Origin of the sequence: Collinsella sp. CLA-JM-H32B (genome assembly GCF_040098065.1) — a bacterium.
Taxonomy (GTDB): domain Bacteria; phylum Actinomycetota; class Coriobacteriia; order Coriobacteriales; family Coriobacteriaceae; genus Collinsella.
On the sequence record NZ_JBBNNA010000015.1, the window covers coordinates 1 to 51,675 of the forward strand.

Sequence of the window (51,675 nt, forward strand, 5' to 3'; positions counted from 1 at the left end):
CTTCGTGCTCATGCTGCCCCTGCGCGAGTGCGCGAGGCGCTGCCGCGTCTGCCTCAAGACCGCCTACACCATGCGCCACAGGCTGATCGAGTGCCTCTCGGCCTACTCCCCCTCGTTCAGGGTCGAGAGGGGCTGCGGCTGCGAGCTCGACGAGACCTATTTCCCCGAGTCGTTCAAGGGCAACCACGCGAAGGGGTCGTTCACGATGCCGCGCCCCTCCCGGCACCGCGGCAAGCAGGTGCACAGGCGCGGGCTGTCGCGCGAGCGGATCTGCGTCATGACCGGCGTGAACGACTCGAACGAGACGTTCCTCGAGGTCACGGGGCGGGGCGCCCTTTCGAGGGAGCGCGCCATGGACGCGCTGAGGGGCCGCATCGCGGCCGGCTCGGTCGTCGCGACCGACAGGGCGGCCGCCTACGTCGGCGTCCTCGCCGAGCTCGAGGTCGCCGCGCACGCGGCCTACGACCCCAAGGACCGCTCCGGGGGGACCATCAACCGGGTCAACGCCGTCCACTCGCTCCTCGGCGCCTTCATGGAGCCGTTCAAGGGCGTGTCGACGAAGCACCTCGACGCCTACCTCGCCTGGTTCAGGTGGTGCCGAACCTTCATGGCGACCGATTCCGGCGCCGCCGGGCGCACGGTCGCGCGGCAGCTCGCGCACGGCGTCTGCAGGAGCCGCGTCCGCGACATGTTCAACGTGGAGCCGCCCTACATGGACTACTGGGCCGCGCCCGCCGCATAGAGGCGGTAGAATGGTCGCACCGCGATACACGAGGAGGGGTGAGGCCATGCCGTCGAACATACCGGCCACGACGATCCGCATCGACCCGGAGGTCAAGAGGGAGGCCGCGGCCATCCTGGACGAGCTCGGCCTGTCCATGTCCACCGCCGTCAACGCGTTCCTCAGGGCGCTCGTCCGAGAGGGCGGGATGCCGTTCGAGATGAGGGTCAAGATGCCGGCGCCCGACGGGGAGACGGCGAGTTAGCCGGCAGGTCGGCATGTCAATCCTGGTCTAACAGAGCCTTAGCTATTGCAAAAATCTAAACCTCGACTGTTCCGATTGGAATGTCCCAACCTATGCCAATCATAGTGACTTCAATCACTGCGCCCCCGGCGTTATCCTCCCGAAGGCGTGGCAGTAGGTCTGAAGAAACAAAACGGCAAGCAGTTTATGTGGCGCGGGCACCCGTGCCGCCGTTGCCTCAGCGGCACGTTACGGGCTAGTCGGTTCGATTTAACGTACGCTCTGCATGCAATATCAATCCCCATGCGAAGGGAGTGTCGCATATGCATGCAGCGGCAATTAACCTTCGGGGGGTGGGTATCTCCTAGGAATACCCGCCTCCGAGGCCAAGGAGCCATCGAGTACGTTCTGGTCATCGCGATTATCGTCCTGGTTGTGATGATAGCCGGCCCTTGGGTCTCGTCGGCAATCAGGAACCAGTTCAACACGGTGGCGGGAGTATTGGTAAACGGGACAGCAGGTGGGACTTGGGAACCGAGCGGTTCCGGCAGCGGTAACGGCGCGGGTTCCGCGACCGTCCAGGCGGCGCTCGCCAAGGACGCGAAGGACACGCGAAGGACTGGACCCTCGGTGAGCAGAAGGCAGTTGCCGAGGACATCGCCGCCAAGGGCGAGGCGTCGCCCGCCTACGCCAAGGCGAAGGCCGCGATGGATGCCGGCACCGAGTTCTCGATGAAGCTCACCGATGGCAAGACGCTGACTTACCGCATTATCGGCATCAATCATGATGACCCTGCAGGCGGATCCGGCAAGGCGGGCCTCACGTTCCTCACCACCACGACGGGCATTTGGTCCCCCATGAACGCGATTGACACCAACGCCGGCGGTTGGGAGAAGTCTGAACTCCGTCAGAAAATGAACTCCGGCAAGATCTGGAATCTGATGCCCTCCGATTTCCAGTCCAAGGTGAAGGCCGTCAAAAAGCTATCGAACAATGTCGGGGGCGGTGATGAGAACAAGAACGCCGCCGTGACGGCTACCTCGGACAAGCTGTTCCTGCTCAGCTACTCTGAGATCGCCCCCCACCTCCTATTGGGCATCCTATCCCTGGACTTCCTCCGAGGGCACCCAGTACGAGGCCTTCAAAGGCAAGGTGACGGAGAACTATAATCCCAACTCTGCCATTGCCATTGGCAGCGGTTGGTGGGAGCGTTCGGTGTTTCCGAACGCCTCGAAGGGCTTCCTCCATGTCGACAGCAGCGGCAATCCGTCGGACAGCAACTCCGCGCCGGGCTGGTTTTGCGTCTCCCCCGCCTGGTGCTTCTAGCTTGTCTAGCGCAAAGCTCGCATTACCCCGCGCGTGCTTTCTTTTGGCGACCGAACGAACGGCTTCAGGTTCATGGCACGGGTAGTCGGATTGAAGAGAAATGGGGTCATACAGCGGCTCTCAGAGCGCCTGCCGCACTCCCCCGCCATTACCTCTGCTACGTCCTCGTACAGAGCCCATCCTGCTGGTGTTTCGAGTTCGGGGCGTATACGGTGGGTGGATAATGGACTCAGGTCGATGACGTTGTTGACGGGAGCAACCATGGCGATGTGCGAAATCAAGTTCGATGAGGGCGAAAGGGCCTTGATTCAGGACCGTGCGGAAGCCGCGGGCATGTCCTTTTCCGAGTTCGTGAGAAGGGCTGCGATTGAGAGGGCTGAGGACATGGCGGACATCGAGGCCTACGACGAGGCCTTGGACGGGGATGATGGTCTACGTTACCCAATGGAAGAGGTCGGGCGCATGGCGGCGGAGACCGAGTGATTATCCTCATGCATCGTCTGCTCGAACTTGACAAGGGCGTCGGATATCTGATTGCTGGTGGGAAGCGCGAAGCGCTCCCTGCGCGACACGACCTCATCGAACATCGGGACAAGGAACGCCCGGTCCTTCGCCTCTTGGAACCGCGATGGGAGCGTTTCCTCCATCAGCGCCTTGAACTCTTCCGACTTTACGCCGTCTAGGGCGGCAAGCAGCTCGTCCATTTCATGCCCGTCGAGCAGGTACTCGACCGCCATGCACGACACCATGGCATTGAAGTACCGCCCGAAAGACGCGCTATCGCCCTCGAACAGTATCCCGCCGACTACGCCCGCCGCCGCCGTGCCGACCGTTCCGCCGACCATGCCGCCCGCGAGGCCGACGATGGTCCCCATGCCGGGCGACACCGCCGTGCCGGCGACGGCACCGACCTTCGCCGCCGCGACACCTGCTGCGGCGGCGCCGGCGATTCCCCCGGCGATCGAGGTGGCGAGGCATGCCATGTTCTGGGCGTACTGGGCGCCACTTGCCTTGCCCTGGAAGAGCCTGTAGGTCTCGGGGACCGAGAACACGGCGAGAGTCACCGCTGCCGAGACGGCATTGCCCCTTAGCATCTTCGCAAGCTGCTTGGAGGCGGCCGCCCCGCTGATGGCGGTCTTGCCCGTGAGGGCGCGCAGGCCGTTGACGATTGTGGCGGACGCCTTGAATCCGAGCTTGCCGACCAACGCCTGGCTGGGCGCCATCAAAGCGTTGGAAAGCCCCGCTCTGGAGAGCTGCGAGACGACCATATGCTGGGCGAAGGACAGGCCGAACACCTGGACGCCGGCGGCGATGCCAGCCTGGACGGCACCGGTGATGTCCTTGGTCTCCCTGTACGCCATGAACGTCGTCGCCAGAAACGACAGGCCGAATGCGCAGGAGCATGTGACCGCGCCGGTCGCGGCGTCATAGGCCACCGATTCCACCGTTCCCGGCTTGGCGAGGTTCACCGCCTGGTCGTATGTGAGCTTGCCCTTGCGGACGATCTTCTCGGCGTCCCTGGGGTCGCTGACGCCGGGGACCTTGCCTTGGCTGATCTTCTTCTCAAAACCGCGGAGCACCTGCTGGTACTGGTCTTTCGGGACCTCGAGCTGCATCGGCGTGCGGTCTTCTGTGAGGTAGCGATACTGGTGGGTGCTCGAATCGAAGCATGCTTCGAGGGACCCTCGCGCCGTCTTGTAGTACTTGGTCTGGATCAGAACGCCGTCGACACTTCGGTCGGGGCCGTTCTTCGCGTTGTCCCTCCCCAGAATCTCGGCCTGGTGGCCCTGGAGCCTGTCGATGATGCTGTTGGCCTCCTCGGCAAGCTCTCCGTGGCCCGCGGGGTTGTTGACCGCGGCCCGCTGCTCGACGAAGACCTCCCCGTTGCTGTTGATGGTCGCCGCCGCCGCGGCTGCCGCGGCTTTGACCGCCGTATCGTCCGCCGCGGCAGGCTCGCTGTCGATGCCGGCGGCGCCGTCATCCTCGAGGCCGCGGAGCGCCTTGCAGCGGGATACGAACTGGCCCCGGCACGCCTCGTCGACGGTGAGCGCAAGGTTGCCTTCACCGTCGGAGGCGAAGGGGCCGGGCTCGAAGTACGCCCACTCGAAGTAGAAAAGGCGAGACTGCCTCCTTTCCCTCCCCGGGACGGCGAACGCGTCGGCGTCCGCCTTGATGTAGACGCCCTTTTCGGTCATGGCGATGCCGCTGGGCCTGAGGTCGAACTCGGCGTCGGCCCAGACGACGGTCTGCTCCCTCGGTATCGGGAAGGCTGACTTCACCTTGGCTGCATTGGCTTCCGTCAACGGGAGCGGAGACTCCTGGAATGAGCCGAGTAGTCCTGTGCGCGGGTGGCCTCAATCGCTCTCAGGGCTTCCTGTACCTTGGGCGCGTACTCCGCCTTCTCCGCATCAAGTCTTTCGGCCTCTTTTTCGTCGAGGGCGGCCTTCACGCCGTCCGCCGCCCCTGCGACCGCCGCGCCAGCCGTTGTCGCCGCGTCCACGATTGCAGCACCTGCCGCTACCGCCACACCAGATGCCCCCTCGGCAATCCTGGCCGTCACCTCGCCGGCAGTCTTAGTGGCCCCCTGAATCTCCTGCAGCGGGTCGAAGCCTTTGTCGAATATGCTCATGGACGATTCTTTCTCGTGGGCGAACAGGCAGTCCGAATCGCGTTGTTTCTCATACGATCGCTATTATAGCCATGCGTCTTTATGCCTTTGGTTCAGCTGCCAAACCCGGCGCAGGAACTCGAGCAAGATTGTCAAACATTGGGCGGTACAGGGGGGGCACCCTCAATCGCCTCTATATCGACAAGGTGCAGCCGTGCGAGGGCTTCGAGAGGGCAATTGACTGCATTCAAGACACTCGTCCCCCCTACCGTCATCGTTGCCGCTGCGGCAAGACCGGAGCAGTATTATGGAATAGCCCTACGCTCAGCGATGAATCTACAAACCCTGAGCGAAGGGAGTGTCGCATATGCATGCAGCGGCAATTAACCTTCGGGGGGTGGGTATCTCCTAGGAATACCCGCCTCCGAGGCCAAGGAGCCATCGAGTACGTTCTGGTCATCGCGATTATCGTCCTGGTTGTGATGATAGCCGGCCCTTGGGTCTCGTCGGCAATCAGGAACCAGTTCAACACGGTGGCGGGAGTATTGGTAAACGGGACAGCAGGTGGGACTTGGGAACCGAGCGGTTCCGGCAGCGGTAACGGCGCGGGTTCCGCGACCGTCCAGGCGGCGCTCGCCAAGGACGCGAAGGACACGCGAAGGACTGGACCCTCGGTGAGCAGAAGGCAGTTGCCGAGGACATCGCCGCCAAGGGCGAGGCGTCGCCCGCCTACGCCAAGGCGAAGGCCGCGATGGATGCCGGCACCGAGTTCTCGATGAAGCTCACCGATGGCAAGACGCTGACTTACCGCATTATCGGCATCAATCATGATGACCCTGCAGGCGGATCCGGCAAGGCGGGCCTCACGTTCCTCACCACCACGACGGGCATTTGGTCCCCCATGAACGCGATTGACACCAACGCCGGCGGTTGGGAGAAGTCTGAACTCCGTCAGAAAATGAACTCCGGCAAGATCTGGAATCTGATGCCCTCCGATTTCCAGTCAAAGGTGAAGGCCGTCAAAAAGCTATCGAACAATGTCGGGGGCGGTGATGAGAACAAGAACGCCGCCGTGACGGCTACCTCGGACAAGCTGTTCCTGCTCAGCTACTCTGAGATCGCCCCCCCACCTCCTATTGGGCATCCTATCCCTGGACTTCCTCCGAGGGCACCCAGTACGAGGCCTTCAAAGGCAAGGTGACGGAGAACTATTCTGTTAATGCCTGTCTGAAGATTGGCAGCAGTTGGTGGGAGCGCTCGGTGAATCCGAGCAACTCCTACTACTTCCTCAATGTCGACAGCAGCGGCGACCCGACGTACGCCGACTACGCGGGGTACTCGTATTGCGTCTGCCCCGTTTGGTGCTTCTAGCTCAAATTTGATCTGATGTAAGGCCCGTGCAATCCTGCATGGGCCTTTTTTTTGGCAATTGCTCGACCGATTCGTGGCTTGAAACACAAATTATCGAGTTAAGGAGACATGGGGTCATACAGCGGCTCTCAGGGCGCCCGTAGCACTCCCCCGCCATTACCCCTGCGGCGTCCTCGTATAGAGCCCATTCTTCTTGGCGTTTCGTTGCAACAGCTCACTTGTCCACCGGTCAAGTGAACTACTGGAATAAATACAGCGACACGCTTGTTCGTTACAGTGGCTATATCGGTGTATATCGCCGCGATAAATACAGCCCGTTCTTGGCGTGTACCTGCTGCGCGTATGTAGAATCATATCGCGTTAATAAATCGGCTCAAGCGCGTGCAAAACGCACAAGTAACCGCAAAAGGCGATTATCGCGCAGGTAGATTTTTGGCACCCTGTTGCTTAATCAAAATTAAGCAATTGCTTAAAACAAAAAAGGTCAGGCACTAGGTGCCTGACCTGCAAACTTCTGGTCGGGACGACTGGATTCGAACCAGCGACCCCTTGACCCCCAGTCAAGTGCGCTACCAAGCTGCGCCACGTCCCGAAGCTTTTGTTTGTTGCTCTGCTCTCGCTCGCAACAGGGAGTATATTAACCCGAAACTTTGGACTTGTGCAAGAACTTTTTTAATTATTTTTGAGCAAGTCTAAAATTGTATCTGCGAGCTGGGGTTTTGTTAGTACGGGAAGTTCCTGTGTACCCGCTGTGCTCACAATCCAGGCCTTGTTGGTGTCTGTTCCAAAGCCCGAATCGGCGCGCGAGACATCGTTGGCGATGATCGCATCGCAGCCCTTGCGGGCCAATTTACGCTCAGCGTACTTCACGACGTTATCGGTCTCGGCTGCAAATCCGATCACGCACCGCTCCCCCTTTTGGCGTGAAAGCTCGGCCAAAATATCGACCGTCTCGACGAGCTCGATGCGATCGAGGCGTTCATTGGCCTTTTTGAGCTTATGGTCGGCAGGGGCCGCGGGTGTGTAGTCGGCGACAGCCGCCGCGCAAATGGCCGCATCGGCCGTCTGGAAGGCGCTCAGCGCCGCCTGTAGCATCTCTGCGGCGGTCTGCACGCGCACGCACTCCACGCCGCGACCCACGTCGAGTGACGTCGGCCCCAACACGAGCGTGACCGCAGCACCGCGGCGAGCGGCCTCCCCCGCCAGGGCGATGCCCATCTTTCCCGATGACCGATTGCCGATAAAGCGCACGGGGTCGATCGGTTCGTGCGTAGGGCCGGCGGTGATGACGATGCACTTGCCCGCCAGGTCCTGAGGTGCGGGGTTGAGCACCTCGCAGATGGCTTCGACAATGTCCTCGGGCTCGCTCATGCGTCCCGTGTCCACGTCGCCGCAGGCAAGGTAGCCGCTGCCGGGTCCCACCACATGGACGCCACGGTCGCGCAACGTGGCCATGTTGGCCTGCGTCGCCGGTGCCTTCCACATGCCGTTGTTCATAGCGGGCGCGATCACGATGGGTCGCGGCGTGGCAAGCAACGTGGTGGAGATGAGGTCATCGGCGATGCCGTTGGCCATCTTGGCGATGATATTGGCCGTCGCGGGCGCCACGACAACCAGGTCGGGCTCCTGCGCGAGCGAAATGTGGTGGATGGGGTCGGAGGGATCGTCGAACAGGCCCACAGCGACCGGCTCGCCCGTAAGCGCGCGGAAGGTGATCGGCCCCACAAACTCCGTAGCATGCTCGCTCATAACGACCTTGACGCGCGCGCCGCGCTTTTGCAGCAGGCGCACGATATTGCACGACTTATAGGCGGCGATCCCGCCGGTAATACCCAGCAGGATCGTTTTTCCCTCAAGTTGCATTGAATTATTGGGCGCCGCCATCGTTTACGCTTCCTTGCTCGGGAGCACCAAGAGTCGGTGGCAATACGGACAGTGCGCAATCTCGCTACCGTCGTGGTTGAGGTCGCTCATGGACGATGCCTGCAGCGCGGTGTGGCAGATGGTGGGAATGTTGCCCTTGATGGTCTCGACGGCCAGGCCGCGGAACTGCTTGAGCAGGCGCTCGTAATCGGTGAGCACGTCAGTCGGCAGCGTGGCAGCCAGCGCGGTGCGCTCCTTGGTGGCGGCGTCAATCTGGGCCTGGAGGTCGGCGGCCTTGGCACGAGCGGCCTTGGTATCTGCCTTCACGCCCTCCTCGAACTTAGCGATGATAGCCTGCGCGCGGGCCTCGCGGTCGAGCGCCTCCTTATGGGCGACAACGACGTCCTTGCGGGTGTGCTCGATCTTGTCCAGACGCTTTGCCAGGGTGGCAAGCTCATTCTCCAGGTCCTGCACCTCGCGGTAATCAGAGCCATCGACGTGACGCTTCTTTGCGGCCTCGATGGCGTTATTGGTCTGGATCTCGGTGGTGTTGAGGTCGTCGAGCTCAATGTCCAGATCCTTGCGCTGGGCGTAGAGTTTGGTCATCTCGGACTTGAGCTTCACATAGGTCTTACGCTTTGAGGCGAGCTCCTTGAGCTCCGGCATATTGGCAAGTTCGCTCTTGTTGCGGGCGAGCTCCAAATCGATCTGTTGCAGCTTGAGTAGCGTAGCGCCGGCGCTCATAAGTTCTCTCCTTTTGTCACAGTCCACCATTGGCAAGGGTTCAGTATTTTAATCGCATGACGGGGGTCGACCCCGGCGTCAACTGCAGAGTTCATCAATATATCAACGAACGGCTCCTCGGAGCGGTCGTGGCCGAGCAGAATCACGCTCAGGCCACGCAAGGCAAGGTCCTGCGCCACGTGGTAGCCGGCCTCTCCGGTCACAATAACATCTGCGCCCGCGGCGATGGCAAGCTCACCAAAGTCGCCGAGGGAGCCGCCCAGAATGGCGACGGTGCGGCACGGGTGCTCGGCTTCGCCCCATACGCGTGGGTCGCTGCCATAGGCCGTGGCGGCACGGTTAGCGAGATCGCGCAGGCTGCAGGCGTCGTGGAGGGTCGCGAGTGCGCCCAAACCGGTGAGCTCAGGCTCGTCCACATGCTCCAGCGAGCTCATGGGCTCAGCGCCCAGCAACTCACTCAGGCGAACGCGCGCTTCGTGCGAGCGGTCCAGGTTGGTGTGAAGCGAGATGATGCTCACGCCGCAACGAGCCGCCTCGTACAGTGCAGCGCTGCACTGGGGGCGCGCGGAATCGGCCGGACAAAAGGCCTCGGGCGCCTTGATATAGATGGGATGATGCGTCAGCAGCACGTTGGCGCCGGCCTCGAGAGCGCGGTGCACGTTGACCTCGGTCGCGTCGAGTGCGCAGGCAACACCGGTGATCCTGGCAGCGGGATCTCCCACAGATAGCCCAACATGATCCCAGCCCTCGGCGTCCGCCTTGGGATAGCGCGCCAGCAGCGCATGTTCAAGCTCGGAGACGATCATGCGGCGCCTACGATCGTAAGCAACGTCTGGGCGAAATCATCCAGGTCGTCCGGATTCACGCGGTCATCAAACGAGATGCGCAGCGACCCCAATGCCTGCTCGCGACCAATGCCCATGGCGCTGAGCACGTGGCTCGGGTCCATGCTGCCGCTCGAGCAAGCCGATCCGGCCGAAACCTCAAAGCCGGCGGCATCGAGCTTGATGATGAGCTCCTCGGAGTCCATGCCGTCGACGTAGATCGAAACCATACCCGGCAGACGATCGGCCTGCGCGTAGTCGCCCATCGTGGCGTGAATACGCGGATGAGACGTAAGCGTGGCGTAGAGCTTATCGGACAGTGCCTGCAGCGTCGCGCGCTCCTTGGCAACATTCGGCAACAGCGCGGAAGCGGCAGCGGCAAAGGCCAGCTGCGTGCGCAGGTCCTGCGTGCCGGCGCGACGGCCGGCTTCCTGTCCACCGCCAAAGATGCGCGGACGCAGCGGCGTGCGGTTCTTAAGGTAGAGCGCGCCGGATGCCACAGGGCCGCCGATCTTGTGCGCGGCAACGGTCATAGCATCGACGCCCAGCTCGGTGACATCGAGCGGAATATGCAAGTAGCCCTGGATGGCATCGGTATGAAACAGGGCGCCGGCAGCATGTGCGGCGGCGGCCAGCTCGCGGATGGGCTGCACCACGCCGGTCTCGTTGTTGGCGACCATAATGCTCACGAGCGCCACGTCGTCGCCTAGCAAGTCGCTCAGCGCGGCAGGCTCGATGTGGCCCGTACGACAGGGCTGCACCAGGTCGACGGTAAAGCCGGCGGCGCGCAGCAGCGGCAGGTTATCCAGAATTGAATCGTGCTCGATGGCCGATACGATCACGCGCCCGCGCTTGCGATCACGCTGACGAGCGCCCTCGGCAAGACCGAGCAGCGCCAGCTGGTTGGCCTCGGTGCCGCCGTTGGTAAGGATGATCTCGGACGGGCGAACGCGTGCGCCAAAGCTACGGGCGATCTCGCGACGGGCGACTTCCAGGCGTGCGGCGGCCTTGCGGCCAAGCGAGTGCAGCGAGTTGGGGTTGACGCCGGCAAGCTCGCTGTTGTCGTACTCGCGCTGCGCAAGGAGCGCCTCGGCGCGCATGGGCGTCGAGGCGGCATAGTCAAGATTCACGGGTATGCGGTTTTGACCTGCGGTCATAAGGGTTTATGCCTCCTGTGCGGCCTCGTTGCCCAGCTTCTGCAGCAGTGCAACCTCGGCGGCGGGATCTTCGGACTTAAATACGGCGGAGCCGGCTACGAGCACGTTGGCGCCGGCCTTGACGACCTCGGCGATGTTCTTGGAAGAGATACCGCCATCGACCTCGATCAGGGGCGACACGCCGTGGCGCTCGCACATGGCCGTAAGCTCGTGAAGTTTGGCGATGGTACCGGGGATAAAGCTCTGGCCTCCAAAGCCAGGGTTCACGCTCATCAGCAGCACCATATCGACGACGTCGATGATGCTCTCGAGTACGCACACGGGGGTGGCGGGGTTGAGCACCACGCCGGCCTTGACGCCGCGCTGCTGCAGATGGGTGAGCGTGCGGTGCAGGTGCGTCGAAGCCTCATAGTGCACGGTGATCATGTCGGCACCGGCGTCGGCGTACCAGTCGACCGTCTCGTCGGGGTTCGACACCATCAGGTGCGCGTCGACCGGTACATCGGTGGAGCGCTTAACAGCCTTAAGGATGTCAACGCCGAAGGTGAGGTTGCCGGTAAAGTGACCGTCCATGACGTCGAAGTGCACGTAGTCGGCACCGGCGATCTTGTCGAGCTCGCCCTTCAGGTTGGCCATGTCGGCCGAAAGGACGGACGGAGCGATTTTGATGGAACCCATGGTAGTAGCCTTTCTGCGCTAGTCGGCGAGTCCGTAGAACTCTTGAGAGGGGACGCGGTCGGTGAGGATCTCGAGCGCCCTATCCAAAGTAACACCGTTGTAGAGCGTTTGCTCCACGGCAAAGGTAAGCGGAATGTCTACGCCCAGTGAACGGGCAAGCTCGCTGACGCTGCGGGCCGCGACGGCACCCTCGACCACCATATGCGTGCGCGCTTGGTACTCGTCGAGCGACACGCCATGGGCGAACTCGTAGCCAAAGGTGCGGTTGCGCGAATGCTCCGAGGTGCAGGTGGCAATGAGGTCACCCATGCCGGCAAGACCCATGCAGGTCATGGCTTGACCGCCGCGTGCGTGTACCAGACGGCTGATCTCGGCCAGACCGCGCGTCATGATAAGGGCGAGCGTGTTGTCGCCCGCGCCGGTGCCGGCGGAGATGCCGCACACGATGGCGATGACGTTTTTCATGGCGCCGCATACCTCGACGCCGGTCATGTCCTGCGACAGGTAGATGCGGAAGGCCGTGGATAGGAGCAGGTCCTTAAAGGTCTCCCCTATCTGCGGGTCTTCGCTGGCGATGACGGCGGCAGAAAGTCCGCCGCGGCAGATCTCCTCGGCATGGTTGGGTCCCGAGAGCGCCGCCACGCGCCGATCGTTGCCGATCTCGCTGGCGATGACCTCGCTCATGAGCAGGCCGGACTCGGGCTCGATGCCCTTGGTGAGGCAGAGCACCGGGGTGTCGGCGGCGATGAAGGGTGCTGCCTGATGGCATACGCTGCGTAGGTGCGTGGAGGGCACGGCAAAGACGACGGCCTCGGCGCCGTCGAGCGCCTGCGTCAGGTCCGTCGTGGCGACGACGTTTTCCGGCAGCACGTAATCAACCAAATAGCGGGGGTTACGGTGCTCGCCATTGATGCCGGCGGCCGTCTGCTCACTATGGGCCCACATGATCACGCGCTCGGCTCGCGCGGCGGCAAGGCCGGCGACGGCGGTTCCCCAGGAGCCGGAGCCAATCAGCGCAACATTCATGACTCTCTCCTACTTATCGTCGGGCTCGGTGACGCGCTTGGTAAACGAGAGCTTGGACTCCTTACCCGTCATGAGCTTTTTGATGTTCGCGCGATGCGCCCACACCACGGTGATGCCGATCATCGCCATGCAAAACTTGAGACCCAGGCTGCCGTACGGAAAGACCGCACAAGCGGCGATGGGAAGACCGATGGCCGCGGCAAGCGAGCCCACGGACACAAACTTGGTGATGGCGACGGCCACGATAAACATGCCCAGCAGCGAAAGTCCGATGGGCCAGTACCAGGCGAGGATGACGCCCAGACCGACCGCGATACCCTTGCCGCCGTGGAAGTTGAGGTAGGGCGAGAAGATGTGGCCCCACACCGCTGCCAGGCAAATGACGCCGAGCATCCAGTCGCCGGGGGCTCCGGGCGCCATGATGCTCGGCGGAAAGCCATAGCCCACGTTCGCGATGAGCGGACGGGCGATAAGAACGCAGATGGCGCCCTTAAGGCAGTCGAGCAGTAGCGTGAGCGCCGCGACCTTGGGGCCGGCTACACGCAGGGCGTTGGTGGTGCCGATGTTGCCGGAGCCCGCCTTGCGAATGTCCGTGTGGTTGAACACGCGGCCCAGGATCAGGCCAAACGGAATCGCTCCGATAAAGAACGAAACCACGGCGCAGATGGCGGTCAGCAGAATCGGATTAAGCATCCTTTTGCTCCTTCTTCCTAAAGAAGAGTCGAATGGGCGTACCGGCAAAATCGAAGGTCGAGCGCATGCGGTTTTCCACGTAGCGCTGGTAGGTGTCGTTGACCAGGTCGCTGTGGTTGACGAAGAACGTGAACGTCGGCGGGTTGACGCCCGTCTGGGTCACGTAGTGCATGCGCAGGCGGCGCTTGCCGTCCACCACGGTGTGGCCAAACTCGCGCAGGTCGGTGAGGAATGTGTTAAGGCGCGAGGTGCTGATCTTTTGCGAACGCGTCTTCTCGGCGGCATCGACCATGCCCCAGATCTTTTCGATGCTGCGGCCGGTCAGAGCAGAGATGCGCAGGTACTGGGCCCAGGGAGCCATGACGCCCAGACGGCGGTCGACGGTCTCCATGCAGGCCTCGCGCTTGCGGTCGTCGTCGAGCAGGTCCCACTTGTTGAGCAGCACGACGATGGCGCAGCCGCGTTCGATGGCGAGGCCCATGACCTTCTGGTCCTGCTCGGTAACGCCCACGGAGGCGTCGACGACAAGCAGCGCCACGTCGGCGCGATCGATGGCGCGCAGGCCGCGGACCATGGAGTAGTACTCGATGTTCTCGTATACGGTGCTCTTCTTGCGAATGCCCGCGGTGTCGACCATGCGGTAATGCTTGCCGTTGCGCTCGACGACGGTATCGATGGCGTCGCGCGTGGTGCCGGCGATATTGGACACGATGGAGCGGTCGGCACCCAGGATGCGGTTGAACAGCGACGACTTACCGGCGTTGGGGCGGCCGATGATGGCGACGTTCAGCGCATCGGGGAACTCGTCGGCGACCTCGTCCTCTTCCTCCGGAAGCAGGGCCACGATGTCGTCGAGCAGGTCGCCCGTGCCGTGGCCGTGAAGGGCCGAGAGCGGCGTGGGCTCACCGATGCCGAGCGAATAGAACTCCCAGATGTTGTCATTCTCACGATCGGGGTTATCGAGCTTGTTCACCAGCAGAAAGACCGGCTTGTCGCAGCGCTTGAGCATGCGGGCGACCGACTCGTCCTCCTCGGTGACGCCGGTGCGGCCGTCGACTACAAACAGGATGACGGCGGCTTCCTCGGCGGCGGCGAGTGCCTGGTCGCGGATGGACGTGGCAAAGACGTCGTCGCTCTTGAGCGGCTCGATGCCGCCTGTGTCGACGATGGTGAACTCGCGGCCGTTCCAATCGGCCGTGTGATACGAGCGGTCGCGCGTTACGCCGCGGGACTCGTGGACAATGGCGTCCGAGGTCTGGGCCAGGCGGTTAACGAGCGTGGACTTGCCCACGTTGGGGCGTCCGACGACGGCGACGATAGGTTTCATCTGCTCTCCTTTAATGGATAGGGTCAGCGGAATTAGTAGAGTCGGCAGGCACAATGCCAAGGATGTGCTCCAGGGTATCGAGCAGCTCATGCGGCATGGTCGACACCACATGAACCTCGGCGCCGCGACTGGTAAGGCTTGCGAGTAAATCGTCACGATGATACTCGTCAAGCGTCATGCCGTCAGCGTTGAACATGAGCTTAGGCACAAAGAGCATAACCCCCGACAGGTCTTGCTGCAGCTGCTCAAGGATATCGCTCGCGACGATGAGGCCGGTCACGTCCACGTTACCGCCAAAGTAGCGGTTTTTGATGGCCGTGACGGTGCCGGAAAGGCCCTGTGGAGACTCCACGAAGCGCGCCACGGTATCGCGTGCGCTGGCGCCCGAAAGACATACCAGGCGCTGGTTGCGGGCGGTCATAGCCTTGCGAACGCGGGCAAGGCGCTCAGCGTCGGCGGCAAGGACATCGTCTGTCTCGTCCAGATACGAGCGGATCATGCCGATGCCGTCGTAGTACTGCGGGTAGCCGTCGTAAAAGTCCGCCTCGGGTGGCTCAATGCCGGCGTCCAGATAGAACTCGTCGCTCATCTGGAAGGTGTGGCGGCCAAAGCGCTCGAAGGCGCGGTCCTGGTAGGGTCGGATCATGGCAATGGTCTCGCGCGCGAGCTCGGGCTTGTCGCTATATGACCAGCTAAAGCGGTTCTGGTGCTTGGTAAAACCGAGCGGCACAATGCCCAGGCTGGTGATTTGCTCGTGTTCCTCGCAAAAGCGCAGGGTTTTTTCCAGCTCCTCGCCGTCGTTCATACCGGGGCACAACACGATCTGCGCGTGAATCTCGATGCCGGCGGCCATGATGGCCTCGAGCACGTCCATGCCGCGCTGGGCGTTGCGGCCCATCATGCGGCGGCGGACATCGGGGCTCACGGCGTGGACCGAGACGTTCATCGGGCTCATGTTGCGGTCGATAACGTTTTGCACGTCCTCGTCGGAAAGGTTCGTGAGCGTGACAAAGTTACCCTGCAAAAAGCTCAGGCGGTAGTCGTCGTCGCGAATGTAGAGCGTGGAGCGGCCGCCCTTGGGCAGCATCGTCATAAAGCAGAACACGCAGGCGTTCACACAGGTACGCATGCCGTCAAAGATGGGGCCGTCGAACTCCAGGCCCCAGTCCTCGCCGGGAAAACGGTCGAGCTCCACGGGGGTGACGCTGTTGTCGCGCGGGTCGAGAACCTCGAGGTCGACGGTGTCGTCGTCTGCCTCCCAGAGCCACACGATCATATCGGTCAGCTGCTCGCCGTTGACCGTAAGCACGCGCATGCCCGGCTCGATACCCACATCCCACGCGGGCGATTCGGGACGCACGTTCTTAACGAACGCGCCCTCACCCGGCTCGGGGTCGCGGCTGCGCCCGTAATCGGCCACCTCGGCGGCGTATGCGGGTACGGTCTGGTCCATGATTAGCGGCAAAGCTCCTTGATGCGCGCAACGGCGCGTTCGATGTGTTCTTGCGGGGTGGAGGCTCCGGCGGTGATGCCGATGTGGCGCGCGTTGGCAAACCATGCGGCCTCGAGCTCGGAAGCTTCCTCGATGTGATGCGTGTACTCGCAGACGTCAGTGCAGATCTGCGCCAGGCGGCGGGTGTTGCCCGAGTTCTTTCCGCCCACGACGACCATGCAATCACAGCGGTTGGCGAGGGTTGCCGCCGCCTGCTGGCGCTCGCTCGTAGCAGCACAGATGGTGTTGATCACGCGCAGTTCCTGCACACGTGGGGTGATGGAGGCCACAACCTCGGCCAGGTTCTGCGCGGTTTGGGTGGTCTGCACAACCAGGCCCACCTTGCCCTTGAGCGGCAGCGCGTCCGCATCGGCGGCACAGCTCACAACTTGAGCGTCATCACCAGCGTGACCCAAAATGCCCTCGACCTCGGGGTGGCCCGGTTCGCCCACGACGATCACGCGGTAGCCCTCGCGCACCAGGCGCTCGGCCGCCACATGGACCTTCTTGACGTAGGGGCAGGTGGCGTCGACCACGGTGAGGCCGCGCTCGCGAGCGGCGTCAATGACCTGCGGCACCACACCGTGGGCGCGGATGATTACGGTGCCCGACGCGGCATCGTCCAAGGTGTCGGCCAGACCAACGCCTGCCTCGGCGAGCTCGCGCACCACGATGGGGTTATGGATGAGCGGACCAAGCGTGTGGACCTGAGTGCTCTCCCCTGCCTGCGGCGCGGCGGCCAGCGCCATGTCGAGCGCGCGCTGTACGCCGTAGCAGGTGCCGGCGTGGGCGGCGATCTCGATGGTGGGGGCGTCTGCCTTGCCGGGCACAGCCTCGGCAGTGTTAATAACTTCCTCGCCCATGGCTAGAACCTGCCCGGATGCTCGGCGCACAGGTCATCGCGCATGGCGTAGACGCGACTCATGGCCTCGGACTCAAACCATGCCAGGCGCTCCTTGCGCTTGAGCTCGGCCGGAGCGTCGGCTAGCGAGATGGCCTTGCCGGCACGGATCCAGCACTTCTTGGGGCGCATGAGCTTTTTGCCCGCAGGCGTAATATCGGACCAGCCGCAGATGGCGAGCGGGTTGACGGGCGCCTTGCCCATCTGGGCAATGAGCGCAAAGCCGCCGTGGACCTCGGGCTTGATCTCGCGCGAGCGGATGCGCGTGCCCTCGGGGAAGATCAGGACATCCTCGCCGCGCTGCAGTGCGTGCTGGGCGGCACGCAAGCACTTCATGTCAGCGGTGCCACGCTCGACGGGAATGCCGCCTACGCGGCTAAAGGCCCAGCGCACGATCTTGGTTTTGGCGAACTCGGACTTAAAAATGGGGCGAATGCGGCGGCCGCCAAAGAACAGCGCCGTCTCTACAGCCAGGAGCTCGGCCATCGAGGTGTGGTTGCAGATGACCACGCTGCCGCGGCCTTCCTGGCGCTCAAACAGCAAGTCGGCGTCCTCGACCTTCCAGCGCCACATGAGCTTGGAGAAGACCCACAGGATGCCCATGACCACGAAGACAGTGCCGCGGATGAGCGCCGGGAACTCGGCGTACGGGGCGTTGTAGTAATCCTCGGGCGTCTGCTTAAACAGGCGCATGGGCTACCTCCTTTGGTTGATGAGGTCCTCGATAATGCGGACGACCTCATCGATGGTGTGGGCGGTGGAGTCGACGTGCACCGCGTCCTCGGCGGGCACGAGTGGCGCGACCTCGCGGCTGCTGTCGAGCTTGTCGCGCTGCTTGAGGGCGTCGAGGGTCTCGTCGACCTCGGCCTCGAGCAGCTCTGTGCTGAGCGGCTGAGCGTCGTTTTGGTGGCGCTGCAGCACGCGGCGACGGGCGCGCTCACGCGGGTCGGCGGTCAGGAACACCTTGACCTGCGCGTTGGGGAACACGACGGTGCCGATGTCGCGACCTTCGGCCACGATATCGCGGTCTTCGGCTGCGCGGCGCTGATGGATGAGCATGGCGGCGCGCACGCCCGGGTAGGCCGAGACCTTGGAGACGTTGGCGTCCACCTGCGGGGTGCGGATGGCAGCCGAGGCGTCCTGGCCGTCGATGGTCAGGCGCGTGTCCTCGCCGGTGCCGTTGGTAAAGCGGATTTCGATCTGCTCGGCGAGGGCGTCGATGGCCGCCTCGTCGTCCAGGTCGATGCCGCGATCGAGCGCGGCGAAGGTGACGGCGCGATACATGGCGCCCGTGTCGAGCTTGTTAAAGCCCAGCTGGCGGGCGATCTCCTTGGCGATAGTAGACTTGCCGGAACCGGCGGGGCCGTCGATGGCGACGATCATGCAATGCTTCCTTTCGGTGGTTGACGTGCTGGTATGGGACGCAGGCGCTGCGGCTTGGCGGGTTGCCTAGCCCGTGCAACGCTCGCGGTAGGTGTTGCGCTTGGGCGCGGAGCCGTGACTGCCGTGGTGGCGCGTACGGGTCGCGGGGGTTTCCTGGGGCTTGTCACCGCGCTTGGAGGCAGCTTGCTTGGGCGGGATGCCGCCGGCCTTGAGGATCTGCACCTCGCGGTCGGTGAGCTCGCGCCACGAGCCCTTGGCCACGTCCTTGAGCTCCAGGCCGGCAAAGTTGCAGCGGTGCAGGCGAATCACCGGGTGGTGTATCTTGCTCAGCATGCGCTTGACCTGGTTTTTACGGCCCTCGCGAATGATGACCTCCACGGCGGTGGTGCCGGGCTTGACGCCTTGCGGAGCCACGGCCTCGGCCTCGCGCGCGTTAATGACGCGACAGATCGCCGGTTGGCACAGGCCGTCATCGAGCTCGATGCCGCGACGCAGCGGTTCCAAGTCGCGATCGGTCAGGTTGCCGTCCACCAGCGCCTGGTAGGTCTTGTAGACGTGCTTGCTGGGATGCAGCAGGTCCTGCGACAGGTCACCGTCGGTGGTAAAGAGCAGAAGGCCCGTGGTGTCGCGGTCCAAACGACCCACCGGAAAGAGCCCCGGAAAGCGGTCGCGCGGGACCAGGTCGGCCACGCAAGGGCGTTCCTGTGGATCGCTCATGGTGGTGAGGTAGCCGGTCGGCTTGTAGAGCATCAGGTACACGGCACCCTGGTTGAGCTTGACGGGCATACCGTCGACCTCGATGTGGTCGCGGTCGACATCGACCTTGGTGCCCAGCTCGGTCGCGACCTGGCCGTTGACGGTTACGCGGCCAGCGGTCATCAGGTCCTCCGAGCCGCGGCGGCTCGCTACGCCCGCGCGCGCCAAAAAGCGCTGCAGGCGCATAGTGTGCGGGTAGACGGGCTGGGCGTCGCCCGTGGGCGCTGCGTTGTCCATGGCGCTTGCGAAGTGCGTTTCCCCTGCTTCGTTAGTCCTCGTCATGTATATCCTCCGAGGTATCGACGGTGGGCAGAAGCTCCTCGCCATCGGTGTCCTCAACATCGGTATCGATCAGTTCGCGCTCTTCGTCCAGGTCCTCGGCCTGCTCCTCGAGCGTGGACTGAATGCTGCGGCCGCTCAGGCGCTCGCGGATAAACTGGCGCGACTGCTCGTCGGGGGCAAACTGCTCCAGATCGGGCAGGTCCCGGGTGGAGCGCAGGCCGAACTTTTCCAAGAAGGCGTTGGTCGTGCCGTAGATGATGGCCTGACCGCGCTCGGGGTCGCGGCCGAGTTCGCGCACCAGGCCCTTATCCACGAGCGACGCGATGACGCCGTCGGAGTTGACGCCGCGGATGCCCTTAACCACCTCGCGCGTGACGGGCTGGTGGTAGGCGATGACGGCCAGGGTCTCAAGCGCCGCCTGAGACAGCTTTTGCGTGTCCCAGCTCAGCACATAGGCCTCGACCACGTCGTGGTAGGCAGGGTGTGTAAACAGGCGCCAGCCGCCGGCGACCTCGCGCAGCTGAAAGCCGCGGTTGGCCTCTTCGTACTCAACCTTGAGCTCGGCCAAAAGCGACGCGCACTCGCCCGGGGCGATATCCAGCGCAGCTGCCAGCGCGGGTGCGCTCACGGGGTCGCTCGACACCAGCAGCAGCGCCTCGAGGGCGCCTTTGAGGCTGTTTGCCTCCAGCGTGGAAAGGGTTGACATGGTTGCCGCTCCTATTCGGTGAGCTCGGGGCCCTCGCCAGGCACGTATGCCTCGGCGCCCTCGACGCGGTTGATTTGAATGGTTCCAAAGATCTCGTCCTGGCTTAGCGTAAGCGAGCCGCGCTTGGCGAGCTCGAGCATGGCCAGGAAGGTGACGACGAGTTGCTCGGTGGTGGCGTCGCCGTCCAGCAGCTCGCGGAAGGTGCAGGTTTGGTGTGCCATGGTAAAGCGGTCGACCGAGGCCACCGTCAGGTCGAGCGGCACGCGATGTGGCGCCACGTGCTCGGCCTCCAGCAGGAAGGTCTGGCGTTTGCCGTCCAGGTCGGCGCAGATGACGGCGAGGCCGCGCAGGGTAATGCCGGCCAGATAGTCGGGCATAAGGCCTAGGAACTCGGGGTCGGGGCCGGCCACGCGCGGATGCATGCGGCTCTCGGCCTGCATACGCGCGCCAAGGGCTGCCGCCGCGCCCTTAAACTGCTTGTAGGCGATCAGGCGCTGAATCAGGACCTCGCGCAGGGCGTCGCCGTCGAGCGCACTGAGCTCCTCGAGCTCATCGTCATCCTCGTCATCGTCGTCTGTCTTGCGCGGGGCCTCCTGGGGCACCAGCGAGGCGGCCTTGATGTCCAAAAGGGTTGCCGCGACCAGCAAAAAGTCGCTCGCCACGTCCAGGTCCAGCGCCTCGATGCGCTCGGCCTCGGCCAGGTATTGCTCGGCCACCTCGCTGATCGAGATGGCTCCGATATCAACTTTTTGGCGGGTTACCAGCTGCAGCAGCAGGTCGAACGGTCCGCTGTAGACCTGCGTCGACACGCGATATGACATCTTCGACCTCCTTTGACGGCGCCTTCGCGGCGCGGTTTGGGTGCATGTTGCGACCGTTTTGCACGGTCGACCTGTAAGTTTACCTTAGATGCCGGCGATTGCGAAGTTGAGCAGCCGCTCGGCCAGCGGATACACGGTAACGTCGAAATACCGTCCGATCACGTCGATGCCGGTCCACATGGGCAGCAGATACAGCACTAGGATGAGGATGGGCATGGCGTATTGCTGCAGGCGGTAGTAGTTGGTGAGCGCCTTGCCCTTGAGGAACGGCACGATAATCGACGAGCCGTCGAGCGGCGGAATCGGGATGAGGTTAAAGAACGCGAGCGACAGGTTGACCACGATGAACGTGGCGCCGAAGTTCATGATGTGGGAGGCCACGGCAAAGGACATGCTGGCATAGAGGTTGACATACGCTGCGTGCATGAGGGCGGCTGCGAGACACGCGAGCGCGATGTTCGATGCGGGGCCGGCAGCGCTCACCAGGACTTCGTCGCGCTTGGGGTGCTTAAGGTTATTGAGGTATACGGGCACCGGCTTGGCGAAGGCGAACACCGGGCCGCCGGCCGCGAGCATCAGCAGCGGCAGGAGAATGGTGCCAAATGGGTCGATATGGTTGAGCGGGTTGAGCGAGACGCGGCCGCGCGAGCGGGCCGTCTTGTCGCCGAGCGCCCAGGCCGCGGCGGCGTGCGCACTCTCGTGGATCACGATGCCGACGATGACGGCAACGGCGCTCGCGAGCAGGTTCATGAGGTAGCTGCTGGACATGTCACTCCCCTAGCGGACGCGGCGCGAGGCGCGCGTGAGCAGGTGGTCAATCACAAACAGGATCACGGCGACGATGGCGTAATCCAGGCGGAACACGCCGCCAAAGGGCGATGTGATGACGCCGTAGCCGGCGATGGCGCTCGGCAACGCACGCGAAAGCTCGACGACAAAGCCCACGATCTGCAACTTGGCGGTGAGGCCGCTAAAGCACAGCAGCACGGTCATCGCGCTCATAAAGATGCCGCAGATGCGGCACGCGATGGCGATGATGCTCATCGCCACGGCGGTGGCCTTACGAGAGTTCACGCGCGGTCTCCTCTTCGATCTGGGTGGAAAGTTCCAGCCATTCGTCCTCGAGCTTGGGCAGCTCTTGCTTAAGGCCGTTATATTCCCCCAGCGCGGCGTTGAACTTATCCTGATCGGCATAAAGCTCTTCGCTTGCCATCAATTCCATAAGCTCGTCATAGCGGGCACGCTTTTTGTCCAGCTCTGTCTCGATCTTCTTGAGCTGGTTGCGCACGCCCTTGAGCTTTTTGTTGAGCGCGGCGCGGGCCTGGGCCTCGGCGCGCTTTTGCTCCTTGGTCTTTTTGCCCTCGGCAGGCTTAGGCGCCGCGGCGGGGGTGTCGGCCTGGGCGGCGCTGGCTTTGGTGGACTTGGCGGCGGCAGGTGCGCTCTCCCCTGCAGCCTCGGCGGCGGCGCGGGCTGCGAGGTCCTCGCGCTTGTAGAGGTAGTAGTCGTAGTCGCCGTCGTAGACCGTGACCTTGCCGTCGCGGATATCGATCACGCGGTTGGCCACGGCGCGCACCAGGTGCTCGTCATGGCTGATCAGCACGATGGTGCCCGGGAAGTTCTGCAGGGCGTTCTCGAGCATGTCCACCGAGTCGATATCCAGGTGGTTGGTGGGCTCGTCCAGGCACAGGAGCGCCTCGGGCGCCACGAGCATTTTGGCCAGGGCCAAGCGCGCCTTTTCGCCGCCGGAGAGGACACGGACCTGCTTTTCGATTGCGTCGTTGTCGCTAAACAGGAAGGCGCCCAGCAGGCTGCGCTGCTGTGGCACGGTCCACTTGGGCGTGACGGTGTCGATCTCTTGCAGGACGGTGTTGGACTCGGTCATTCCTTCGAGCGCGTGCTGGGCATAGTAGGCAACACCCACGTTGGTGCCCAGATCGCGGGTGCCGGTGGTGGGCGGCTCCAGGCCGGCGAGGATCTTCATGAGGGTGGATTTGCCGGCGCCGTTGGGGCCGACGAGCGCCACGTGCTCACCGCGATAGAGCTTGAGGTCGATATCGCTGTAGATGTGCTTGTTGCCGTAGGACTTGGACACGCCCTTCAGGCCCACGACCATGTCGCCCGAGCGCGGCGGGTCGGGGAACTTAAAGTCGATGTGCTTGTGGCCCTCGGGCAGGATGACGAGCTCCTTTTTGATCTGCTCGATCTTGCGGATGCGCTCCTGCGCCTGGGCGGCCTTGGTGGGCTTGTAGCGGAACTTGTCAACGAAGACCTGCATGTGAGCGATGTCGCGCTCCTGGGCGGCGCGCTTGGCGCGCATCTGCTCTAGGTTGTCCTCGCGCTGCTTGAGGTAGCTGCTGTAGTTGCCGGTGTAGGTGGTCACGCGGCGGTTTTCGAGGGCGGCGACGTGGTCGACGCAGGCGTCCATGAAGGCGCGGTCGTGGCTGACGATGAGGACGGCGCCATCGTAGTTGGCGATAAAGCCGCGCAGCCATTGGACACTTTCGAGGTCCAGGTGGTTGGTGGGCTCGTCCAGAAGCAGCAGGTCGGGGTGGCGCAGGAACAGCTTGGCCAGCGCGATGCGCATCTGCCAGCCACCGGAGAACTCGGAGCACGGACGCTCAAAGTCGGTGACCTTAAAGCCCAGGCCGGACAGGATTTTGCGCGCGTTGCTCTCGAGCTCGTAGCCGCCCAGGTGCTCAAAGCGGTCCTGGACCTGGCCGTACTCGTTGAGGAGCGCGTCGACGTCCTTGCCCTGCTCGGAGAGCTCGGTGATTTGGGCCTGCAGTTCGTTGGCGCGCTCGCCCATGCGGCGGATTTCCTTGGCGGCGGCCATGACCTCGGCGAGGATGGTGGTGTCCTTGTGCTCCAGGTTGGTTTCCTGCTCTAGGTAGCCCACCTGGCAGTCCTTGGCGTACTGGACCTGGCCGGCGTCGGGGCTGTCGATGCCCATGATGATTTTGAGCATGGTGGTTTTGCCGGCTCCGTTGGGGCCCACGAGCGCGAAGCGCTCGCCGGGGTTGATCTGGAAGGACGCGCCGCTAAAGAGGACGCGCGCGCCGAAGCTTTTTTCGATCTTGTCGACCAGGAGGATCATGGTGCCGCCTTTGACCTTGTGTGCCTATATGAAAAAAGGCCCCAACTTGCGTTGGAGCCTCATTCAATGCTCGGGTGGAGACGAGGGGGATCGAACCCCTGACCTCTTGACTGCCAGTCAAGCGCTCTCCCAGCTGAGCTACGCCCCCGTGCGAAGAAGTACTATACGGGAACTCGGACGGCGATGCAAGGGCAATTTTGGAAAATATTTTGCGGGCGGCGGCGAGGGAACGTAGCCCGGCCGCGGATGCAGGCGCGGGAACGGGCCGCGAGGCCCCGCGATGCCCTTTTCGCCCGCGGGGGCGCGCCCCGCGGGCGGCGGCGTTGCCGCAGCCCTCCTCTCCGGCGCCCTTGGGACATCTCGAATCCCGCGGACCGCCGTTTTTCGCTTCCGCAGCGAGGGCCGCCATCCGCCCAACGGCCATCCTGCCGGCGCCGGGCCCGTTATCGGGCCCAACCGCGCCCCCGCACGCCCGGCGATCTCAAAACCATGCCGGTTTACGGGGCCAGGCCGGGAACCCCCGAGCATGGCGCAATCGGTAAAATCAAAACCGCAGGTAGACGACTCGAACATTCCGCGAAATGCAGGGTATGGACGGCCTGTCCGGGTCCAGCCCCGTAATCCGACATAGTTTTGAAATGATACTTGTCAAACAGCACTAACAATTACGTGGATTTGAACCGGAAACGTTTATCAAAGCAATTTGGCAGGCATGTGAAGTGGGAACTTTGACAAAAAGAGGCCGGGCTATTTGCCCGGCCTCTTGATTCTCTGGTGGGCCCTCCGGGATTCGAACCCAGAACCCAGGGATTATGAGTCCCCTGCGCTAACCGTTGCGCCAAGAGCCCTTGTAGCGTGGCGGATGTGATAGAGCCCGTCAGAGCAGGCCAACCATCTTGAACCACGACGTGAAATACTACCATGCACGCGGCACCCGTTCAACGCACGATCTTGTCGACCAGGAGGATCATGGTGCCGCCTTTGACCTTGTGTGCCTATATGAAAAAAGGCCCCAACTTTCGTTGGAGCCTCATTCAATGCTCGGGTGGAGACGAGGGGGATCGAACCCCTGACCTCTTGACTGCCAGTCAAGCGCTCTCCCAGCTGAGCTACGCCCCCGTGCGAAAAAGTACTATACGGGAACTCGGACGGCGATGCAAGGACAATTTCGGAAAAACTTTCGGCGGCGCGGCGCCGGGGCGCCCGTTCGAGTGCGCGAGCCCTCCCGGGGCCGAGGGCCCCGCGGGCGGGCGGCGCTGCCGCCCGCCTCTCAGGCACCCTAACGAGCTCTCGAGACCCGCCCTCCGCTTCCGCGGCGCGGCCCGGCATGCGCCCGGCGGCTGTCCCACCGGCGCCGGCCCCATTATTGGACCCGATCGCGCCTCCGCCCACCCCGCCATTCCAAAACCATGCCGGATTACGGGGCCAGGCCGGGAACCCCCGAGCATGCCGGAATTAGCGGAAACAAAACCGCAGGTAGAAGGCTCGCGCATTCCGTTAAATGCAGGGTATGGACGGCCGGTCTGGGTTCAGCCCCGTAATCCGGCACAGTTATGAAATGGCACTGGTTTACTAGCAGGCAAATGTATTCGTTCAAATGCCTTCCCGCCGGCTAATTTCCGATTTCTAACCAGTTGCACAAAACATTTGCTCGCAGCCGCATCTCGGCGGACTTCATTGCTTCAGTTTTGGCTTTATAGCGAATCCCTAAACGGTCGCAGACACTTCTGACTATAGTGTCTAGTTGTTTTGAATCATTGAGCATATCGTGAGTCACCAGTAACACATCGAATCCCATGCTCTGCAGCGCAGTCATGCGCTTCGCATCGTGATCAAGTATTGCGCCTGAGCCATGAATGACTTCGCCTTGGATTTCGATAATTGCCCCTTTCATAAGAATCGGATTCACAATCACGATATCGCCGTAGCAGACCTTTTGACCCGCAATGCTTTGCGCCGTTATGGAAAGAGGAGTCAAGTCGTTGGCGTAAACATTTGTGAAGCCCGCACCGCCAAGACGCCGCGAACGGCTTAGAAGCAAGATTCCTGCAACCTCGAGCGGAGACGCAGCAATGCCGATAACCTGCTGAGCGGCATCATAGAACTTCTTTCCCCACATTTGACTTTTGACCTTGTTGGCGAATTGATGCAAGTCGCTCAATTCGATGAGCGGCTTTCTCATCCAGAGAGAAGTTCCTTTAAGTTTCATAACATTCTTACCATCCTCTCTCTTGTTCGTTTGCGCTTCGTTTTCCGATGCCTTTACGGTTACACGGGCATAAACGCGTTTCCAAGGAGGCCCGTCTTCGCCTTCATCAAGTTCGAATAGATCTTGCGTACTAGACCGGTGATCCTCTTTTGCCGCCATTTTCAATTGCATTTCGGCAGCGGGAGTCGGCTCGAAAACTGAAAACCAACCGCAAAGTTCGTACATAGCCAGTACAAGTTCTATCTGAGACACAAAGCGTGTCATGGTGAACAACGTGTTGAGCGGATTGGTGACGCTAAAACCTAAATGGGTGTCGATTGTGGTGCCGGCATCCGATGCCCCGCCCCAACGAATGGTGGAGCGCAATCCCGAGTGGTGATTACAACAACCTGGTGAGGCAACAACGATGATCGGCGTCTTAAGAATATCGGTTACGAAGGGTGATTGGGCCAGCGCTCTCCAGCCGTCTTCGGAACTTGGCAGACGCGGGTAGAGGTCGCGTACTTGGGGCGGACAGCGCCAGTAGCGGAATGCGGTGTTTGCGCAGACGATATCGTCCATGTGGCCTCCCCTGGTATCGGCCATAGGCCGTACGGATTGCGGGCAAGGCGATTATCTACGGGGCCGTCATGCGGGTAAGTACCGGAAGCTGACCAAATGCTGACCAATAGCTTGACGAGTTCTGCCGATAATCCCACGTGAAATAGAAATCCGCTGGAAGGAGCTCTGGGCGTGTGGTCCCTGTCTCCACATTTGCGCGCGGATCACATGGGAAATTCAATGAAAATACGCGTGCGTTTTATACAAAACGTGCAATGACGTCAGCAAAAAAGGTTGCGATAAAAAATTACGCCTTAGACGACTTCGATTCGATTTTGGTGTCAGTTTTGGTGTCACCCTTGGTGTTAAAAAGAAAAAGGCCAGAGACTTAATACCTCTGACCTGCGGTTTTGATGGTGGGCGATACAAGATTCGAACTTGTGACCCCATCCGTGTGAAGGATATGCTCTACCCCTGAGCCAATCGCCCGTCGCCTTTCGGCAAAAGAGATACTATCATAGCCGCGCGTGGTTTACCAAGAACTTTTTGCCTCGATTTTAAATTCGTGGGTGCCAGTCAAGCAAAAGCGACAAAAGCAATCGGCAAACCCACAGCTAAACCACCATTTACCGCTTAATCCACGAAGTCTCGGGGCGGCAGATAAGTCGCGCGTTGTTGTAAGCCATGTCGAGCGTGAGGCAGGTGCGCGCGGCGTAAAAGCCGTCCTCGCGCTGGATGGTCAACGCCAGCTCGGGCTTGTCGCCGGTCAGGCACAGCGGAAGGAGCAGCTGAATCCGGCCGCCGTAGAATTGCGGGACGGCGAGCGTGTAGTTGGCTGCGGCGCTGCGGGCGGCCTCGACGACGGCGCCCTCAAAGGCGCGGCGCAGCAGCAGCGAGTTGCCCTCCCCCATCAGGCTGGCAGGGATGCGAGTCAGGTTCTCCTCGTCGCCCAAAATGTGGTCGATGTTAGAACGGATGGGCAGGCGGTAGTCAAAGACCAGCTCGGAAGGGTCCTCGGCAAAGCGCACGCGGCACGGCAGGTACTCAAACGAGACCAGCATGGGGTCGCTTTCCTTAAAGAAAACCTTTAAAAACCAGCGCTGGCGCGCATCGGGCTTGGTGTTGGGCTCAAACAGACCGTAGATGGTCTCGTAGCGGCGCGTGTACAGGCCGGTGTTAAACAGGCAACGGTCGTCGTCGAACACCAGAGGCAGGTTGGACGGCGCAGTCTGGTCCGCGTCGCGCTCGGTCAGGAACACCGCGCGGCTGAACGAAAACGACAAGTAGTTTTTGAGGATACGGTTGCTAGGACCCCAGTCCTCAGGATCGGCGAGGTCGGCCAGGCGGTCGTAACAGGGCTCAGGGCAGAACGTAAAGTCGTAGACATTGCTGCACAAGGTACCAGGGATTTCCATATGGCTTCCAATCAAGATAATGCCAGGCGTGCGGATGCTTTGATTCTATACGCGCGACGGGTCGCCCATGCCCGCAATGCAACCGCGGCGCAGCTCTTCGGCGAGCCCACTGGTCGTACGGTTTCCGGATACGAGGTCCTGGATCCAGGCGTAGTACTGGTTGTCTTTGGGGTCGGGGCTGTCGGATAGCACGACCGGAGTGCCGGCGAACCTTAGGACGGACAACGCAAAGACAAGGCTGGTGCGCTTGTTACCGTCCTCAAAGATGTGGTCCTTGACCATGTGCTCGGCCACGTAGGTGACCTGGTCAAAGATGTCTGCGAAGCGATCTGCCGGCGATTGACCGAATATTGTACAGAATGCACCCGCAAGCACGGACTCGACACGTCCAAGCTCAAGCGCTGCCCGGTTTCCCGTGGCGTCAGTCGTATAGCAGCGCCCGACCGTCAGCAGCGTGCTGTGTAAGCGCATCACGGCCGCGGCCATAGCTTCGAGCGAACCAGCATCATCGAGCACGAGCGGCGCGAACGGATGAGCGCTCCGCTGCATAGCCGCCATCATGAGTTCTCCAAGAGCCTGAGCGCGTTGGGCATGCCCTCAATGGTCAGTCGAATGGCTTCATCGATCGACGTGACGCCGTTGAGCAAAATCGGTGATGTTGAAATTGCCTCGTGCGTTATTGAATGATCTTCTTGAACAGTGCGACCAGCGCCGTCATCTAGCTGAACATAGCTCCAAAGCATGTCTACCTCCTCTATAGCTTTACGGACGGAATAGCCCGCGAGTCGTACTCCAGGGCAACCGGCTGCCAGACGAGGTCTTCGATGGCGCAGCTAAGGGTGTTTGCGAGCGCCAATGCCGAGGAGACCGAGGCGCGGCGTAGGTCGAGCTGGTTCTGCTCGTAGAGTTGTATGGCGCGAAGTTTAACCCCCGATTGGGCGGCGAGCTGTTTTTGCGTTAGGCCGGCCGCCTTTCGTGCCGCTTTGAGGCCCTTTTTGTCTGCCTGGGCGTTGTTCCATTTTTCGATGACAATCTGGGCGAATTTGTCCTCGGAGGCCTCGTGAAGCGGATGGTACGAGCCGATGATCCAATCGAGCGGGGCGACTTCAAGAAGGTCGCTAAAACACAAGCTGCACATCCATTGCGCATAGGCCAAAACCCAGCCCGCCCAATACTGAGGCGAACGGCCGAACGGATAGGTCTCCCTGCATGCGACGGGGCTTAGTCCCGCATGAGCGATAATTTCGCGCGCGAGCTCGTCGCCCGACATGCCGCAGACGACGCGAGGTATACCGTGCTCAAACTGTTTCATCTCAAAAGCGTTCGACAGGATCGCCGTCAACTCGGCTGGATTCAACCCTTGGTCACAGAGAGCAAAATCGACCGCCTCGCCCAGCGTTCTCATGGCATCCTCGAGATACATCTCACTGTAGGCGTGGGTCATCGCCCGTCATCCCCTCTCGAATGATATCGACGATACGAATTCCCTCAAACGGATTTTCGGCATGTAGCTCCCGATACTGCTCCCTTGCCGCTACATCTCGCTCCTTGGCCAATGGACCATACAGAGCTTGTGGCGCACGTTCAAATCCAGCAAAACGAATGCTCTTAAACGCGCGCTCGCTTTTGAGCACAAACTGCTCTCCCAAGTTGCCGAGCCTCATAGATCGACCAAGCTGATCGACGGTAATCGTATTGTTCACAAAAGCTCTGGCATAGCTAAAGTACGAGTCATCCGCGCGCCATCCCCTTATCACGTCGCAAGCGCTCGTGTCAGGTAGAAAATGATCGTGGAGATATTCGCACGCCCCCACGGCAATAGCGGTGTCCTTGCGAAAAGAACGATGCTCTACAAGCAACGCTATCCAATGCAAAACTGAATATTGCGGCGATAGCAGGTCGAGTACCTTGAGATCGGCCATATCGAGTTCATAGCGATTCGCAAAGCCATCGGCATCACGCGAGCATGCCCATTCCCTTGCAAGATCGAGGCTCTCTGTGCAATAGAATCCCTGTCCATAGTCGTTATGGACTTTCCCCAGGCCAAGCTGGGGAGTCTCAATGATTTTCTGAGAACCATGCCACAGTTCCACGCGAGTCTCCTAACAGGTATCGCCCTAGCGATAGTATAGCACACTATCGCTAGGGCGATACTTATATTCAAAGAGCAGGAGGGTGTATGGAACCGAGTTTAAGTTCAATATTGGCTTCTAAGACTCGCCAAATTCGGAAGTATGCGGGAAAACTCAGGCATTATGCCACCGCCGGTCCGGCTTTTTGGCGTTCGGCGAGCTCAAAGATAAATGGGGCGTTTGTCCTGACAAACTCTGTTAAGAAAGTAAGATCGTCGGCAGATAAACCTTCGACGTTGAACCATTTGACCGCAGGAAAGAAACATTCGGCGTGGTCAAAACTAAAGTCGACCGTGCGATCTTCCCTGCCGGAAACCGCAAATGCTTGAATTGCCGTCATACAACCACCTCGTTCGACGTGCAAAGTATCCCACGCCTATTGTAGGGCCCCAGGCCCGGCAGGGTATCTAAGCGGTGCCAATCTGTAAGGGTATGCCTAAGGACATACGGCAGCTACGCTGCCCCTTCCCAGCGCTCATCGGAGTCCCACTCTCCAATGCGGGTTAGGTAGACCCTGTCCCGTTTACGCTGCTTGATAGAGTCGCACCTCATCCTGCTCGATGTTTTTGCGGAAGGCGGGGCGCATGTTGTCGGGTGGGTTGGTGACGAAATTAACCTTTCGACCGAGTTCCTCCTCGAGCTCAAGGGAGAGCTCATATAACGCGCCGAACGTCATGGTGTGGCCGCAAACGAGTCGCAAATCGATATCGCTATCGGGCGTTTGCTCGCCGCGAGCGAACGAACCAAACAGATATGCTTCGCGGACGTCGTAGCGGGGCAGCACGTGACAGACGGCAGAGGATATATCGGTAAGCGTAATCATGGACAGAATTTTACCGTCTGACTGGTGTGGGAGACAATCGCCGCTCGTTGATTGGCCTTTAATGGGCGGCGATTTCGGAAGTGCGGGGAAATCCGAGAACTGCCGAGCATGCCCCGTATTACACCTTCACGACCTGCGGTTTTGTTGGCAGAAAACGGGTTGTGGTCGGCAGATTCCGATTTTCCCCGCACTTTCGAAGTTTGGGCGTTTCAGTAGCGGCGTTCAACACCAAAAGCCCTATTCCCAGCAGGAAAAGCGCCAACAAGGGGCATCAAAGCGATCGATACGAAAGAGGCAAACAGATATGCCTCGCGGACATCGCAGCGGAGCAGTATGCGGGAAACGGCGTAGGCATGTCGACAAGCGAAACCATGCCTTAATTCTACTTACCGATAATACCGGCGCCCTTAAGTACCTTCTCGACTGCAATCCAAAGATCCGTCGCGGGATTGTCCAGGCAGTAGCGATACGTGCAGTGCTCGGCGAAGCGGTGTCCGTCAGCCTCGTTGGCCTCCGCTATCCTCTTGGCACGCGCGACCGCCGCCACGACATCATCAATCGTTAGCTGTCCGAGTGCTCTCTTGAAGTTGCCCTCGTGCTTGTACTCATCGAGGTCCTGATAGCTCTCGCCGAACTCCCTGTTCACGAGCCTCAGGTACCCAGTCCTGTGGTTGAGCGGGGCGCGCATGTCGAGCTTGTGCAGCAGGATCCACAGTTCAAAAGTGAAGTTCGAGTACGCGTTCATGTACTTGACGCCGCGGCCGAGCTTGCCCGCGTCGCGCATTCGCTTAAGCGTGTCCTGAGTCTGCCTTACGTGCAGTTCGCCCTCGTCCTCCAGGTCAAAGACATGCCAGACCTCGGCCTTCCCAACGACGTTTAGGCTCTTCGCACGCTTGAGCGGGTTCTTCTCGACCTTAACGTCGAAGGCAACCTTCCTCGTCGCCCGCGGGTCGGCGTTGACGACATCACGGAGCCACTCGAGGTACCACTTCTCGGTCTCGCCCTCCACGGAGAACCAGTACTTGTCCGCCTGTCTCCTACTGGCCATCGGCGTCATCCCCCATCAGCTCCTCGAACACTGGGGAAAAGTCGATGTCCTCGATGGCGCCGTAGCGGCTTACAAAGTAGCTCTTCATGTAGTCGTCCCCTTTACGCACGCCGGACGGCCCCGAGGTGCCGAAGTCGGATAGCGCATAGCAGGTGCTGCCGCCCGTCTCTCGATCGCGCTCCACGAATTTGATCTCATCACGGCGAAACACATTACCGTTGAGGAACACCGGGTTGTGGGTGTTAAAGACCAGCTGGGCGCCGTGCCTGTTAATGTCGTCATTATGGAACACGCTCACAATGCTCATGAGCGCCATGGGATGGATGGACGCATCGAACTCGTCCACCACCAACGTTCCTCCCGTTGCGATGGCTTGTGCAACCAGCGGGAACAAGTTGACAAAACGCACCGTTCCATAGGACTCGTAGTCCTCGGCGGGCACCGCGCGCACCAGGTTGCCCTCGGCGTCGGCAAAGATCGAGCTAAGCCTGGGCGTGCTCTCGCCCTCAGGCACCACAAAGCCCAGCGCATTGGAGCTGACGCCGAACTCTTTGGCGGCGGCGTCAATCGTCTCGTTGATGTAGACGGCCTTGTCCGGGAGCCCCGCCCCCTGCACCGTCTTTAGTCTGTCGGCACGGTACACGACAGTGAGCCCACGGTCGAACCACCCAGTGACGCGCGCGCTGAGCCTGGGGCTGACGATCTGCTTGAAACCGTTGGTCAGGAACAGCTCGTCTCGGCTGAAGCCGGATATGAAATTTATCGCAGCTGCTTTGTTCTCGCGAAACGCATCGGAAAGCTGCTCGGCAAGTGTTCCAGAGCCCAAGTCGCCGAGGCTGACGGTCTCCAAGCGCCGATCGAAAACGACCTTCTCGTTCACCAACAGCGACTCACGCACAATCGCCCTGTCATACGACAAGTCCATGAAGGCACCCAGGTCTACCTTCAGGTCATACTCGAACAGGTCCCCTCCCTCGAAAAAGCGGATTCCGAAGGACACGGGCTTGGGGTCGGCGAGGCCACTGTTGGGGATGAACGACAGGTCGAACGCCGCGCGGTCGGGCGACGTCATGGTCTCGGCATCGCGAACGTTGCCGCGAAGCACGATGTGCTTCAACGTGTCCAGAGCTCCGATTATCGCCGTTTTACCCGCTGCGTTGGGGCCGTAGACGACTGCGGACGAGAGACCCTTATAGGTCTTCCTGCCGACCTTTTGTACGTGGAGGCTGTAGTCCAACCCCTTCTGCTTAGGGGCCGCCTCCATTGAGAAAGTGGCCCTATCCGCGAACGACTTGTAGTTCTCTATACTGAAATCAAGAAGCATGGAAACTCCGTTTTGTAGATTTATTACATTTACCTCTAAATATTATAGAACCTAAGCAAACAATTGGTAATCATTTTGCGAGCTATAAGCAGAATGAAATTAGCTTCCTTACTTAACATGTGGCATTGCTCGCAATAGCAGTCCACGCTCGTTTTTGAGCCTCCAATGGGACATAATTCCGGAAGTGCGCGGAAAATCCGAGAACTGCCGAGCATGCCCAGTTTTGCACCTTCGCGACATGCGGTTTTGATGGCAGAAACGGTTTGTGGTCGACGAGTCTCGATTTTCCCCGCACTTCCGAAAAATGAATGTCTCAGCAGAGACGTGCGGTGACGAGGAATACCGTTCCCAACAGGAAAAGAAGCGAGGAAAGCACAATCCAGTTGTTGTCGGCAGTCTTGGGGAGCATGGGCAGGCTCGCGATTGCGGCCGTGGCCTTAGGCACCGAAGGCGCTGACGCCGCGGTCTTGACCGTTGTCATGGTCGTCGTTGTTGTCTTGGTCGCAATAGCCGCGGGCTTTACCGCGGGACCTGCTGCTGGCGTGGCCCCGGGCTGCTCGACAGTAGGATCAGCGCCGGTACCAGACTCACGGATACCATCACCCGGCACATCGCGCGAATCGGTCTCCCCCGCCGGGGCTGTGGCGCCCGTGGGCTCGATCGCCACATGTGTCGCCGTTACCCCGTCGGCATCCACCACGCCGCCCGCGCCAAAGGCCCCGCCCGCAGGCGCCACAAAGCGCGCGGATGCAAGCGACCCGCCCAGGCAGGCGACGCCGCCGTTGGTGCCCGATGCATCCAGCCAGGACGCATCGACGGTAAGCTGCCCGGCCGCGCCACCGCCAGCAGCCCCGCCCAGCAAACACACACCGTAGGCGCGCACGCCCGCCCCGGAGCCCGCGCCCGCGGCGACAACGCGCCCACCGCCGCGAACGGCAAGACCGTCCGCGATCACGCCGGCCGCCCGCGCATCCGCGATGCCGGCGCCATCGGCCCGCGCGTCAACCTTACAGCCTTCCACCGCGAGCGTCCCCGACACGTAGATCCCGCACTGCGAGCCCGTGGCCACCAGCGACCCGGTGCCGCGGAGCGTCAGATCGCCCCACACCTCCATGCCGCAACGCGAGATGTCCACGTCGGGCGCGCTCGTCTCGACAACAGTGTTCTGCCCGGTCAGCGTTACCACCAGGTCGCTGTCGGCGCCGATGGCCTCGCCCGTGTAGCCGTTAAGCTCCAGATGGCCGGCATCGGTCCAGACCCACCCGGGGCCCGACACGCCCGGCTCGTAGTACGTGGCGCCCGCAATGAACAGGCTGTCCGCGCCCGCGGCATAAGAAGGCCCGCCCAGCAAAACGCATAGGCAGGCCATGACAGTAAACAGGATGTAGTGACGGCTAGTGTGGAACGCGGCAGCAAACATAACCGCTCCGATCTTCGCAAGAGCCAATGGAAACTGCATCAGGAAATTGCCTGCTGGCAGCAGTTATTAGTGTAGCTAGATCAATCAATGGACAAAGAAGAATACCCTTGATCGATCCCTGAAATTAGGTGTAAATCGTTTTGCCAGTCGGTGAAAGGAGGGATTGAATGGCGTCGACGCAAAGTTGGTTTAGTCTACTCGATTTTGAGTAAGTGAAGACTTGTTTATGTTCGCTTCGTTGCCTTGTTGATCTTTCTGTAAATCTTCGAAACGTGCTTATCGATAGGGTCATTCGGAAATGCTTTCTGAGCCCTACAAACATAGGAATGATAATTCCCATAGCGTTTACGGTCGGATGCGAGATGTTTTCCAACCGGAATGCTCCCCTTAGGGGAATAGTTTTCATATAGAGCCGTTACCCTCATTTTGCTGGGATGCTTGTCTGGATTATCAGCCAGTCTGCCGATGGAGTAGGCGGACCTATAAAACCTGTTGAAAAACCTTCCGCTTGTTGATTGGCGAATGCGGACGTAGGAGCCATCAAAATCAAAGCCAAGGAAAGAAATCAGCTGTTTAGGATGTGCCTCAGGATCCATTACTTCTATTTCGCCGGATGCAAATGCTTCAAAAGAGAGTTGTTCGACCCTTCCATTCTTAACACGATGTATTTTCGTCTTTTCGGGCTGAAGTTCTACATCGGGGACTTGTTGCGCCAGCCGCAAGATTGAACAAGCCATATCAAGTCGTTTGGCCGGAACAACGATAATAAAATCGTCGCAATAGCGAATGTACTTACCTCCAGCCGCAGATACATGCTCGTTTATTGCAGTATCAGTTTCGAACATATACATGTTTGCAAGAACACCGCTTGTAGCCAAGCCTTGAGGAATGCCCCTAGGCGTGCCCGCTTCATTTTTCCATGGAAGCACTACTGAGGAGCTCTTTAAAGCTTTAAATAAATCGGACGAAAGCACACGGGGCAGCTTATTGAGTTCCCTGGTAGCTTTCAGCCGTATCTTCTTCGCTTCACTACCGTAAGTAGCTGGATCATCAGAGTTCAGTTCAATCCAGGGCAGTCCGTTTATGTATGCGAGGTCAGAGATTGGCCAGCATGAATAGTGCAGTATATTTCGCAAAACACGATAATGATCCTTGGGAAGTGACCCGCCGTCAAAGAACCCTCTTACTGCGCATTGCAAATAGCTGTGGTTAAGATTGTCAAAGAAATGAGTGAAGTCTCCAGTGATTACCAATGCGTCATCAAGACTTCTAATCATGTCTATGGCATCAGCCGCAGCGGATATATTCGTATGGCGAAGACCGTTACGGTACGCAACAGCCACGTCATTAATACCGACAAAATCGGCGCGAGCATTGTAGAGCCGGCCCCAGAGTAAAGCATAATATTGATAAATTCGATGGTCTAAATGAGCGGCGTAGGCAATATCTCTCGTCTTGAGAGTCTTTACTCCATACCGGTATCTCACGTGGCACAAGGTATTTGAAATCAAAGGGAAAAAACCATGATGTTCAACAAAACAAGGATTTAGGACCTTTTCCTCTACATCCCTAAAAGAAACGCGATAATCGAAATGAGAGTAGGATTTCTTGCTTGAATACCCCGGAATAGATTTCAGATCGATGGTTTCCAAAATGACCGCCGCCTAAATCAACCTGCTCGGAATAAAGGGGGCGGCTCACCCAGACCGAGCAGGCTAACGTAAGGTGAAGCTAGTTCAACCAACGCAGACGCGGCCGCCAAACTCAATGCTTGCCTATGGCATACTGGAAGATGACAAGGAGACGACCTCTATGGTAGTCAGTGCCCTCGTGCAGCTATGCGCAGGCAACGTCGATATCAACTGTTCGAACAATGTAATTGCGTTGTTTGGACTGTTGATCTCGATAACGCACCTTTACGCCTATTTGCGTAAAGCATTTTTTGTATACCCCGAATTGGTCATTTAAATCATTGGGTGAATAATATCTTTGCTTCTCGCCCGGCTACATTTCGACATCGGAATCTGTTGATATGCTTTGCGTGCTTTCGTTCAGCACTTCTATTGCCTCCCCGATGTCTTTCTGAATCCATTTGGTTCTTAATTTTCCCATTCGTGATTTCGATCCGGTTTCGTCCAACTTTGCGTCAATGTTTCTCAACCATTCGACGGCTTCTTTCACACTTTGGTCATCAGGGTAATTCTTCATGCATGAGTGGAAAAATGATTGCAATGACAGTTGAGAATCAGCGGCTCCCTCGTAGATTGTTTTGACAACACACTCAGCAGGTACATCCAATATTTTTCTTGGGCATTGGGACTTTATGATCTCTTCAAAAAATGCAGAGAGCGCTACACCCGTATTCTGGTCGATTTTGGATAGCCAGAACCTGTTGCGAATTAAATCCTGATTCTCTTCTTTATTTTCAATGCTAGTAGCTAAAGCATCTAATATCTGGCCAACGTCTTTGCCATAAAAGCCATTGAACATCGGTATATCCTGCCTCAGCGCATTTGCGTTGCACTGAGGGTCGCAACTGGCGGCGAGCTCCAGCGAAACATAAAGCTTATCTAGATTGGAATCGTCCCAGAATCCAAGATTGATCAGGTCAAGTGAAATCTTAATAATCTCAGGAAACCATCTATGTGAATACTGTCCGTCGGACAATAGGTCTTCAAGCCGATTCGCCAATAATTCAACCTGATGGTCTTCCATCGCGCGCAGACTATGCCACTGATCTGTTAGGCTCTGTGCCTCGATGTCCGCAGCCGAATCTGGATTTTTGGCCAGTACATACTCCGTGAATGAGCTCATGACTGCGCTAGAGCTCGTATCCCTTCCTTCTGTTAAGGGGGCAAGGGCTTCAGATATAAGTAGATAGTTTTCGTATTCTATGACCTGAGAATAGTCAATCATATTCACAGCCTTGTTTGAGGTATTAGGTTTCGTGGGTGTTTTTCCTGCTGATGCCAGGACAGCATAACCGACAAAATCAGAGAATGCTTTGGCCCTTCCGCGTGAATCGATATTTTTATCGACAAGAACCGATGTGCCTAATGCGTAATTAATAGACGGAAGCGATCTGGATAAGGCCCTTGCATTGATTAGAAAACGCTTAAGGCCATCGATAATCGACTTATCGATATTAAAGTCAGCCTGTTTTGGGATATTCAATTGGGGTTCAGCAACGATCCTGTAAAGCTCCTGAAGATCTGGTTCAAACATGATCTGACTCATGACCGCTTTTTCGACTGAGCTGTCGTCCTCAAATGACAGCGGACAATTTCTGACAAGCATCACATGCCAACCATGGTTTTCGACCATATTGTTAACGAACCCAAAAAATGCTCGATCATCTTGAGCGAAGCCGCTCCGTTCACAATCATCAAAAATGACAAGGACTTTCTTCATGTCGAGAAAAGGCAGTAGTAAATCGGGTTTTAGGGATAGCTGAATTCCAAGATCGCCGATCTTATTTCTCATAAATGTGGAGCCGGCCTTAAGGACGTTTTTAATTAAAGCGCTTATCGCGGCGCCTGCACTGCCCGCAGCTTTATCAGATAAAGGGAGCCGAGAAGCGATCACCCTATTGATGGCCTCGTCATAATTGTTAACGCCAAATAGCGACACGCGGCATGTCTTTACATCAATTTCTTTAAGTGCGTCTTTAAGATCGTGCTCGCAGTAATAAGTCTTGCCTGAACCCCATTCGCCATGCAGGACTAACGCCTGAAGACAAATGGAGTCACATTGCATGTAGCTCATAATCGCTTCGGTTACTTCTTGGGCTTGCATCTCAGTATTCTCCAATCGTTAATTCTTCGTTTTGCAGTGCAAAATCAGAACTGAGAAATATAATTAGCAGTAATTGCCCCGCTTTCTGGCAAGCAATGCTGAACTCTCACATGCGGTAACCGTTATTGTAATTGGCGAGAAATACGAAGAGCGGGGTGTATCGGCGTTAGCCGAAACACCCCGCTCTCAACGCAGTTAAACTAATGGAAGATTGTAGCTATCTCGACCCAGGAAGCCTATCCCTAGTCCCTCTTAAACAAATCCCTCGTATACACCTTGTCCGCCACGTCAGCGAGCTCGTCGCTCCAGCGGTTGGCGACGATCACGTCGCAGCCGGCCTTGAAGGCCTCCAGGTCGTGCGTGACCTCGGACCCGAAGAACTCCGGCGCGTCCAGCGTGGGCTCGTAGACCACCACGGGCACGCCCTTGGCCTTCACGCGCTTCATGACGCCCTGGATGGAGCTCGCGCGGAAGTTGTCGGAGTTGGACTTCATCGTCAGGCGGTAGACGCCCACGACCGGCTTCTCCTTGCCGGCGTAGACGCGGTCCCACACCATCTGCAGCACCTCGTCGGCGACGAAGTCCTTGCGGGTGCGGTTGGCCTCGACGATGGCCTCGATCAGGTTCTGCGGCACGTCCCTGTAGTTGGCGAGCAGCTGCTTGGTGTCCTTGGGCAGGCAGTAGCCGCCGTAGCCGAAGCTGGGGTTGTTGTAGTGGCTGCCGATGCGCGGCTCCAGGCACACGCCGTCGATGACGTCGCGGGTGTTGAGGCCTCGCACCTCGCAGTAGGTGTCGAGCTCGTTGAAGTAGGCCACCCGCAGCGCCAGGTAGGTGTTGGCGAACAGCTTGACGGCCTCGGCCTCGGTGGTGCCCAGCACGAGCTCCGGGATGCCCTTCGAGCCGTCGGCGTTCACGCGCTCCAGCTCGGCTGGGTCCGCCCCTTGGGCAAGCAGGCGTGCGAAGCGCTCGGCGGCGGCGACGGCATCGGCATCCTCCTTGGGCGCCCCCACCACGATGCGGCTGGGGTGCAGGTTGTCGTAGAGTGCCTTGCTCTCACGCAGGAACTCCGGGCTGAAGAAGATCCTGCTGTCGCCCAGCCTCTCACGAAGGCCCGCTGTGTAGCCCACCGGGATGGTCGACTTGATGACGATCCAGGCGTCCGGGTTCACCGAGCGCACGGCGGCGATGGCGGCCTCGACGGAGCTCGTGTCGAAGAAGTTCCTATCGCTGTCGTAGTTGGTGGGCGTGGCGATGACGGCGTAGTCGGCGCCCGTGTAGGCCTCGGCCACGTCGACGGTGGCGTGCAGGTCGAGCTCACGCTCCCCCGCATTTGCCTCCGCAAGGAAGCGCTCGATCTCGTCGTCCTGGATGGGCGACTGGTAGTCGTTGATCTTCTCGACCTTCTCGGGCACGATGTCCAGCGCGTGCACCTCGTTGTGCTGCGAGAGCAGAACGGCGAGGGACAGGCCGACGTAGCCGGTACCGGCGACAGCGATCTTCATGTCATTCTCCAATTGTCAAAGAGCAATAATTCGCATTAAAAATGGCCCCTATTACAGGGCCATGATTTCCTAAATGTTGTAATAGCGCTTATACCACTTGGCGAAGGCCCTCAGGCCGTCCTCGAGCGGAGTCGCGGGCCTGTAGCCCAGGTCGCGCTGGAGCGCCGTGGTGTCAGCGTAGGTGACGGGCACGTCGCCGGGCTGCATCGGCACGAGCTGCTTGTGGGCCTCGAAGTCGTAGTCGGCCGGGAGCACGCCCTCCTCCACCAGCACGCGCTGCAGCGTGTCGACGAAGTCGAGCAGGTTCTCGGGGTGCGAGTTGCCGATGTTGTAGACTCGGTGGGCGGCGAGGGGCAGCCCGTCCTCGCCCATCTGGACCTCGGGGGCGGAGTCCATGACGCGCCTGACGCCCTCGACGATGTCGTCGACGTAGGTGAAGTCGCGACGGCAGTCGCCCATGTTGAAGATCTTGATGGTATCGCCGCGGCGAAGCTTCTCGGTGAAGCCGAAGTAGGCCATGTCGGGCCTGCCCATGGGGCCGTACACCGTGAAGAAGCGCAGGCCGGTCGCGGGGATGGAGTACAGTTTTGAGTAGGCGGCCGCCATGAGCTCGTTGGACTTCTTGGTGGCGGCGTAGAGCGACACCGGCGAGTCCACGCGGTCCTCCTCGGAGAACGGCACCTTCTTGTTGCCGCCGTAGACCGAGCTGGAGCTGGCGTAGACGAGGTGCTTGACCGGGTGGTGGCGGCAGGCCTCAAGGATGTTGAAGAAGCCGACCAGGTTGCTCTCGAGGTAGGCGCGCGGGTTCTCGATGGAGTAGCGCACGCCCGCCTGGGCGGCGAGGTTCACCACGACGTCGAAGCCGTTCTCGGCGAACAGGCGCTCGATGAGGGCGGCGTCGCAGAGGTCGCCGCGCACGAACGTAAAGCGGCCGTCGGCATCGGCCTCGGCCAGCATGCGCAGGCGCGCGTCCTTGATGCCGGGGTCGTAGTAGCTGTTGAGGTTGTCGAGGCCGACGATCACATCGTCAGTCTCCTCGAGCAGTTTCTTGACGAGGAACGCGCCGATGAAGCCGGCGGCTCCAGTTACCAATACCTTTCTTGCCATTTCTCCTCTTTCGTTGTCAATGTGTTAAATAGGGAAGAGCGCTTGCGCCCACTAGAGGAAGTAGCAGGCAGGTTCCAGAGTTTGTAGTTGCGCGTTCTCAAGGCGAGCTGGACGTCGGGCCAGCTCGCCTGCATGGTGGTCTGTATGTCCTCGAATTCAGGCACCGACGCAAGGATGTCGACATGAGGGCGCGGGAGAGAAGCGGCACGTGCAGCCTTGTGCATTACTTTCTTGGTTACAGCTTGCATTGGCGTGTTCCATCTTGTTGTTCGATCATTTGCGCAGGCGAGTCTCGACGTAGGCACGCTTCTCGTCGCAGGACATATGCTTGGTCATAAGTAATTCATTTGCGTGCTTGTCGCGATACTCCTCTACCGTACAGATAGGGCGGGCCGGGATGCCAGCGACCACAGTGCCGTCAGGGACGTCGTGAGTGACGACAGCGCATGCCCCGACGATGCAGTCACGGCCGATGGTGACCCCCGGCAGAATCATGGCGTTCATACCGATGTGACAGTTGTCGCCGATGGTCACGCGGCCAAACCGATCGCAGTCCGCAAGCTCAGGGTACTTATGGCGCAGCACCCAGCAGCCTCCATCGTGGGTAGTTATCTTAACGCCCCCCGTTATGCGAACGTTGTCCCCGATGGAGACGAGCCATGGCTCGGAGCCCAGTTCATAACCATTGAGAATCTCGCACCCCTCCCCGATGGTGAGGCCGCGCTTCTTGAGAATGGCGAGCTTCTTATCGGCGGGGGTGAGTTTCCATTTCAGCGTGGATAGCAATCCCATATCACATCACTTTCTATACAGCTGCTCTTCTCGCAGGGATCATTGCGACTAGGTGCTTGAGCGGCATCTCAAGTGCATGGTGCAAAAGCAACGCGCCGACTATCGATATCACGGTAACAACGAGGTAATCCACAATTCCCGCCCACCCAAAGGCGTCACGCATGAGAGCCAGGACATAGATATTCAGCAGATAGGACTCCAGACTGGCCTTGCCGAGCAATTCGAGGAAGCGCTCAAAGGGAAGCCTTTGCGGAGCAGAAACCCAGAAAGCAATAACAAGGGCGGGTATGAAGGACGTGCACCCCGTGTTCCTAGAGAGGAACCAGCCGAGCAATGCGAGAACGCTCCCAAGTGCAGCGGCTTTGACAGATACCCCCCCCCGAGACTTTCCGGATATCAAGCGGTCGGCGAGTAAATAGCCCGTGAAGAAGGACGGGATCCGCTGGAAGACATTCGCGACGTTGAGCGCGAGGCCGGCATCCGTAAAGGCGGCCTTCAGGAATAGCGCGACGGCGGCACTCAGAACGGTCGCCACGGTGCAGACGACAGGCGCGCCAAGGCGGCGGCAGAAGCCATCCACCAGTGGGACCAAGAGGTAAAGCGGCACGAGCATGGCCACATACCAAGCCCCCCGGTGGAACAGCCAATACGACAGCGTAGAGACGTCGAGCACGAACAACCCCCAGTCGCCCTGCTTGGCAACGAGGATGTCAGAGGCAAAATAGAACGGGACGGCGAGTACGAGGTACGGAACGCCCACCTTGACGAGCCTCTTCCAATAAAATTCGCGGGCGATGGGGCACTTAGCCATGGAGTGGCATATGCCGAAGCCGCTCACGAGCAGGAAGACGTCAACGCCCCAGTTTGCGTAGGTGAAAAACGCACCGAAGGTGCCCAGGTCGGCGTAGGAGTACACGTGGGCAAAATAGATCATGAGGGCCGCTACGCCCATAACCAAAGTCCGCCTCTCGCGGAGGCGCTGGATACTGAACTCGAGTACCGTCATCGGCTGCACGCCCCCCGCAAAGACCCCAAGAACTCAGTCATCTGCACCACGTAATTTTCGGGCTGGAAGAGCTCCTTGGATTTAGCAAGCGTGACGCGCTTCATATCGATCAATTCGTCGTCTGACATGCAGCAGGCGCTCCTGACGCCCTCGGCGAGCGAGGCTAGTTTGAGGTCGGGAACGACGATGCCGTCGACGCCGGGCGAGAGCACGAGATCGGCGCCGCCTACGGCATTACAAAGCATGGGCACTCCGTTGGACATGCATTCCGCGAATTTGGTGGAGAAGCCAGCGCGGGCGTAGAGCGCGGGCTGCCGGAACAAGATGCCGAAGTCCGCCCTTCGGAGCATCTCAATGACGGCAGCATGCGGGAGCCTGCCGTGGAACCTGACTGCAGCGCCCGCTCCACGGCCGTGCAGTAGGATCTCGCCCTCCCTCTGGCTCACGCCCACAACGTCGAGCTCGGGCTCAGTCTCAAAGGACCCTGCGCAGGAGGCCATGGCCTCAACGAAGCAGTCGATGTAGTCCTTGCCTGCGGGAGACCCTGCGTAAAAGAAGCGGGTTGACTTCCTCTTGGCGAACTCGAGTGGCGGAACTTCGTCTAGTGCGTCGCCCGAGCGGTTGAGCGGCGGGAGAAACATAACGCGTGGGGCGCCCTGGGCCTTTTTGAGTTCCTCGAAGTGCTCCTTGAAGAAGGGAGATATAGCTAGCACCCCATCGACCGATTCGTCGGCGTCGGTGACGCGTCTCTCCCGCGACTTGGCTACGATCCATTTGGCGAGGTCGCCGTCGAAGTGAGTCTCGAACCAGTCAGTCTCGTCGACGAGGACCGGTACGCCCGCGCTGCGGCACACACGCTCGATGGCCTTGGCGAGGCGGTTCTGGATTGCGTAGTAGATGACGACAGCGGGATTTACGCGGGCCATGGCCTCGTTGAAGGCGGGGATGCTCACACGCGATACAAGACGCTCGGCGTACTTCGCGGCCAGCTGGCGACCGCTGAGGGTCAGACCCTTGGGAAACTCGACTGGGTAGTCGAATTCCTCGACGAGGGCAGGCAGCTTCGGGTCAGCTATGCCTGCAACCATGAAATGGGGTTCGTAGCCGCACATGGAGAGAAGATCGGCGATGGCGAAGGCATGCTTGGTGGGTGCATTGCTGCCAGGAATGCCTTGGACAACGTAGAGGATGCGGTTGCTACTGCTCAATGGCCGACTCCTTCGCTAGCTTTCTGTTGAGGTAGACCGGGTATACGACCGAGGAGCTGAGCATAGTAACGATGGTGCCAAGCAGGACGCCTGAGCTCGACCCGAGCATGTTTGCAAACAGGTACGAAAGCGGAATGTTCGCAATCGCCTGTCCCACGGCCAGCGCCATCATCATCTTCATGCACGCCATACCGTTTGACACCTGCGACCAGATGGCGTTCCAGCTGTACACCAGGCAATATGCGAACATGAGCCAGACAAGGTCAGTCGAGGTATCGAGGTGTTGCCCTAGCCAAATGTCCGTGATGGGCGTGTAGGCAAGGGCGAGCACGAGGCAGCAGGCCGCGGGCAAGGCGAGCAACTTCTCCATGTGCCGAACGTTGCCTTTGATGCCCGAAACGTCACCCCGCGCATAGCGCGCCGTTATGGAGGACCAGTACGGCGAAACCATGGTAGCGTACAGGCTGACGGGGACGGTAAACAGTTTGAAGGCAGTGGCGTACGGCGTGACCGCCTCGGGCCCGAAGATGTTGGAGACTATGACATTATCAGTGCTCGAGAGGACCAGTGATGCCATCTGGATGATGAAGAACTGGACACCGAGCCCGGTGACATCCCTAGCCATGCTCTTGTCGTACGCCATCGGGGTCGGCACCCAGGGGCGACGCTTCCTGAAGAAGGCAAACGTGAACGCAAGCTCGATAACGAGTGCAGAGATGCCGTAGGCAATGGCAACCGACATGAGCCTGTCGGAGTCAAAAAAGCCGAGCATGAGGACGCTCATGAGCATGCACGCCTGCTGGGCCACGCCGAGCAGGCTAACGAAGTGCGCCTCTTGCACCGCAAAGAAGAGGCTTTTGCAGATGGAGAACACGAAGCCGATACACATGAGCGCGAAGCTGACTGCTATAACGGGTTCGGCGTTGCCGTAGAGCGGCTCAGGAATGTTGAGTAACGCGTTCCAGTCGATGAACTGGAAAACGATGAGCGCCACAGTCATTACGCCCAGGACGACGATACTCAGCAGCACGTAGGCGCTTGATATGAGGGACTTGACCTCGGAATCATCGGCATCCTTGGCCAGGGCGGCGCTGAGTTTGTTGCGCAGACCGTTGCCGATGCCAATATCGAAATAGTTTACCCAGGAGATTACATTCAGAACCGTTGCCCAGATGCCATAGAGGCCGGTGCCCAAGTAGCCCAAGATGACAGGCACGTACAACATACTCAGCACCATGCTCGCAGCCTTGTAGAAGGCGAGCAGCATACTGTTCTTCTTGAGGTTCTTCTCGGAATAATCCGCCATACAGCTAGTTCCAGACGCTATGGGCCGCGATGCGGGTATATGCCCCGAGCAACGCTTTCCGGTTTGCAGTTCTTGAGTGGTTTATGTTGGCCCTTTCCCTGCCCGCATCACCGAGCTCGCGAGCGAGTGATTCGTCCGTGAGGACACGGATGAGGGCGTCCGATATAAGCTCGGTCTCGTTGAAGGGCACGAGCAGGGCCTCCTTGCCGTGCTCCGCGATGTCGGGCACACCGCCCACGAATGTAGCGACGCAGGGCAACCCCATCATCATGGCCTCACCCATGGAGTTAGGGGAGTTCTCTATCGCAGAGGTGGACACAAAGGCAGAGCAGAGCGCCATCTGGGCGATGACCTCGGCGGGGCCGAGCGAACCCACGAACTCGAAACGGTCGCGAACGCCAAGTTCATCCATCTTCCTCGCCAGATACCGATCGTAGGAGGAACCTCTCAAGGGGTCTGTGCGAAGGCCAAAAGAGCCTGCGACGACGACTTGCACGTCGGGCACCCGCCGCGCGACGGCGGGCAGGGCCTCGACGAGGCGGTACATGGCTTTGATGGGCTTGGAGCCCTGACTGAAGTAGAGCCTATGCGATGACGCGTCCCTCGTCGGAGAGGCTTCATAGAACTCGGGCCGAAGGCTTTCCCCGACGTGGTGGTACTCGATATCGGGGTTCACAAGCCGACAACAGCCCTCGTCCCACCTCGTGCGCCCTATAATATGGTGAACCAAGGCGATAAGTCGTTCCTCGCTTTGGCCCCGCCTCCGGTAGCCCTCACGCTGCTGGTAGAGAGAATAGTGGTTCTTGAGCTCGGAAAGCGTCATGCACTTAAGCCAGGCATCCGGGAAACCAGGCATGAATTGGCGGCTAATTACTGACACGAGGCCCTGGATCGAGACAACCGTCCTGTCTAGCAGCCCGCAGTCCCCGGCGGCTTGGGCCATGAGCTCGCCGAACTCGTTCTCCGAGCCGAAGATGTGTACGACGTCGGGCTTGGTCGATGCAAGGACTTCGGTGAACAGGCCTTTTGCGGCATCGCGTTCGCGGAGGTCTCCCTTTGACCAGAAAAAGCCGTGGGCCTCGAAACCGGTACCTGAGGACCGTTCCACCCTTGGCTCGGCTTTCTGAGGATAAAAGATGATGAGCTCATGCTCACCGACAGACATCACGTCGGCGAAGGCGCCGTCGAGCCACCCACTATTTACAGATCCGCTACGCCCAAGCGCCTCGCTTATCGCACGCACCGGCGCGTTGCACAGCCACGCTATCCTCATCGGCAGTCACCCCCTTCTCGTTGCACAGGGCGAGATAGACAGAGATGGAAACGAGCAGCGGCGTCAGTACGAGCGACTGTGAAACCGCGAAGTTGAAGTACAGGAACAGATAACTACAGACGGCGGCGGCGCCAATACGCGAGCTAAATACGGGAGCCAAAAGCCAGTAGAGGTACGCGAGAGCGAACGGAAAGCCCAATGCGGCCGTGGTGGTAAACAACCCGGCGCCTACCGACAGCGCGCCCTTGTATGCCTGGACCTCGTCGAATCCGACTCCAAAGGGGTGCTGCGTCAACAGCTCTAGGGACGCCACGACCGAGTCGATTCTCACTGCACCGTTGCCCTGGTTTACGTTGAAGGAACCCTCGGAGCTGAAGAGCTTGCTGAATACGGACTCAACGAGGATGGATGCGTCGCCGCGCACGTAGTAGTCGCACACCAACGCCATAAGGCCCAACGACACCAAAAGAACCAGATATTGCTTGAAACCACCCTTCGCTGAGACTTTTCGTCTGCGCAGGTCCCCGGAGGGGAGGATGAAATAGAACGCAAGCATGGCAAGCAACGAAATAAATCCGGTCGTAGATCCGCAGGTAACGATGCCGAGGAGGAAGACCAGGGCAGAGACGGCACGCTCCTTGGGGCTGACGCTCATCCGCTCGTACATGAACACGACACAGAAGAGGGCCGCCGTGAGGACCCCTTGGAAGACGCCAGGCTCGGTGAAGATGCCAATGTTGCGTGCTTCGCCTTCGCGAACGCAGCACAGGAAAAGGCCCTTGGTGTGGAAGTTCAGTGAATCTGCCGCCGCCATGCTGTAATAGGTGCCTTGCGACTCGAACTCATAGAAGGGCAGCCTGTAGTACAGGCCGGGGACTGCGAGACGGGCGAAGTAGAGTACCAGACTCACCGCCGTTAAGAAGCATATGATCCGGAGCATGCGCTTGAGGAAGTTCGCCGGCGATACCTTGATGGCGAAGACGATGAGGCCGATGGTCAGTGCATATCGGGTGAATACTGAGATGCCCGCACCGCCAGCCGTGATCCTTACCAACATGGACATCACGAGGACGCTCGTTACAAACGCCACATCACGGAAGTGCCAGTACTTGGGGACGAGAAGCGCGATTGCTATGACGAATACAGCGAGGTAGTTGACGTAGGGCTCGATGAAGTATGACATGAGATACGAGTTGCCCGTGAGTAGCACGCAGTAGCAGAGCAAGTACTGGATAACCGCCCGCTTGCGGCCACCTTCCTTGACAGGAGACGCTGCCGGGACATTGAAGAAATTATTGTTCATAATGGCTATGAGATCAGCCTCCGCCAGGAGTTTCCGATGTTTTCGAGCGAAAGCTCGTCGCGGAGCATTCGGGCCCGAGTCGAAATGGTTTGCGCAAATTCGAGGTCATCAACAATCCAGTCAAATGAGCGCGCCTCGGCAGCAAGATCGTCGACGTCGACGAGCAAGCCGTTTACACCGTCTTCGATGACCGTCTCGGCTCCGCCGCCGAGACAGCGAGTGCAGACCGTGGGTACGCCCATAGCAAGCGCCTCGAGCATGGAGTTCGACAGTCCTTCGAATCGCGAGGACATGACGAAGGCCGACGCAGTTCGCACGTGCTCGAGGGCGTCTGGACTGAAGCCCTCAAAGACTACGGATTCTGCGACGCCGAGATCGTTCGCGAGCTGCTTGAGTTCGGCTTCCAAGCTTCCCTTGCCGAAAACCTCAAGCGTGAAGTCAGGATGGGACTTATGGAACTCGGCGAACGCTCTGATTGTCATGCCGTGGTTCTTCTGCTTCTCCAAGCGCCCTGAGGTCACGATGGCCTTGCGCCTGGGCCCCTCGAAGGGCTCGGGGACAGAGCCGGATATGGGGTTCAGGATGACCGTGCCCTTTTCCTGTAGGGATCGTGGGAACAAATCCTTCTGGGACTGCGTCTGGAAAACGATAGCCGCTGCCTTGTGATACAGGACATCACGAACGCCGGGAAGTGCAGCGTTGCCCGGGAAGTCGAAACGCGGGTCATTACGGACTGATACGACGACTTTATTGGGCAAGCCTGTGGATGCCATGAGCGTGTACATGTTCTGATGCGGCAGAAAAGAGATGAAGGTCGCCTTAGGGTTGGCCTTCATGGCGCAACGTATGCAACGAATCTGCTGCAGGGGCTTGACCGAGGGACTAGCAAATCGTGAAATTACCTCGACTCCTTTTGGAATGTCGTAATCAATGAGTGGGCTCTTTGTTAGCAGGTACGTAAACTTAAAGCCATGAGCAACGAAGTACGACGCGAGCGCAAGCGAGACACGCTCGGCCCCGCCACCCATAAGGGAAGGGTGAACAAAAACAATATGCCCAGCTTCATTTGTTAACGTCTTTGAATTCAATTTCATCCTCTAATTACCGCTGACTGCATTGCAATAGATGCCGAGTATTTCGCTCAAGAGCAGATTGATATCGAATGAGCTGAGTATCTTTTTTCGGGCCAAAGTTCCCATTTCTTTTCTAAGCTCGCTTGATTCGAGAAGATGATTCAATGCAACGGCCAGAGCTTGATGGTTATCAACCGGAATCAGAACTCCATTAACACCATCATTAATTACTTGAGGAATTCCACCAACGGGAGTGGCGACAGTTGGAATTCCTCTGGCCATGGCCTCAAGAACGCTCATGGGGAGCCCCTCGTTTTTGGAGGGAAGGCAATACACCGCTGCACGCTCGAAGAGCTCCTCGCGTTCTGCGCCCGCGACCCAGCCGTGGAACTCGCAGCGGTCGGCAATACCGAGCTCTGCCGCAAGAGATTTATTCTTTTCAACCTCTCCGTCTCCACCAAATACGACCTTGGTGTCGGGGAAACGCGACAGGATTTCTCTTGACGCGCGCAAGAGCACGTCAGGGCTCTTGTTCGCGTCAAGACGTCCTAAAAATAGGACGTCTTGACGCGAACAAGGTGAGCACGGCTTATCCGGAACTTTAACACCGTTATGAACAACGTTAATCTTCTCAAGATCGCAAACGTTTTCCGAAAAGTAATCGCGCCACTCTTCCGACAGAACCACAACTCGGTCGGCGATACTAAATGTCTTTCTTACATCACTACGGTAGGAATCTCCGCCCTCTTCAAAAGCCTTCTTAAACTCCCCATCGTGATCGTGCAGTATCACGTACTTACCTGCTTTGCGGGCCATACGAGCCATAATTGACTTTCGTTTGTAGGACCCACGGGCGCTTATGTGTAAATGAATGATGTCATAAGATGGCATGATCATCGCATAGCGCACTAACGACCGGGTAAATGCGAGAGACTTACCGAGTTTTGAAGAACCGACGCCCGTCCCCAGGTACTCGAATTTATCACATGCCTCAGGAAGGCCTCCATCGAGATAACCCTGCACGACGGAAACAATTCCACCGTGCAAAGAAAGGTCGGGACCGACCATCAGAACTTTCGCGTGTATTTTATTCTTAGCTGAAGCCATCGTTATCCTTTAAGCCGCGAACCTAAGCAGCGAGCAGGTACCCCCCCCCAAATTGAATACTCAGGTTCCACGTCTTTGGTCACCACGGCCCCAGCAGCAATTACGCAGGAATCAGAGATATGGACACCCTTTAGAATCGTCACTCCACTGCCCATCCACACGTCATTACCGATAACGACATCCTGGTCGTTATCGGGTAGCTTGTCCTCATCGGTAAGTTCCATCATGGGGCGATCGAGGATGTCGGTGCGGTGATCGCCGGTGATAACGGTAAGGTTGGGTCCGCTCATGACATAGTCGCCGATGTGAATTTTCGCCCGGGTTGTGAGCAGCGTTGTTCCAGGGCCAAGGTACACGTCATGGCCCATGTAGATATTGCCCGCTCCGGCAATCTCGCTGCGGCGGCCCAGGGTTACGTTCTTGCCGCAAGCAGCAAAGGAACGCCGTAGCGAGGGCATAAGAAGTAGCTTGTTGTAAGCACGGGGGATGCCGTCGAGGATCCTATAGGCGAGACCCATAGCTACGCTTTCCTCCACACCATCTTGTCCACGACGCCTGTGTAGCTCTGGATGATCTTGACCACCTTGGTGGACACGGCCTCATCGGCGTAGTCGGGCACGGGGGCCTCGGGCAGCGACCCCTCCGCGTCGAGCTCGACGGCGGTGCGGACGGCCTGCAGCAGGCCGCGCTCGGAGATGCCGGCCAGCGTGAAGCAGGCCTTGTCCAGGGCCTCGGGGCGCTCGGTGGAGGTGCGGATGCACACCGCGGGGAACGGATGCCCGACGCTCGCGAAGAAGCTGGACTCCTCGGGCAGGGTGCCGGAGTCGGACACCACCGCGAAGGCGTTCATCTGCAGGCAGTTGTAGTCGTGGAAGCCCATGGGCTCGTGCATGCGCACGCGCGGGTCGAGCTCGAAGCCGGTGGCCTCCAGGCGCTTGCGGGAGCGCGGGTGGCAGGAGTACAGGATCGGCATGTCGTATTTCTCGGCCAGCGCGTTGATGGCGGTGAACAGGCTCGTGAAGTTCGCCTCGGTGTCGATGTTCTCCTCGCGGTGCGCGGACAGCAGCATGTACTTCTTCGGCTCCAGGCCGAGCTCGGAGAGGACGTCGGAGGCCTCGATCTTGCCCAGGTTGGCGCGCAGGACCTCGGCCATGGGAGAGCCCGTGACGTAGGTGCGCTCCGGGGCGCAGCCGGTGTCCTTGAGGTAGCGGCGGGCGTGCTCGGAGTAGGCCAGGTTGACGTCGGAGATCACGTCGACGATGCGGCGGTTGGTCT

The 51,675-nt window shown here is 59.6% G+C and carries 50 protein-coding genes and 5 tRNA genes; 5 read left to right on the plus strand and 50 right to left on the minus strand.

All coding sequences use genetic code 11. The features are described 5' to 3' along the window. From AAA138_RS08060 to AAA138_RS08075, 4 genes are all read left to right on the plus strand, one after another. Positions 1-742 (plus strand): IS1595 family transposase (locus tag AAA138_RS08060; protein WP_349090361.1); only part of this gene is annotated, 742 nt, incomplete at its 5' end. Between the two features lie 46 nt (positions 743-788). Next, a complete protein-coding gene (locus AAA138_RS08065; protein ID WP_349090362.1) occupies positions 789-986 on the plus strand; it encodes a type II toxin-antitoxin system RelB/DinJ family antitoxin in 198 nt (65 codons plus the stop codon). Positions 987-1,672: 686 nt separating this feature from the next. Then, positions 1,673-2,134, plus strand: coding sequence for a DUF6273 domain-containing protein (locus AAA138_RS08070; protein ID WP_195625315.1), 462 nt, complete (start codon positions 1,673-1,675; stop codon positions 2,132-2,134). A 418-nt stretch (positions 2,135-2,552) separates the two neighbouring features. Continuing rightward, positions 2,553-2,774 (plus strand): DUF6290 family protein, encoded by a 222-nt coding sequence (locus AAA138_RS08075; RefSeq protein WP_349090363.1) that lies wholly within the window; start codon positions 2,553-2,555, stop codon positions 2,772-2,774. On the opposite strand, the gene AAA138_RS08080 is transcribed toward AAA138_RS08075, so the two are convergent. Both AAA138_RS08080 and AAA138_RS08085 read right to left on the minus strand, forming a co-directional pair. After that, on the minus strand, positions 2,729-4,594 hold the full coding sequence (locus tag AAA138_RS08080) for a hypothetical protein (protein WP_349090364.1): 1,866 nt from the start codon (positions 4,592-4,594) through the stop codon (positions 2,729-2,731). The two genes, AAA138_RS08075 and AAA138_RS08080, sit on opposite strands and share 46 nt — an antisense overlap. Beyond that, the gene (locus AAA138_RS08085) at positions 4,591-4,920 is read right to left on the minus strand and encodes a hypothetical protein (RefSeq protein ID WP_349090365.1); all 330 of its coding nucleotides are present in this window, start codon (positions 4,918-4,920) and stop codon (positions 4,591-4,593) included. The genes AAA138_RS08080 and AAA138_RS08085 overlap by 4 nt, the downstream gene beginning before the upstream one ends. 730 nt (positions 4,921-5,650) lie before the next feature. Between AAA138_RS08085 and AAA138_RS08090 the strand changes: the two genes are divergently transcribed. Beyond that, on the plus strand, positions 5,651-6,100 hold the full coding sequence (locus AAA138_RS08090; protein ID WP_349090366.1) for a DUF6273 domain-containing protein: 450 nt from the start codon (positions 5,651-5,653) through the stop codon (positions 6,098-6,100). Positions 6,101-6,785: 685 nt separating this feature from the next. On the opposite strand, the gene AAA138_RS08095 is transcribed toward AAA138_RS08090, so the two are convergent. The 48 genes from AAA138_RS08095 to AAA138_RS08330 all read right to left on the minus strand — a co-directional run. Further along, positions 6,786-6,862: transfer RNA gene (locus tag AAA138_RS08095), tRNA-Pro, on the minus strand. An 80-nt stretch (positions 6,863-6,942) separates the two neighbouring features. Continuing rightward, positions 6,943-8,154, minus strand: a complete 1,212-nt coding sequence (gene coaBC, locus AAA138_RS08100) for a bifunctional phosphopantothenoylcysteine decarboxylase/phosphopantothenate--cysteine ligase CoaBC (protein WP_349090367.1) — start codon at positions 8,152-8,154, stop codon at positions 6,943-6,945. Positions 8,155-8,157: 3 nt separating this feature from the next. Further along, positions 8,158-8,877, minus strand: coding sequence for a hypothetical protein (locus AAA138_RS08105; RefSeq protein WP_349090369.1), 720 nt, complete (start codon positions 8,875-8,877; stop codon positions 8,158-8,160). Next, a complete protein-coding gene (locus AAA138_RS08110; protein WP_349090371.1) occupies positions 8,874-9,683 on the minus strand; it encodes a Nif3-like dinuclear metal center hexameric protein in 810 nt (269 codons plus the stop codon). The genes AAA138_RS08105 and AAA138_RS08110 overlap by 4 nt, the downstream gene beginning before the upstream one ends. After that, positions 9,680-10,858, minus strand: a complete 1,179-nt coding sequence (locus tag AAA138_RS08115) for an aminotransferase class V-fold PLP-dependent enzyme (RefSeq protein ID WP_349090373.1) — start codon at positions 10,856-10,858, stop codon at positions 9,680-9,682. The genes AAA138_RS08110 and AAA138_RS08115 overlap by 4 nt, the downstream gene beginning before the upstream one ends. A 6-nt stretch (positions 10,859-10,864) precedes the next feature. Beyond that, positions 10,865-11,536, minus strand: a complete 672-nt coding sequence (gene rpe, locus AAA138_RS08120; protein WP_117855692.1) for a ribulose-phosphate 3-epimerase — start codon at positions 11,534-11,536, stop codon at positions 10,865-10,867. A gap of 18 nt (positions 11,537-11,554) precedes the next feature. Continuing rightward, entirely contained in the window at positions 11,555-12,562 is a 1,008-nt protein-coding gene (locus tag AAA138_RS08125; RefSeq protein ID WP_349090376.1) for an NAD(P)H-dependent glycerol-3-phosphate dehydrogenase, read from the minus strand. A gap of 9 nt (positions 12,563-12,571) precedes the next feature. After that, complete coding sequence (plsY, locus tag AAA138_RS08130; RefSeq protein WP_349090378.1) at positions 12,572-13,255, minus strand: glycerol-3-phosphate 1-O-acyltransferase PlsY; 684 nt, start codon at positions 13,253-13,255, stop codon at positions 12,572-12,574. Further along, complete coding sequence (gene der, locus AAA138_RS08135) at positions 13,248-14,582, minus strand: ribosome biogenesis GTPase Der (protein WP_349090379.1); 1,335 nt, start codon at positions 14,580-14,582, stop codon at positions 13,248-13,250. The genes plsY and der overlap by 8 nt, the downstream gene beginning before the upstream one ends. A gap of 10 nt (positions 14,583-14,592) precedes the next feature. Further along, positions 14,593-16,035, minus strand: coding sequence for a DUF512 domain-containing protein (locus tag AAA138_RS08140; RefSeq protein WP_349090380.1), 1,443 nt, complete (start codon positions 16,033-16,035; stop codon positions 14,593-14,595). Positions 16,036-16,037: 2 nt separating this feature from the next. Next, positions 16,038-16,937, minus strand: coding sequence for a 4-hydroxy-3-methylbut-2-enyl diphosphate reductase (locus tag AAA138_RS08145; RefSeq protein WP_349090381.1), 900 nt, complete (start codon positions 16,935-16,937; stop codon positions 16,038-16,040). Between the two features lie 2 nt (positions 16,938-16,939). Beyond that, positions 16,940-17,668 (minus strand): lysophospholipid acyltransferase family protein, encoded by a 729-nt coding sequence (locus tag AAA138_RS08150; protein ID WP_349090382.1) that lies wholly within the window; start codon positions 17,666-17,668, stop codon positions 16,940-16,942. Between the two features lie 3 nt (positions 17,669-17,671). After that, positions 17,672-18,358, minus strand: a complete 687-nt coding sequence (gene cmk, locus AAA138_RS08155) for a (d)CMP kinase (RefSeq protein WP_349090383.1) — start codon at positions 18,356-18,358, stop codon at positions 17,672-17,674. A gap of 66 nt (positions 18,359-18,424) precedes the next feature. Continuing rightward, positions 18,425-19,351, minus strand: a complete 927-nt coding sequence (locus AAA138_RS08160) for a pseudouridine synthase (protein WP_349090417.1) — start codon at positions 19,349-19,351, stop codon at positions 18,425-18,427. Between the two features lie 31 nt (positions 19,352-19,382). Next, positions 19,383-20,102, minus strand: a complete 720-nt coding sequence (gene scpB, locus AAA138_RS08165) for an SMC-Scp complex subunit ScpB (protein WP_349090384.1) — start codon at positions 20,100-20,102, stop codon at positions 19,383-19,385. Positions 20,103-20,113: 11 nt separating this feature from the next. Then, a complete protein-coding gene (locus AAA138_RS08170; RefSeq protein WP_349090385.1) occupies positions 20,114-20,923 on the minus strand; it encodes a segregation/condensation protein A in 810 nt (269 codons plus the stop codon). 84 nt (positions 20,924-21,007) lie between these two features. Further along, positions 21,008-21,691, minus strand: a complete 684-nt coding sequence (locus AAA138_RS08175) for a site-2 protease family protein (RefSeq protein WP_349090386.1) — start codon at positions 21,689-21,691, stop codon at positions 21,008-21,010. Between the two features lie 9 nt (positions 21,692-21,700). Continuing rightward, the gene (locus tag AAA138_RS08180; RefSeq protein ID WP_349090387.1) at positions 21,701-21,997 is read right to left on the minus strand and encodes a hypothetical protein; all 297 of its coding nucleotides are present in this window, start codon (positions 21,995-21,997) and stop codon (positions 21,701-21,703) included. Beyond that, the gene (locus tag AAA138_RS08185; RefSeq protein WP_349090388.1) at positions 21,984-24,017 is read right to left on the minus strand and encodes an ABC-F family ATP-binding cassette domain-containing protein; all 2,034 of its coding nucleotides are present in this window, start codon (positions 24,015-24,017) and stop codon (positions 21,984-21,986) included. Before AAA138_RS08185 ends, AAA138_RS08180 begins: the two co-directional genes overlap by 14 nt. 75 nt (positions 24,018-24,092) lie before the next feature. Then, positions 24,093-24,165 (minus strand) — tRNA-Ala (locus tag AAA138_RS08190). Between the two features lie 624 nt (positions 24,166-24,789). Further along, positions 24,790-24,865 (minus strand) — tRNA-Ile (locus AAA138_RS08195). Between the two features lie 198 nt (positions 24,866-25,063). After that, positions 25,064-25,136 (minus strand) — tRNA-Ala (locus AAA138_RS08200). A gap of 493 nt (positions 25,137-25,629) precedes the next feature. Then, entirely contained in the window at positions 25,630-26,787 is a 1,158-nt protein-coding gene (locus AAA138_RS08205; RefSeq protein ID WP_349090390.1) for a hypothetical protein, read from the minus strand. A 393-nt stretch (positions 26,788-27,180) separates the two neighbouring features. Beyond that, positions 27,181-27,255: transfer RNA gene (locus tag AAA138_RS08210), tRNA-Val, on the minus strand. 137 nt (positions 27,256-27,392) lie between these two features. Then, positions 27,393-28,181, minus strand: a complete 789-nt coding sequence (locus AAA138_RS08215) for a DUF3825 domain-containing protein (RefSeq protein ID WP_349090391.1) — start codon at positions 28,179-28,181, stop codon at positions 27,393-27,395. Between the two features lie 45 nt (positions 28,182-28,226). Then, on the minus strand, positions 28,227-28,742 hold the full coding sequence (locus AAA138_RS08220; RefSeq protein ID WP_349090392.1) for a Fic family protein: 516 nt from the start codon (positions 28,740-28,742) through the stop codon (positions 28,227-28,229). Next, positions 28,739-28,924 carry a hypothetical protein gene (locus tag AAA138_RS08225; RefSeq protein ID WP_349090393.1) on the minus strand — a complete coding sequence of 62 codons (186 nt, stop codon included), beginning with the start codon at positions 28,922-28,924 and terminating at the stop codon, positions 28,739-28,741. The genes AAA138_RS08220 and AAA138_RS08225 overlap by 4 nt, the downstream gene beginning before the upstream one ends. An 11-nt stretch (positions 28,925-28,935) precedes the next feature. Then, positions 28,936-29,625 (minus strand): helix-turn-helix transcriptional regulator, encoded by a 690-nt coding sequence (locus AAA138_RS08230; protein ID WP_349090394.1) that lies wholly within the window; start codon positions 29,623-29,625, stop codon positions 28,936-28,938. After that, positions 29,606-30,274, minus strand: coding sequence for a DUF3990 domain-containing protein (locus AAA138_RS08235; protein WP_349090395.1), 669 nt, complete (start codon positions 30,272-30,274; stop codon positions 29,606-29,608). The genes AAA138_RS08230 and AAA138_RS08235 overlap by 20 nt, the downstream gene beginning before the upstream one ends. 160 nt (positions 30,275-30,434) lie before the next feature. Beyond that, positions 30,435-30,653 carry a hypothetical protein gene (locus AAA138_RS08240; protein ID WP_349090396.1) on the minus strand — a complete coding sequence of 73 codons (219 nt, stop codon included), beginning with the start codon at positions 30,651-30,653 and terminating at the stop codon, positions 30,435-30,437. Positions 30,654-30,836: 183 nt separating this feature from the next. After that, positions 30,837-31,136 (minus strand): nucleotidyltransferase domain-containing protein, encoded by a 300-nt coding sequence (locus AAA138_RS08245; RefSeq protein ID WP_349090398.1) that lies wholly within the window; start codon positions 31,134-31,136, stop codon positions 30,837-30,839. 382 nt (positions 31,137-31,518) lie between these two features. Further along, entirely contained in the window at positions 31,519-32,184 is a 666-nt protein-coding gene (locus AAA138_RS08250; RefSeq protein WP_349090399.1) for an RloB family protein, read from the minus strand. After that, positions 32,174-33,421, minus strand: a complete 1,248-nt coding sequence (locus tag AAA138_RS08255; RefSeq protein WP_349090400.1) for an ATP-binding protein — start codon at positions 33,419-33,421, stop codon at positions 32,174-32,176. The genes AAA138_RS08250 and AAA138_RS08255 overlap by 11 nt, the downstream gene beginning before the upstream one ends. Positions 33,422-33,821: 400 nt before the next feature. Then, positions 33,822-34,928: a hypothetical protein gene (locus AAA138_RS08260; protein ID WP_349090401.1), complete on the minus strand. Its 1,107-nt coding sequence runs from the start codon at positions 34,926-34,928 to the stop codon at positions 33,822-33,824. Positions 34,929-35,152: 224 nt separating this feature from the next. Beyond that, positions 35,153-36,580 carry a reverse transcriptase domain-containing protein gene (locus AAA138_RS08265; protein WP_349090402.1) on the minus strand — a complete coding sequence of 476 codons (1,428 nt, stop codon included), beginning with the start codon at positions 36,578-36,580 and terminating at the stop codon, positions 35,153-35,155. A 352-nt stretch (positions 36,581-36,932) separates the two neighbouring features. Further along, positions 36,933-38,738 carry a hypothetical protein gene (locus tag AAA138_RS08270; protein WP_349090403.1) on the minus strand — a complete coding sequence of 602 codons (1,806 nt, stop codon included), beginning with the start codon at positions 38,736-38,738 and terminating at the stop codon, positions 36,933-36,935. Between the two features lie 227 nt (positions 38,739-38,965). Beyond that, positions 38,966-40,225, minus strand: a complete 1,260-nt coding sequence (locus AAA138_RS08275) for a nucleotide sugar dehydrogenase (RefSeq protein ID WP_349090404.1) — start codon at positions 40,223-40,225, stop codon at positions 38,966-38,968. Between the two features lie 69 nt (positions 40,226-40,294). Continuing rightward, entirely contained in the window at positions 40,295-41,332 is a 1,038-nt protein-coding gene (locus tag AAA138_RS08280) for an NAD-dependent epimerase/dehydratase family protein (protein WP_349090405.1), read from the minus strand. Positions 41,333-41,605: 273 nt separating this feature from the next. Continuing rightward, positions 41,606-42,124 carry an acyltransferase gene (locus AAA138_RS08285; protein WP_349090406.1) on the minus strand — a complete coding sequence of 173 codons (519 nt, stop codon included), beginning with the start codon at positions 42,122-42,124 and terminating at the stop codon, positions 41,606-41,608. Positions 42,125-42,137: 13 nt separating this feature from the next. Further along, positions 42,138-43,130, minus strand: coding sequence for an acyltransferase (locus AAA138_RS08290; RefSeq protein WP_349090407.1), 993 nt, complete (start codon positions 43,128-43,130; stop codon positions 42,138-42,140). Then, positions 43,127-44,338 (minus strand): glycosyltransferase, encoded by a 1,212-nt coding sequence (locus tag AAA138_RS08295; protein ID WP_349090408.1) that lies wholly within the window; start codon positions 44,336-44,338, stop codon positions 43,127-43,129. Before AAA138_RS08295 ends, AAA138_RS08290 begins: the two co-directional genes overlap by 4 nt. Further along, positions 44,328-45,644, minus strand: coding sequence for an oligosaccharide flippase family protein (locus AAA138_RS08300; protein ID WP_349090409.1), 1,317 nt, complete (start codon positions 45,642-45,644; stop codon positions 44,328-44,330). The genes AAA138_RS08295 and AAA138_RS08300 overlap by 11 nt, the downstream gene beginning before the upstream one ends. A 4-nt stretch (positions 45,645-45,648) precedes the next feature. Next, complete coding sequence (locus AAA138_RS08305) at positions 45,649-46,917, minus strand: glycosyltransferase (protein WP_349090410.1); 1,269 nt, start codon at positions 46,915-46,917, stop codon at positions 45,649-45,651. Then, positions 46,856-48,220, minus strand: coding sequence for a hypothetical protein (locus tag AAA138_RS08310; protein WP_349090411.1), 1,365 nt, complete (start codon positions 48,218-48,220; stop codon positions 46,856-46,858). Before AAA138_RS08310 ends, AAA138_RS08305 begins: the two co-directional genes overlap by 62 nt. Positions 48,221-48,225: 5 nt before the next feature. Next, a complete protein-coding gene (locus tag AAA138_RS08315) occupies positions 48,226-49,308 on the minus strand; it encodes a glycosyltransferase (protein ID WP_349090412.1) in 1,083 nt (360 codons plus the stop codon). 9 nt (positions 49,309-49,317) lie between these two features. Beyond that, a complete protein-coding gene (locus tag AAA138_RS08320; protein WP_349090413.1) occupies positions 49,318-50,400 on the minus strand; it encodes a glycosyltransferase family 4 protein in 1,083 nt (360 codons plus the stop codon). 2 nt (positions 50,401-50,402) lie between these two features. Further along, positions 50,403-50,918: an acyltransferase gene (locus tag AAA138_RS08325; protein WP_349090414.1), complete on the minus strand. Its 516-nt coding sequence runs from the start codon at positions 50,916-50,918 to the stop codon at positions 50,403-50,405. Between the two features lie 2 nt (positions 50,919-50,920). Continuing rightward, positions 50,921-51,675 (minus strand): UDP-N-acetylglucosamine 2-epimerase (locus AAA138_RS08330; RefSeq protein WP_349090415.1); only part of this gene is annotated, 755 nt, incomplete at its 5' end.

Bases quoted from the DNA above. Each gene is read 5' to 3' on its own strand.
- AAA138_RS08070 (WP_195625315.1), top strand. From the start codon at position 1,673: ATGGATGCCGGCACCGAGTTCTCGATGAAGCTCACCGATGGCAAGACG.
- der (WP_349090379.1), bottom strand. From the start codon at position 14,582: ATGAAACCTATCGTCGCCGTCGTCGGACGCCCCAACGTGGGCAAGTCC.
- AAA138_RS08290 (WP_349090407.1), bottom strand. From the start codon at position 43,130: ATGACGGTACTCGAGTTCAGTATCCAGCGCCTCCGCGAGAGGCGGACT.
- AAA138_RS08305 (WP_349090410.1), bottom strand. From the start codon at position 46,917: ATGAGGATAGCGTGGCTGTGCAACGCGCCGGTGCGTGCGATAAGCGAG.
- AAA138_RS08215 (WP_349090391.1), bottom strand. From the start codon at position 28,181: ATGGAAATCCCTGGTACCTTGTGCAGCAATGTCTACGACTTTACGTTC.
- AAA138_RS08230 (WP_349090394.1), bottom strand. From the start codon at position 29,625: ATGACCCACGCCTACAGTGAGATGTATCTCGAGGATGCCATGAGAACG.
- AAA138_RS08320 (WP_349090413.1), bottom strand. From the start codon at position 50,400: ATGGCTTCAGCTAAGAATAAAATACACGCGAAAGTTCTGATGGTCGGT.
- AAA138_RS08090 (WP_349090366.1), top strand. From the start codon at position 5,651: ATGGATGCCGGCACCGAGTTCTCGATGAAGCTCACCGATGGCAAGACG.
- AAA138_RS08125 (WP_349090376.1), bottom strand. From the start codon at position 12,562: ATGAATGTTGCGCTGATTGGCTCCGGCTCCTGGGGAACCGCCGTCGCC.
- AAA138_RS08240 (WP_349090396.1), bottom strand. From the start codon at position 30,653: ATGACGGCAATTCAAGCATTTGCGGTTTCCGGCAGGGAAGATCGCACG.
- AAA138_RS08300 (WP_349090409.1), bottom strand. From the start codon at position 45,644: ATGGCGGATTATTCCGAGAAGAACCTCAAGAAGAACAGTATGCTGCTC.
- AAA138_RS08140 (WP_349090380.1), bottom strand. From the start codon at position 16,035: ATGGACCAGACCGTACCCGCATACGCCGCCGAGGTGGCCGATTACGGG.
- AAA138_RS08105 (WP_349090369.1), bottom strand. From the start codon at position 8,877: ATGAGCGCCGGCGCTACGCTACTCAAGCTGCAACAGATCGATTTGGAG.
- AAA138_RS08150 (WP_349090382.1), bottom strand. From the start codon at position 17,668: ATGCGCCTGTTTAAGCAGACGCCCGAGGATTACTACAACGCCCCGTAC.
- AAA138_RS08205 (WP_349090390.1), bottom strand. From the start codon at position 26,787: ATGGACGATATCGTCTGCGCAAACACCGCATTCCGCTACTGGCGCTGT.
- AAA138_RS08115 (WP_349090373.1), bottom strand. From the start codon at position 10,858: ATGACCGCAGGTCAAAACCGCATACCCGTGAATCTTGACTATGCCGCC.
- AAA138_RS08325 (WP_349090414.1), bottom strand. From the start codon at position 50,918: ATGGGTCTCGCCTATAGGATCCTCGACGGCATCCCCCGTGCTTACAAC.
- AAA138_RS08250 (WP_349090399.1), bottom strand. From the start codon at position 32,184: ATGGCCAGTAGGAGACAGGCGGACAAGTACTGGTTCTCCGTGGAGGGC.
- AAA138_RS08170 (WP_349090385.1), bottom strand. From the start codon at position 20,923: ATGTCATATCGCGTGTCGACGCAGGTCTACAGCGGACCGTTCGACCTG.
- AAA138_RS08110 (WP_349090371.1), bottom strand. From the start codon at position 9,683: ATGATCGTCTCCGAGCTTGAACATGCGCTGCTGGCGCGCTATCCCAAG.
- AAA138_RS08225 (WP_349090393.1), bottom strand. From the start codon at position 28,924: ATGCTTTGGAGCTATGTTCAGCTAGATGACGGCGCTGGTCGCACTGTT.
- AAA138_RS08160 (WP_349090417.1), bottom strand. From the start codon at position 19,351: ATGGACAACGCAGCGCCCACGGGCGACGCCCAGCCCGTCTACCCGCAC.
- plsY (WP_349090378.1), bottom strand. From the start codon at position 13,255: ATGCTTAATCCGATTCTGCTGACCGCCATCTGCGCCGTGGTTTCGTTC.
- AAA138_RS08175 (WP_349090386.1), bottom strand. From the start codon at position 21,691: ATGTCCAGCAGCTACCTCATGAACCTGCTCGCGAGCGCCGTTGCCGTC.
- AAA138_RS08260 (WP_349090401.1), bottom strand. From the start codon at position 34,928: ATGTTTGCTGCCGCGTTCCACACTAGCCGTCACTACATCCTGTTTACT.
- coaBC (WP_349090367.1), bottom strand. From the start codon at position 8,154: ATGGCGGCGCCCAATAATTCAATGCAACTTGAGGGAAAAACGATCCTG.
- AAA138_RS08145 (WP_349090381.1), bottom strand. From the start codon at position 16,937: ATGGGCGAGGAAGTTATTAACACTGCCGAGGCTGTGCCCGGCAAGGCA.
- AAA138_RS08065 (WP_349090362.1), top strand. From the start codon at position 789: ATGCCGTCGAACATACCGGCCACGACGATCCGCATCGACCCGGAGGTC.
- AAA138_RS08280 (WP_349090405.1), bottom strand. From the start codon at position 41,332: ATGGCAAGAAAGGTATTGGTAACTGGAGCCGCCGGCTTCATCGGCGCG.
- rpe (WP_117855692.1), bottom strand. From the start codon at position 11,536: ATGGGTTCCATCAAAATCGCTCCGTCCGTCCTTTCGGCCGACATGGCC.
- cmk (WP_349090383.1), bottom strand. From the start codon at position 18,358: ATGATCGTCGCCATCGACGGCCCCGCCGGTTCCGGCAAGTCTACTATC.
- AAA138_RS08085 (WP_349090365.1), bottom strand. From the start codon at position 4,920: ATGAGCATATTCGACAAAGGCTTCGACCCGCTGCAGGAGATTCAGGGG.
- AAA138_RS08285 (WP_349090406.1), bottom strand. From the start codon at position 42,124: ATGGGATTGCTATCCACGCTGAAATGGAAACTCACCCCCGCCGATAAG.
- AAA138_RS08220 (WP_349090392.1), bottom strand. From the start codon at position 28,742: ATGATGGCGGCTATGCAGCGGAGCGCTCATCCGTTCGCGCCGCTCGTG.
- AAA138_RS08185 (WP_349090388.1), bottom strand. From the start codon at position 24,017: ATGATCCTCCTGGTCGACAAGATCGAAAAAAGCTTCGGCGCGCGCGTC.
- AAA138_RS08310 (WP_349090411.1), bottom strand. From the start codon at position 48,220: ATGAACAATAATTTCTTCAATGTCCCGGCAGCGTCTCCTGTCAAGGAA.
- AAA138_RS08275 (WP_349090404.1), bottom strand. From the start codon at position 40,225: ATGAAGATCGCTGTCGCCGGTACCGGCTACGTCGGCCTGTCCCTCGCC.
- AAA138_RS08245 (WP_349090398.1), bottom strand. From the start codon at position 31,136: ATGATTACGCTTACCGATATATCCTCTGCCGTCTGTCACGTGCTGCCC.
- AAA138_RS08075 (WP_349090363.1), top strand. From the start codon at position 2,553: ATGGCGATGTGCGAAATCAAGTTCGATGAGGGCGAAAGGGCCTTGATT.
- scpB (WP_349090384.1), bottom strand. From the start codon at position 20,102: ATGTCAACCCTTTCCACGCTGGAGGCAAACAGCCTCAAAGGCGCCCTC.